General features: G+C 36.4%; 52 protein-coding genes (2 of these 52 only partly in view). 32 read left to right on the top strand and 20 right to left on the bottom strand.

All coding sequences use genetic code 11. The features are described 5' to 3' along the window. From MP478_RS05580 to MP478_RS05560, 5 genes are all read left to right on the top strand, one after another. Positions 1-625 carry the 3' portion of a TetR/AcrR family transcriptional regulator gene (locus MP478_RS05580; RefSeq protein WP_257192153.1) on the top strand. It extends 2 nt beyond the left edge of the window, so 625 of the gene's 627 nt are visible here — the last part of the coding sequence; only part of the start codon is in view: it crosses the left edge, with 1 base visible at position 1; its stop codon occupies positions 623-625. Continuing rightward, positions 609-1925: a TolC family protein gene (locus MP478_RS05575; RefSeq protein ID WP_257199865.1), complete on the top strand. Its 1317-nt coding sequence runs from the start codon at positions 609-611 to the stop codon at positions 1923-1925. The genes MP478_RS05580 and MP478_RS05575 overlap by 17 nt, the downstream gene beginning before the upstream one ends. A gap of 15 nt (positions 1926-1940) precedes the next feature. Then, entirely contained in the window at positions 1941-3044 is a 1104-nt protein-coding gene (locus MP478_RS05570; protein WP_230037933.1) for an HlyD family secretion protein, read from the top strand. Between the two features lie 97 nt (positions 3045-3141). Beyond that, positions 3142-4719 (top strand): DHA2 family efflux MFS transporter permease subunit, encoded by a 1578-nt coding sequence (locus MP478_RS05565; RefSeq protein ID WP_257199864.1) that lies wholly within the window; start codon positions 3142-3144, stop codon positions 4717-4719. A 400-nt stretch (positions 4720-5119) separates the two neighbouring features. Beyond that, a complete protein-coding gene (locus MP478_RS05560) occupies positions 5120-5722 on the top strand; it encodes a hypothetical protein (protein ID WP_257199863.1) in 603 nt (200 codons plus the stop codon). Positions 5723-6118: 396 nt separating this feature from the next. Here MP478_RS05560 and MP478_RS05555 read toward each other — a convergent pair whose 3' ends face one another. Both MP478_RS05555 and MP478_RS05550 read right to left on the bottom strand, forming a co-directional pair. Further along, positions 6119-7132 (bottom strand): TQO small subunit DoxD, encoded by a 1014-nt coding sequence (locus tag MP478_RS05555; protein WP_257190361.1) that lies wholly within the window; start codon positions 7130-7132, stop codon positions 6119-6121. A gap of 42 nt (positions 7133-7174) precedes the next feature. Next, on the bottom strand, positions 7175-7555 hold the full coding sequence (locus tag MP478_RS05550; RefSeq protein ID WP_257199862.1) for a hypothetical protein: 381 nt from the start codon (positions 7553-7555) through the stop codon (positions 7175-7177). A gap of 249 nt (positions 7556-7804) precedes the next feature. On the opposite strand from MP478_RS05550, the gene MP478_RS05545 reads away from it, so the two are divergent. Beyond that, positions 7805-8365, top strand: coding sequence for a DNA-3-methyladenine glycosylase I (locus tag MP478_RS05545; protein ID WP_257199861.1), 561 nt, complete (start codon positions 7805-7807; stop codon positions 8363-8365). A 66-nt stretch (positions 8366-8431) separates the two neighbouring features. Here MP478_RS05545 and MP478_RS05540 read toward each other — a convergent pair whose 3' ends face one another. Next, positions 8432-8791 (bottom strand): helix-turn-helix domain-containing protein, encoded by a 360-nt coding sequence (locus MP478_RS05540; RefSeq protein WP_257199860.1) that lies wholly within the window; start codon positions 8789-8791, stop codon positions 8432-8434. A gap of 91 nt (positions 8792-8882) precedes the next feature. Here MP478_RS05540 and MP478_RS05535 point away from each other — a divergent pair, with 91 nt between their 5' ends. After that, positions 8883-9413 (top strand): NAD(P)H-dependent oxidoreductase, encoded by a 531-nt coding sequence (locus MP478_RS05535; protein ID WP_257190365.1) that lies wholly within the window; start codon positions 8883-8885, stop codon positions 9411-9413. An 85-nt stretch (positions 9414-9498) separates the two neighbouring features. Here the strand turns inward: MP478_RS05535 and MP478_RS05530 are convergent, their stop codons facing one another. The 3 genes from MP478_RS05530 to MP478_RS05520 all read right to left on the bottom strand — a co-directional run bounded on the left by MP478_RS05530 (position 9499) and on the right by MP478_RS05520 (position 12636). Then, complete coding sequence (locus MP478_RS05530) at positions 9499-9951, bottom strand: hypothetical protein (RefSeq protein ID WP_230037920.1); 453 nt, start codon at positions 9949-9951, stop codon at positions 9499-9501. A 97-nt stretch (positions 9952-10048) separates the two neighbouring features. After that, a complete protein-coding gene (locus tag MP478_RS05525; protein WP_257199859.1) occupies positions 10049-11635 on the bottom strand; it encodes a patatin-like phospholipase family protein in 1587 nt (528 codons plus the stop codon). A gap of 101 nt (positions 11636-11736) precedes the next feature. Continuing rightward, positions 11737-12636, bottom strand: a complete 900-nt coding sequence (locus tag MP478_RS05520; protein WP_230037916.1) for a CorA family divalent cation transporter — start codon at positions 12634-12636, stop codon at positions 11737-11739. Between the two features lie 73 nt (positions 12637-12709). Here MP478_RS05520 and MP478_RS05515 point away from each other — a divergent pair, with 73 nt between their 5' ends. Then, positions 12710-13732 (top strand): 3-oxoacyl-ACP synthase III family protein, encoded by a 1023-nt coding sequence (locus MP478_RS05515; RefSeq protein ID WP_257190368.1) that lies wholly within the window; start codon positions 12710-12712, stop codon positions 13730-13732. Positions 13733-13886: 154 nt separating this feature from the next. Here the strand turns inward: MP478_RS05515 and MP478_RS05510 are convergent, their stop codons facing one another. After that, entirely contained in the window at positions 13887-15047 is a 1161-nt protein-coding gene (locus tag MP478_RS05510; RefSeq protein WP_230037912.1) for a thioredoxin family protein, read from the bottom strand. Positions 15048-15350: 303 nt separating this feature from the next. Between MP478_RS05510 and MP478_RS05505 the strand changes: the two genes are divergently transcribed. Further along, entirely contained in the window at positions 15351-16976 is a 1626-nt protein-coding gene (locus tag MP478_RS05505) for a tetratricopeptide repeat protein (protein WP_257199858.1), read from the top strand. Between the two features lie 387 nt (positions 16977-17363). On the opposite strand, the gene MP478_RS05500 is transcribed toward MP478_RS05505, so the two are convergent. From MP478_RS05500 to pruA, 3 genes are all read right to left on the bottom strand, one after another. Continuing rightward, positions 17364-17570: a hypothetical protein gene (locus tag MP478_RS05500; protein WP_230037908.1), complete on the bottom strand. Its 207-nt coding sequence runs from the start codon at positions 17568-17570 to the stop codon at positions 17364-17366. 156 nt (positions 17571-17726) lie between these two features. Further along, positions 17727-17945 (bottom strand): cytochrome C551, encoded by a 219-nt coding sequence (locus MP478_RS05495; protein ID WP_230037907.1) that lies wholly within the window; start codon positions 17943-17945, stop codon positions 17727-17729. Between the two features lie 460 nt (positions 17946-18405). After that, entirely contained in the window at positions 18406-20031 is a 1626-nt protein-coding gene (gene pruA, locus MP478_RS05490; RefSeq protein WP_257199857.1) for an L-glutamate gamma-semialdehyde dehydrogenase, read from the bottom strand. Between the two features lie 405 nt (positions 20032-20436). On the opposite strand from pruA, the gene MP478_RS05485 reads away from it, so the two are divergent. From MP478_RS05485 to MP478_RS05425, 13 genes are all read left to right on the top strand, one after another. Then, a complete protein-coding gene (locus tag MP478_RS05485; protein WP_257199856.1) occupies positions 20437-20802 on the top strand; it encodes a hypothetical protein in 366 nt (121 codons plus the stop codon). A gap of 157 nt (positions 20803-20959) precedes the next feature. Beyond that, positions 20960-21262, top strand: coding sequence for an urease subunit gamma (gene ureA, locus MP478_RS05480; protein WP_047487498.1), 303 nt, complete (start codon positions 20960-20962; stop codon positions 21260-21262). Between the two features lie 13 nt (positions 21263-21275). Further along, on the top strand, positions 21276-21644 hold the full coding sequence (gene ureB, locus MP478_RS05475; protein ID WP_257199855.1) for an urease subunit beta: 369 nt from the start codon (positions 21276-21278) through the stop codon (positions 21642-21644). A gap of 1 nt (position 21645) precedes the next feature. Beyond that, positions 21646-23367: an urease subunit alpha gene (gene ureC / locus MP478_RS05470; RefSeq protein ID WP_230037899.1), complete on the top strand. Its 1722-nt coding sequence runs from the start codon at positions 21646-21648 to the stop codon at positions 23365-23367. 113 nt (positions 23368-23480) lie between these two features. Continuing rightward, positions 23481-24131, top strand: a complete 651-nt coding sequence (locus MP478_RS05465; RefSeq protein ID WP_257190374.1) for a hypothetical protein — start codon at positions 23481-23483, stop codon at positions 24129-24131. Then, positions 24121-24630 carry an urease accessory protein UreE gene (gene ureE, locus MP478_RS05460; protein ID WP_257199854.1) on the top strand — a complete coding sequence of 170 codons (510 nt, stop codon included), beginning with the start codon at positions 24121-24123 and terminating at the stop codon, positions 24628-24630. Before MP478_RS05465 ends, ureE begins: the two co-directional genes overlap by 11 nt. Continuing rightward, positions 24623-25321 (top strand): urease accessory protein UreF, encoded by a 699-nt coding sequence (locus MP478_RS05455; RefSeq protein WP_257199853.1) that lies wholly within the window; start codon positions 24623-24625, stop codon positions 25319-25321. The genes ureE and MP478_RS05455 overlap by 8 nt, the downstream gene beginning before the upstream one ends. A 145-nt stretch (positions 25322-25466) precedes the next feature. Beyond that, positions 25467-26108, top strand: coding sequence for an urease accessory protein UreG (ureG, locus tag MP478_RS05450; RefSeq protein ID WP_257199852.1), 642 nt, complete (start codon positions 25467-25469; stop codon positions 26106-26108). Beyond that, entirely contained in the window at positions 26108-26896 is a 789-nt protein-coding gene (locus tag MP478_RS05445) for an urease accessory protein UreD (RefSeq protein WP_230037892.1), read from the top strand. Before ureG ends, MP478_RS05445 begins: the two co-directional genes overlap by 1 nt. Positions 26897-27035: 139 nt before the next feature. Beyond that, on the top strand, positions 27036-27737 hold the full coding sequence (locus tag MP478_RS05440) for a hypothetical protein (protein WP_257199851.1): 702 nt from the start codon (positions 27036-27038) through the stop codon (positions 27735-27737). A gap of 146 nt (positions 27738-27883) precedes the next feature. Beyond that, positions 27884-28771 (top strand): urea transporter, encoded by an 888-nt coding sequence (locus tag MP478_RS05435; RefSeq protein ID WP_257190379.1) that lies wholly within the window; start codon positions 27884-27886, stop codon positions 28769-28771. A gap of 201 nt (positions 28772-28972) precedes the next feature. Next, a complete protein-coding gene (locus MP478_RS05430) occupies positions 28973-31219 on the top strand; it encodes a TonB-dependent receptor (RefSeq protein ID WP_257199850.1) in 2247 nt (748 codons plus the stop codon). Positions 31220-31360: 141 nt separating this feature from the next. Beyond that, the gene (locus MP478_RS05425) at positions 31361-32248 is read left to right on the top strand and encodes a helix-turn-helix domain-containing protein (protein WP_257190381.1); all 888 of its coding nucleotides are present in this window, start codon (positions 31361-31363) and stop codon (positions 32246-32248) included. A gap of 169 nt (positions 32249-32417) precedes the next feature. On the opposite strand, the gene MP478_RS05420 is transcribed toward MP478_RS05425, so the two are convergent. Together MP478_RS05420 and MP478_RS05415 are read right to left on the bottom strand one after the other, a co-directional pair. Beyond that, the gene (locus tag MP478_RS05420; protein WP_257199849.1) at positions 32418-33524 is read right to left on the bottom strand and encodes a DNA topoisomerase IB; all 1107 of its coding nucleotides are present in this window, start codon (positions 33522-33524) and stop codon (positions 32418-32420) included. A gap of 195 nt (positions 33525-33719) precedes the next feature. Then, entirely contained in the window at positions 33720-34157 is a 438-nt protein-coding gene (locus tag MP478_RS05415; protein WP_230037880.1) for a DUF6526 family protein, read from the bottom strand. A 219-nt stretch (positions 34158-34376) separates the two neighbouring features. On the opposite strand from MP478_RS05415, the gene lipA reads away from it, so the two are divergent. Continuing rightward, positions 34377-35243, top strand: coding sequence for a lipoyl synthase (gene lipA / locus MP478_RS05410; RefSeq protein ID WP_027374985.1), 867 nt, complete (start codon positions 34377-34379; stop codon positions 35241-35243). Positions 35244-35546: 303 nt separating this feature from the next. On the opposite strand, the gene MP478_RS05405 is transcribed toward lipA, so the two are convergent. Beyond that, positions 35547-36185 (bottom strand): AraC family transcriptional regulator, encoded by a 639-nt coding sequence (locus MP478_RS05405; protein WP_257199848.1) that lies wholly within the window; start codon positions 36183-36185, stop codon positions 35547-35549. Between the two features lie 71 nt (positions 36186-36256). Then, on the bottom strand, positions 36257-36445 hold the full coding sequence (locus tag MP478_RS05400; protein WP_257199847.1) for a hypothetical protein: 189 nt from the start codon (positions 36443-36445) through the stop codon (positions 36257-36259). Positions 36446-36624: 179 nt separating this feature from the next. On the opposite strand from MP478_RS05400, the gene MP478_RS05395 reads away from it, so the two are divergent. Further along, entirely contained in the window at positions 36625-37821 is a 1197-nt protein-coding gene (locus tag MP478_RS05395) for an MFS transporter (RefSeq protein WP_257199846.1), read from the top strand. 70 nt (positions 37822-37891) lie between these two features. Here the strand turns inward: MP478_RS05395 and MP478_RS05390 are convergent, their stop codons facing one another. Continuing rightward, a complete protein-coding gene (locus tag MP478_RS05390) occupies positions 37892-38272 on the bottom strand; it encodes an STAS/SEC14 domain-containing protein (protein WP_230037875.1) in 381 nt (126 codons plus the stop codon). 117 nt (positions 38273-38389) lie between these two features. Between MP478_RS05390 and MP478_RS05385 the strand changes: the two genes are divergently transcribed. Continuing rightward, positions 38390-39595 carry an FAD-binding oxidoreductase gene (locus tag MP478_RS05385; protein WP_257199845.1) on the top strand — a complete coding sequence of 402 codons (1206 nt, stop codon included), beginning with the start codon at positions 38390-38392 and terminating at the stop codon, positions 39593-39595. Between the two features lie 953 nt (positions 39596-40548). Here the strand turns inward: MP478_RS05385 and MP478_RS05380 are convergent. From MP478_RS05380 to MP478_RS05370, 3 genes are all read right to left on the bottom strand, one after another. Then, positions 40549-42150: a mucoidy inhibitor MuiA family protein gene (locus MP478_RS05380; protein WP_257199844.1), complete on the bottom strand. Its 1602-nt coding sequence runs from the start codon at positions 42148-42150 to the stop codon at positions 40549-40551. A gap of 153 nt (positions 42151-42303) precedes the next feature. Next, positions 42304-42978: an SIMPL domain-containing protein gene (locus MP478_RS05375; protein ID WP_230037869.1), complete on the bottom strand. Its 675-nt coding sequence runs from the start codon at positions 42976-42978 to the stop codon at positions 42304-42306. A 212-nt stretch (positions 42979-43190) separates the two neighbouring features. After that, complete coding sequence (locus MP478_RS05370; RefSeq protein ID WP_257199843.1) at positions 43191-44942, bottom strand: amidohydrolase family protein; 1752 nt, start codon at positions 44940-44942, stop codon at positions 43191-43193. Between the two features lie 192 nt (positions 44943-45134). Between MP478_RS05370 and MP478_RS05365 the strand changes: the two genes are divergently transcribed. The 3 genes from MP478_RS05365 (at position 45135) to MP478_RS05355 (ending at position 48437) form a co-directional block, all read left to right on the top strand. After that, positions 45135-46919 carry a histidine kinase gene (locus MP478_RS05365; RefSeq protein WP_257199842.1) on the top strand — a complete coding sequence of 595 codons (1785 nt, stop codon included), beginning with the start codon at positions 45135-45137 and terminating at the stop codon, positions 46917-46919. A 167-nt stretch (positions 46920-47086) separates the two neighbouring features. Then, the gene (locus tag MP478_RS05360) at positions 47087-47821 is read left to right on the top strand and encodes a LytTR family DNA-binding domain-containing protein (protein ID WP_230037863.1); all 735 of its coding nucleotides are present in this window, start codon (positions 47087-47089) and stop codon (positions 47819-47821) included. Between the two features lie 73 nt (positions 47822-47894). Then, complete coding sequence (locus MP478_RS05355; protein ID WP_257199841.1) at positions 47895-48437, top strand: lipocalin family protein; 543 nt, start codon at positions 47895-47897, stop codon at positions 48435-48437. Positions 48438-48473: 36 nt separating this feature from the next. On the opposite strand, the gene MP478_RS05350 is transcribed toward MP478_RS05355, so the two are convergent. Next, positions 48474-48947 carry a hypothetical protein gene (locus MP478_RS05350; protein WP_230037859.1) on the bottom strand — a complete coding sequence of 158 codons (474 nt, stop codon included), beginning with the start codon at positions 48945-48947 and terminating at the stop codon, positions 48474-48476. 115 nt (positions 48948-49062) lie between these two features. Here MP478_RS05350 and MP478_RS05345 point away from each other — a divergent pair, with 115 nt between their 5' ends. From MP478_RS05345 to MP478_RS05330, 4 genes are all read left to right on the top strand, one after another. Next, on the top strand, positions 49063-50313 hold the full coding sequence (locus tag MP478_RS05345) for a CinA family nicotinamide mononucleotide deamidase-related protein (protein ID WP_257199840.1): 1251 nt from the start codon (positions 49063-49065) through the stop codon (positions 50311-50313). A 494-nt stretch (positions 50314-50807) separates the two neighbouring features. Next, complete coding sequence (locus MP478_RS05340; RefSeq protein WP_257199839.1) at positions 50808-52865, top strand: M13 family metallopeptidase; 2058 nt, start codon at positions 50808-50810, stop codon at positions 52863-52865. Positions 52866-53024: 159 nt separating this feature from the next. Then, positions 53025-54590 (top strand): hypothetical protein, encoded by a 1566-nt coding sequence (locus MP478_RS05335; protein WP_257190391.1) that lies wholly within the window; start codon positions 53025-53027, stop codon positions 54588-54590. Positions 54591-55046: 456 nt separating this feature from the next. Continuing rightward, positions 55047-57131 carry a M13 family metallopeptidase gene (locus tag MP478_RS05330; protein ID WP_257199838.1) on the top strand — a complete coding sequence of 695 codons (2085 nt, stop codon included), beginning with the start codon at positions 55047-55049 and terminating at the stop codon, positions 57129-57131. A gap of 63 nt (positions 57132-57194) precedes the next feature. On the opposite strand, the gene MP478_RS05325 is transcribed toward MP478_RS05330, so the two are convergent. Continuing rightward, a protein-coding gene (locus tag MP478_RS05325; RefSeq protein ID WP_230037847.1) for a hypothetical protein crosses the window boundary here: on the bottom strand, positions 57195-57671 show its 3' portion. The gene runs 570 nt beyond the window's last position; 477 of the gene's 1047 nt are visible here — the last part of the coding sequence; its start codon lies beyond the right edge, outside the window; the stop codon is at positions 57195-57197.

Raw genomic sequence — 57671 nt, 5'->3', positions numbered from 1 at the left:
GATTTCAAAAGAAGAAAATATATTATTTGCTGCTGAAAAACTTTTTGCAGAAAAAGGTTTTGACGGAACTTCTACCAGGGAAATTTCCAAGGCTGCAAATGTGAACATCTCTATGATCTCTTACTATTTTGGCTCTAAAGAAAAGCTTTATGAAAAGCTGGTTGAATACAGAATGAACGAAGGGCAGTTTTTCTCAAAAGATATTGTAGAAAGAACGGACCTTAATGAATGGCAGAAGATAGAAAAGATAATAGACCAGTTTTCCAATAGGATAAGAACCCAGAAATGTTTTTACAGGATTATGCAAAGAGAACAGCTCCATACTGATAATCCACAGATTGTAGAGTTTTTAAAACAAACTAAAATGGGATTTCTCTCCATGTATTCTCAGATATTGGAACGCGGACTTGAGAAGGGAATTTTCACGAAAAATCCTCCAATTTATCTGTTTCATTCAACCATCAGCGGAACTTTATTTTATGCATTCAATGCTAAAGATATGTATAAAGAATTCCTTAATGATACAGAAGAAGAGAGTGTTTTTGATGAAAAATACTATACTGAACTTAATAAACATATAAAACATTTACTAAAAGACCTTTTAGGTTATGAAGAGAATAAATAACTCAGTGATTGCATTATCACTATTCTTAGGAGTAGCAAATGCAAATGCTCAGGAGAAAAAAACACTTTCTCTTGACGAAGCTGTGCAGCTGGGAATCCAGAACAGCAAGAATCTCAAGATCGACGCAGCCAAGATCGAGGAGGCTACAGCTGACCTTTTGGAAGCTAAAAACAAGCAGCTTCCTGAATTGAAAGTTTCCGGAAGCTATATGTACCTTCCGATAAAACCGAATGTTGATATCAAACTTCCGGGTCTTTCCGGAGGTGCAGGAGGTCCGGAAATACATCAGGTTCTTTACGGTTCGGCTAATCTTAGCGTTCCTCTTTACAGCGGAGGAAGAATCAAGTATGGGATTCAGTCTGCAAAATATCTGGTGGAAGCTTCTAAATTAAGCACTGAAAACGATAAAATTGCAATTGCTTACAACGTTGCCCAGGCCTACAATAATCTGTTTAAGGCCAACCAGTCTATCAAAGTTTTTGAAGAAAATCTTGCTGCTTCTCAAAAAAGAGATGAAACATTCCTGAAAATGGAGAACAACGGATTGATTGCCAGAAACGACAGATTGAAAGCAAACCTTCAGACCTCAAATATTGAACTTCAGCTATTGGAAGCTAAGAATAATTACAATATTGCCAATATCAATATGGATTTGTTGTTGGGGCTTCCTGAAACTACAGAACTTGAAGTGGATCCAAATTATATAGATGAAGGATCAGAGGTAAAACCCGTTGTTTTTTATGTAAATGAAGCCCGGGAAAACCGTAAAGATTTACAGGCTTTAGCTCAGCAAAGAAAAGCTGCTGAACTAGGATCAAAAGCCGCTAAAGCAGAAAATCTTCCATCATTAGCATTTACCGGAGGTTATGTAGCAGCAGATATTCCCAAACTTCTTACCGTATACAATGCCGTGAATGTAGGAATCGGAATTTCTTACAATTTATCAAACATCTGGAAAGAGAATTCATCTTTAAAGCAGTCACAGGCAAGAGAAAAGCAGTTGGCGGCCACTGATGAGCTATTAAATGACAATATTAAGCTTGATGTCAACAGAGAGTACCAGAACACAGATTACTCAAAAAAGAGAATCGCAGTTTTTGAAAAATCAGCTGAACAGGCTAATGAAAATTACAGAATTACAAAAAACAAATATGACAACGGGCTTGCAACCATGACCGAATTACTGGATGCGGATGCCGCTCAGATTGCCGCAAATGTGGGCGTAATCAATGCAAAAGCAGACGCCGCATTAGCATATAGAAAACTATTACAGACAACAGGAACTTTAACAATTAAATAATCAGATCGAACCCACATGGAAAATAATAATACACAGGCAGTTGAACCTAAAAAGAAAAAAAGTTTAGTCTTTCCCCTCATTTTAGCAGCTGTAGTAATCGGAGGAGGAATCTATGGTTACAGAGCATTTACTTACGGACAGTATCATGAAGAAACGGATGATGCTCAGATTGCTTCTAATATGACTCCGGTGATTTCTAAAATTTCAGGATATATCACTGAAGTGAAAGTAAAAGATAATCAGTTTGTAAAAAAAGGTGATACGCTGGTTATTTTAGATAACAGAGACCAGAAAATGGCCCTTGAGCAAGCTCAGGCTGCTTTATCTACGGCTAAAAGCAATATTTCAAATGCCGAAGCTACTACAACAGCCACTTCAAAAAATATCAGTTCTTCTGAAGCAGCAGTAGTTACTGCCAATGCACAGATAGAAGCAGCAAAAGTAAATGTGTGGAAAACTTCTCAGGATTTAAAGAGATATGCTAACCTTGTAAAAGACCATTCTATTACAGAGCAGCAATATGAGCAGGCTTTGGCAGCAAAACAGTCTGCAGACAGACAGTTACAGGTTTTAGTGGATCAGAGGAATCAGATTGCTCAGCAAACAAATATCGCATCCTCTCAAACAGCTGCCAGCTCTCAGCAAATCAGTGTTGCAGGTTCTGTAGCAAAACAAAGAGAAGTAGATGTTGAAAATGCAAAATTAAACTTGTCATATACCGTAATTCTTGCCGCAGAAGATGGCTATGTAGGAAAAGTACCTACTCAGGCTGGTCAGTATCTTCAGGCAGGAGCACAGCTGTTTGCTTTGGTAAAGAATGATCAGAAATGGGTAGTGGCCAACTTCAAAGAAACGCAGGTAGATAAAATGGTGGAGGGGCAAAAAGTGAAAATTGAAATTGATGCTTTTCCTGACAAAGAGTTTGAAGGAGTAGTAAGCTCATTTTCTCCGGCAACAGGTGCTACGTTCTCCATTTTGCCTCCGGATAACGCGAGTGGTAACTTCGTAAAAGTAGTTCAGAGACTTCCTGTAAAAATTGATTTTGTAAACCTTGATAAAAATATTGCAAAAAGATTAAGAACAGGAATGAACGTGAAAGCAGAGGTTTCTTTGAAATAATTTATACAATGTACAATATAAGATGTACAAGTATATTAATGTAGCTTAAAAATACATTTTACATTGTCCTTTTTTACATTGTCCTTATTAAAAATATATGCAAGATTCATTAGTAGAATATGGAGCCCGAAGAGTAATCATCACGATTACAGCAATTCTTTGTGCTCTGCTTGAAATTGTGGACTCCACGATTGTAAATGTTGCCTTGAATGAGATGAAGGGTAACCTTGGAGCCACACTTTCTGAAGTAGGTTGGGTAATTACGGCTTATGCAATAGGTAACGTAATTGTCGTACCAATGACGAGCTGGCTTTCACAGCAATTTGGACGTAGAAACTATTTTGCGGCTTCCATCATCATATTTACCATATTTTCATTCTTATGTGGAAACGCTACGAATATTTGGGAATTGGTATTTTTCAGATTGATGCAGGGAATTGGTGGGGGAGCGCTATTGGTAACTTCACAAACGATCATCACGGAATCTTATCCGATTGAGAAAAGAAGTATGGCTCAGGCCATTTATGGGCTGGGGGTAATTATAGGCCCTACTTTAGGTCCGCCGTTAGGAGGATATATTGTGGATAATTTCAGCTGGCCTTATATTTTCTATATCAATATTCCTATTGGGATTGCGGCCACTTTGATGACACTTCAGTTTGTAAGAAGCCCGAAATATGCTGAAAAACGTAAAGCATCAGATGTAGACTGGATTGGTATTGGATTACTGGCAGTGACGGTAGGTTCATTACAGTTCATTTTAGAGAGAGGTCATGAAGAGGATTGGTTTGAAAGCGGAATGATTGTAGCATTTACCATAGCTGCTATTCTAGGATTTATATTATTTCTATGGCGGGAGCTTACCTTTAAATATCCGATAGTTGAACTTCGAGTACTTAAAAACAGTAATTTGAGAATCGGAACAATGATGTCATTTGTGTTGGGATTCGGATTATATGGGTCTACATTTATTGTTCCTCTTTATACGCAAAGTATTTTGGGATGGACGGCATTGCAGTCAGGAGCATTGATGATTCCGGCAGCATTAACCACTGCTTTCATGATGCCTATTATCGGTAGATTACTGGCAAAAGGAGCAAAACAGCAGATCTTAGTGTCTTTAGGACTCTTCATCTTCTTTGTCTATAGTTTCTGGGGATATAAAATTCTGACACCGGATACCAGTAAAGATGCCTTTTTCTGGATGCTTATTGTAAGAGGAGCCGGGCTTGGACTATTATTTATCCCGATCACCTCCTTATCATTAAGTACCCTGAAAGGTCAGGAAATTGGACAAGGAGCTGCCTTTACAGGAATGATGAGACAGCTTGGAGGATCTTTTGGTATTGCAGCCATCACTACTTTTATTGCCAATGCAGGCCAGAAGTACAGAAATAACCTGATTTCTCACCTTGACGAAAACAGTTTTGATGTCCAGCAAAGACTGGCTGCTCTTAAAGCAAATTTTGTTGCGAAAGGAATGACCCCTGATGCAGCAATGAATGCCGCCTATAAAATGCTCGACATGTCAGTAACCAAACAGGCAACCGTATTGTCCTACATGGACGTATTCCTTTACCTGGGGGTAATATTCCTGATATGTATTCCGTTTATCTTATTTATTAAAGAAAGGAAAAGTAAAGAAAAGATAGATTTGAGTGAAGCCATGCACTAAATTTACACGGCAAACCTCCGGAATTTCCGGAGGTTTTTTTATAGGCTATTTTAAATAAAACCAATCATTGATAGTATTGTATTACGGATGTAAGTATTTTATAACTAATAATTAATGTATTTAATAAAACAATATCACCTATTGGAGAATTTATTTATTTTCTTTAACTTTACTGTACCAAATGAAAAAATATGAATAAGTTCCCCTCATCAATACTTTCCCTTTTCAATAGGGGAATTCCGGAGTATTACAAAATACATCTGCCCGAAGAATTGCTGTTGGCAATATCTTAAAACCTCCATTGTGTGGTATTCCTGTGTTTATTTTCATTGAAATAAAAACGCTGTTGCTGTTTTATAAACCAGGTGTATAATTACCAAAATATTAAAAACTTTTCACCATGAATAATAACGTACAACTGCCGGAAACATTTGTGGCATTATCCGATTTCAGAAAAAATGACATTTATCTCCCTGAAATGGATATGGAGCAGATTATCTCGGATTATTTTCCAGGAACCTTTACAGAGCTGGTTCAGCGACTTTCAGATATTACAGGATCTTTTTACGGAGGAATGCTTAGGCAAACAGGAAAGCTTTTTGGTGCTGAAGCAGTTGAACTCCTTTCCAGCAGCTTTATGTATGATCTGGGATCGAAAATGGCTTTGAGAAACCTTGCCGTCAAACCCGGTTTGAAACCCGGAATTCCGGCTGTCGCAAAAATACTTATAGGAGCAGTTTTTACATCCAGTCCCGAATATAGTTTTGAATTTAAAGAATTGAATGACCATAAAATTGAAATGTTGATACAAGGAGTGGATCGCTACCATAGAATAACACAAGAGTTTGAAATTGCCCATCTATTAAAATGGCCGGTGATCAAGCCTTTCGTACAGGGAGTATGCGATGCCATGGGGCTGGATGTTTTACTTGAAATGAAAGTACTGGAACTGAATCCGGACAGTTCGTGTGTGTATAAGGTTTGTATAATGTATAATGTATAATGTATAATGTATAATGTATAATGTATAATGTATAATGTATAATGTATAATGTATAATGTATAATGTATAATGTATAATGTATAATGTATAATGTGAACATTAAACACCTTCTACATCAATAGAAACGGGCTTTAGCCCGTTTTTTTGAAAGAACCATCCAGTTTGGCTTTAGCCGAAACCTAAAAACGGTCTCCCATACTCACATAATAATGCTGTGCTGATCCATTCATAATCAGGCCTTTTTTATTAATAACATAGTTTTTTAAAAGAAGTCAGATATTGGTAAACGCAATAGTCAAAAAATGGTTCATCACTTGATTTGAAAGTAAAATAAATCCAATTGAAAAATATGCATACCATTACGTTTACCAAAAATGACAAATTGTAATTAAAAACTTATCGGATTTTTCCTATCCATTCAATACCACTGATATCAACAAGTTTTAAGCTATACATATTATCTTTCAGAAGAATATCTCTGATGTCAATCATAATATCAGCTTTTGCTCCCAATGGAAGCACCAGGCTGTGTTTCCCGGGTTTTACTTTAGCTACATAATGGTTGTGAATGTTTTCTTTGGAAAATTCTGAAAGCTCCTGATGATTCAGTTCTTTTAATATATTTCCATTTTTATCCAGAATGTGGATCCCTATGAGGAAAGAGCCATATACATCGGCACCTTCAGTTCTATAGACTTCAAATTTTAAATCTGAATTATTGTGTGAGATATTGGAAATTTCAACCTTTGGTTTTACCGATTTATTGTGTAATGTTCCCCAGACGCCACCATGAAAATATTGGTTGGTGTAAAGGGTAAGTCCAAAAATAATCAAAGAACCTGTCAATACAATAATCTTAGGTTTTGAAATGGGTAAATTGCCGGATCCCAGCCATTTAAACCATTTTTTTTGAGTAAAAGCTCTGTTTTTCTTCATAAAATAGTAGTCCAGAGAATAAGGACCGCTTCCTGTGAGAAAAAGAACAAATCCGCCTGCAATTCCCAAAACGCCGATCTGCCATTCATCAAGGCATGTTGTTCCCAGCCAGCCTGAACCCAGAAGAATTCCTAAGGCAAGACCAAAGATTCCGATACTCATGAACCGGGTGAATAATCCCAGAATGATACATAAACCTACTATAGCTTCAATAATGGTAAAAATCATCATAGACTGCTGTAGGGCATCTGGATGGGTAACTAGATATTCAATAATGGGTTTTATTCCTAAGGCATTCGGGAGAAAGTGATTGAATTTTTCTCCGATATATCCGTTTTCATCGGGGGTAAGTTTGTTTTCAAGGATAAGCCTGCGCCAAAAAGCTGAAAAATAAGTCCATCCGATAACCATTCGGAGAGATAAAGTGTATAAGCCTGCCAAATCTGAAGACTGGCTTTTTATGGTATGTTTCATTAAAGTTTATTTTATGTAAAAGACTGATTGAGTTTGATGTTTTTAAACCTGTATCAAACTTAATTTTAATCTTTTAAACAAAATATACTTTGGAGGGCTGTTGCCTGTGGTATGCCCGGAGTATTTGTTGAAAGAGAATCTTTCATTTTCCGTTTTTTGTACTGAGAAATTCAGATAAAAGAAACACTTACCGATTAATTTAATATCGGATTTTGAAACTGAAAGCCTGGATGTTGTAGAAGATACATCGCAGCTGGAAGGGTAGGAGGAAGTTGTTTTTACCTTATTTAAGCCACTGATGTACTGGATGTCAAAAATGTCAAGAACATCTCTTTTTACAGAACATGGTGATAATGAAAATGCCAGAATAAGCATCGTTATGATAGCTTTATAGGTCTTTATATGGATTCCTGTTTCTGACATTTTTACAAAACTACACTTTATTTTAAATGTAGGCTTAATAAATTGTAAGAATTCATCTATACATAAGCAGAAGAGGAAGGCTGTCTAGTATAGTCTGTTTAAAGAAATGAGGCTAAAAAAATAAAATTTAAACCTCTCCTGACTAACAGTTGTCATACCCCTGCCTTATCTTTATCATTTCTTACTGACGAAGGGGTTGTGGAAAAAATATTATATTTCAAATTTTAACAAAACAGAAAATATACTTATATGAGTTATTGTTTAGCCATAGATGGGATGCAGCCTGAAAGCAGGAAAGAGCTGCACAAAAATTATCATGATAATTATTATGGATTTCCTATTCATGATGATAATGAACTGTTCGGAAGATTGCTTCTCGAAATAAATCAGGCCGGCCTCAGTTGGGAAACGGTTTTAAAAAAGGAAGAAAGCTTCAGAAAAGCATACAGCAATTTTGATATTCAGAAAGTGGCAGCTTATACTGAAGAAGACCGTGAAAGGCTTCTGAATGACAGTGGAATCATCCGGAATAGATTAAAAGTGAATGCTGCGATTGAAAATGCCAAAACCATTGTGGAACTTCAGAAAGACTTTGGTTCTTTTGAAAAATGGCTGGAACACCATCACCCTAAAACATTACAGGATTGGATGAAGCTTTTCAAAAAAACATTCAAATTCACAGGAGGAGAGATTGTAAATGAATTTTTGATGAGTACAGGATATCTGAAAGGATGTCATACAGAAAGCTGTCCTGTTTATGATAAAGTTTTGGAACAAAATCCGCTATGGAAACAAGCTGAAGATAAATAAAAAAATCAATATTAATTTGTGCCGACTGATATTCTATCGGCACAAGTTTATGCTATCTTAAGTTTCTTACTTCATAAGCTGCTTATGTTCATTCCCCCATTTTTCAAACTCCAGAATAATAGGTTTCAGTTTATACCCAATTTCTGTAAGTTCATATTCTACCCGTGGTGGAACTTCTGCAAAAACAGTTCTTGTAATAATTTGGTCTTCCTCAAGTCTCCGAAGCTGTAAGGTAAGCATACGCTCAGTAATATTCTGAAGCTTTTTTTTAAGTTCTCCAAACCTCATTTTGCCGTTGATCAGATAACAGCAGATAGCCAAAGACCACTGTCCTCCAATAAGGTTGGAAGCATAGATTTCCGGACATTCATCAGCAAGAGCTTTTTTATTGGCAAAATTAGTGGAGGTTTCCTTTATTTTAGTCATTACTTACATTTTTTATAGTACCATACAATAGGTTGCTAATGTACAAAATGTAAGTTACGTGTCGTATTTTTGCCATAGAAATTTAAATTGAATGAAAACCTTAATTATTGTCACTCATCCTGATATTGAAAAGTCTGTAATCAATAAAAGATGGATTGAAGAACTCAAGAAATTTCCTGAAAAATATACTGTTCATCAGCTGTATGAAGCATATCCTGATGGAAAGATTAATGTAGCTAAAGAGCAGGAACTGATGGAATCATATGATAAAATTGTATTTCAGTTTCCTTTTTACTGGTTTAGCAGTCCGCCGCTGTTAAAACAATGGCTGGATGAGGTTGTTTTGTATGGCTGGGCCTATGGAAGTAGCAGCGGTTATAAGCTTGGAGGAAAGAAAATGTCTCTGGCTGTTACTGCAGGAATTGATGAAGATGGGTATAGTGCATCCGGAGAATATAAATATACAATGAATGAACTTTTCCAGCCTTATGAATTGACCTTTGACTATATAAAAGCAGAGTATAAGGACCCTTTTGTATATTACGGAATAGAACGTAATTCTTCTGATGAATGGATTGAAAGAAGTGTTCCGATGTATCTGGAGTTTTTGGATAAATTATAATGCAATAAAAGTAAATTGACTTATTCGGATTTCCTATTGTAAGTTCAACTTACTTTTTTCCCGAATTTGCTATACTCATTGAAGATTATTCCTGATTGTATTCAAAGGGTTCAATATTTCCGTCCTGCACATACTTTTTTATGGTATTGCTGTCTATTTTAAATGGAACATCCTCATACTTCCAACCATCGACAGGGATTTTTAAATCAATAAGATAATTTTCAATAGAGTAGATACCAAGGACCTTTGCATTTTTAGGTTTTAGAGAGTCAAAAATGATAAGAAACTGATCCCCTTTTTGGTAAGAACAATTTGTAGTTGCGAAATATATTTTGTCTTTAACCCGATATTTATAATCTGTTCCTACACCATTGTTATTCTTCTGATGCCAGTCTGTAGTAGCCTCCGCAACTGTATATCTGGGTTTTTTGAGCATCTGTTTTATCCAGAAACTCTCATGAACAAAACTCAACACAATCAATATTATAGTTAAAACTGGAAGAATAATAGAGAATTTTTGTACAATACTTTTTTTCATTCCTGGAAATATTTTATTTACTCAGCATTTTTCTCCGTGGCATTCACAGATATATTTCATAGTCTATTTTATTTTTAACGAAAATATTTAAAAATCCTTATCCCACCGTAGGGGTATCCTCTTCTTTTAGGATTTTTTTCTCTTTCATAGAGAGCATCATTCTTTCATACTTGTATTTTTCCCAGTCAAACTGGTTGAGAAAATCAAGTGCTGCCTGAAAGCCTCTGTTGAAAAGCTCTTCCTTTTCCTCTTTTTTCATGAAGAAGTTAAGCCAGCTGCTGGTTCCGCAATTGACGGTTTGTATACTAAACAGATGATAAAAAGTATGTTTGGTAAGAAAGGTTTTGTCATTAAAACCTTTTAAAGTACTGATGATATTTCCGGCATAGGTGAAGGGTGTTTTAAGAATTTCCTCGCTTGTTTTTCCTTTTTCAGAAAGAATATCGGAATCATTGGTCAATTGTACTCCAAAAAGGGGCATTCTTGGGTAGAAAACTTCATCCGCATGGAAAATATCGATCGGGAAATTGGAGATACTGCCACCATCAATGAATATACCTATAGGATTAATATCCTGCGGTTTGGTATTCATCCAGAATTTCCAGGCATATTTCACAGAATCATCATCCTTATTGATCCTTTTCTGAAAAGGTTCAAAAAAGAAAGGCACAGACATGGAAGCTTTCACAAATTCTGCAGGGCTGATGCGTTTGAGCTCTTCTTCAGACCAATACAAATTGGCCATGGTGGGAAGTTCTACTTTTATTTTGGCATTAATATCTGTGGTGATTACAATATATTCTGACCGTAGCTGATAAAACGGATTGTTTTTGTAATAATCATTATTCACGGCACTTTCGTAGAAAATTCTGTACCGGGTCTGGTCAATATGTTCCAGGTTTTTAGTTTTAATTTTTTCTATACTCTGCAAAGCCCGTGTATAATATTCCTCGCCGTTTCCATAACGGTAATTGAGGTTAAGGTTGTGTTCTTTGCGGATAAATTTTTCATTGAGGTTGGCAACTGTTTTTATTCCAAAACTATCAAGGGCATTTCTCATGGTATCCGTGAAAACATTTCCGGGGTTAAGTCCGCTGTTTTCTTTTCTGAAATTGTTGTATAGCTTTTTGATACAGAAAAAGAGAATAACTGCCGGAATCAGAGGGATCAGAAACATAAGCTTGGCATTCAGTATTGTTTCTGATGGAACTGCAAAAGGAATACTGATGAGAATAATGAACAGTGCTATGGCAATAATGAGATTAATGGTAAAGAAGTTCTTATTGTTCAGCATGGAATGGAGGGTTGTTTTTACATATGTTTTACCATCCATAAAATCAGCAAAATTCCAGCTGAAAAGAATATCTTTAATAAGCTCACTTTTGGCTTCCTCTTTAGTTTTACAGGCTGCAATCAGCATAGTATTAATGGCTCCGGCACTGGTTCCCGCCACCTTTAAAAAACGGACTCCAAAGATCTCCAACCCATAAAGATAGCCTACCAGAGCACTTCCCCAGACTCCGCCTCCTTCCTGTACAAACTCTACATACTGATTTCCATGCTGATCCAGTAGATCAGAGAATTCTTTGGATGAAATATTTTCATGCAGGGCCGCAAGCTTTTCCTTTGATGCTGATGAAAGCGAATTATCTTTCAGAATTTTTTTAAGATCCTCAGTTTTCATAGTTTTTTGTTTTTTGTGGTTGGAAAAGACAGAGGCAGTCTCTCAATGAACTGATGCCACTGCTCTGCTTCATTCTTTGCCGGCTGCTTATTGACTTCAGATTACCATTGTTTGCGCCTTACATAGATAAATGTACTGATCACTACAGTAGCCATGATCCCCATCGTTATAAAATAGCCATATTTATGATGAAGCTCAGGCATATTATCAAAGTTCATCCCATACACACCGGCAATAAAGGTGATTGGTAAAAAATAAACCGAATAGATAGCCAACACTTTCATGACCTGATTGGCTTTTTGATCAGAAAGTGCAAGAAACATAGAAATAAGGTTGGTGATCTGTATATTTAAATGGTCGAAATCGGCAACTACATCCTTATGCTTGTCTTTTAAATCGACAATTTCAGAATCCTGAAGATCCAATAATTTAAATTTGTCTATAGCATCGGTAGAAATAACCAACACCCGTGAATTCAATCCGGACTTCCGTTTCAGTTTATAAAGTCTTCGGATCTGACTGGTATGATTGGTGTTCTTGAGGAAAATCTCATTCTCAATATTGTCCATAGTTTCAAATAAGCTCAGGGATTCATCATCAAAGCTTTTCATGATCAATATAGCAATCATTAAAAGAACTTTCTGAGGAGTAACGTCTTCCTGAATTACCGATATCTGTTTCTTGGTCTCAGAAATACTTCGGGTCTTCATCCTGTGGATTGTGATAATGGTATTATCCAGTAAAAAAACTCCGATCTTGGTACTGATATCGCTGATAGTATTCAGATTTTTTCTTTCCAGCTCTGTGCTCTCACGAAGGAGAAAGAATTTTACATTACCGTCCTCTTCATATTTGGGAAGGTGGTTTGGGTCCATGGTATCTTCCAGAAGAAGGTTGTTAATTTCATATCTTTCATGAAGAAACTTAAGGTCTTCTGCTGTAGGAGCCTCTACATCTACCCATTCACACTGGGAGCTTCTGTATATTATATCAATTGGCATAAAGTAAAAATACTAATATTTTGAAATACTATGTTTTAAATAAGTTTTATCTTTACCAAAATTAAAAAACTATATGATTAAAAGTACCATAAAAGGAGTAGGATTTTATGTTCCGGATAATGTTGTTACCAATGATGATCTGTCGCAGTTAATGACCACCAATGATGAGTGGATTACAGAAAGGACAGGGATCAAAGAAAGAAGACACCGTAAGAACAGAAATGATTCTCAGGAAACTACTGCTTATCTAGCATTTAAAGCTTCAGAAAAAGCACTTGCAAATGCAGGTCTTACAGCTAAAGATATTGATTACATCGTTTTCGCTACCCTTTCACCGGATTATTATTTTCCGGGCTGTGGGGTGTTGCTTCAGGATATGCTGGGATGTGATACTATTGGAGCGCTGGACGTGAGAAACCAATGTTCCGGATTTGTTTATTCTATGAGTGTGGCCAATGCTTTTATTAAGTCCGGTACCTATAAAAATATCCTTGTGGTGGGGGCTGAAGTTCATTCTTTCGGATTGGATTTTTCTGATGAAGGAAGAGGGGTTTCTGTTATTTTCGGAGACGGAGCAGGAGCAGTGGTGCTTTGTGCTACAGAAGATGAAACTTCAGGAGATATTTTAGCGGTAAATATGCATTCTGAAGGTAAATATGCAGATGAACTCTGTACACAGTTTCCAGGTTCTAAATTCGGATGGAGCGATAGAATGAGAAAAGAACCGGAAAATGTAACCAATAAAGAAGTTTACCCGATTATGAACGGTAATTTTGTATTCAAACATGCCGTAACAAGATTCCCGGAAACGATGTTGGAAGCTTTAAATAAAGCTGGAAAAACAGTTGAAGATCTTGATATGTTCATTCCTCATCAGGCGAACCTTAGAATTGCCCAGTTTGTTCAGCAGAAATTCGGATTGCCGGATGAGAAGATCCATAATAATATTCAGAAATATGGAAATACAACGGCAGCTTCTATTCCAATTGCTTTAAGTGAAGCCATTGAAGAAGGTAAAATAAAAAGGGGAGACTTAGTCCTTCTTTCTGCATTTGGAAGCGGGTTTACGTGGGGAAGTGTTTTGTTTGAATATTAAGATAGAGCTACCATTTTATTTAATCTTCGGATACACCCTTAAAGGAATGATTTCCTTCCGTGAATAGTGGCAGAATCATAGATTCGACAAAAGATTGTTACATAAAAACCCGGCAGATAAAATCTGCCGGGTTTGTTTTTTTATGCTTTATCTGTTAAAGACTTTTTAGTAATTTTTCTGTATCTGCTGAATCTTCTCCGGAAGTTTTTGCCAGTTCAATAGACTTTTCAGCCCATATTTTTGCATTTTTCTTATCACCTACTTTATTATAGAGGTTAGCTAAAGTATCTGTATTGGCAAAACTTTGATCTTTTTTTACAGATTCCTGTGCCCAGGTGATAGCTTTTTCTAAAGATGCTTTGTTATTTACATTTTCAAAGAAATTCCAGGCAAGAGAGTTTAATTCTCCGGAGCTTGCCGTAGAATAGTCCTGATACAGCTCAAGGATTAATTTTTCATAAACAGGAATATCTTTGTTTTTTAAAGCTCTGTTGGCTTTCATTCTCTTTAATACCTTTTCAGCTTCCTCTTTGCTCAGGAAAGTCTGGGTTCCTGTCATAAAATAATTGTCATTCCATGTTTTTGTATCTGCATTATAAGCCTTTTGCGCTACGGTATTTACTTTGATGTTTTTCTCAAATTTTTCATATTTATCTGCTGGATAAAATTTGATGATTTCAGCTTTCTTTTCCTGGAATATTTTATACAAAGGACTCTCTGTACTTTGTGTTCCTGAAAGAAGAATCTGAACATCTTCCTGATCCAGGGCAGTTTTCTGCTGGAAATAACGGGTCAGTACTTTACCGGCAAATTCAGTATCATTGTAAAGGGTAAGCCCGGCAAGATTTTTTAAAAATTCAGGATCTTTTTCTCCATTTTCAAACTTTTGCTTTAATGCGGTTAGTTTCTTGTTAGGATCCTCAGCATCTTTTGCAAATTGGATGAAGTCTTTTTCTTCTACATAGCCTATTGTTCTGTGTACAGTTTCACCGTTTGGATCAATAAATAGATAAGTAGGAAATACTTTTACATTGTATTTTTTAGCCAATTCAACACCTTCTCCTTTTTCCATATCAATCTTAGCATTGATGAAGTGAGAATTATAATAATCACCTACATTTTTTAAAGGGAAAATATTTTTTACCATCAGTTTGCAGGGACCACACCAGGAAGCATAGGCATCAATGAATATGAGTTTGTTCTCTTTTTTTGCTTTGGCAAGGACAGACGCAAAGTTGCCGTCTTCAAATTTTATACCCTGTGCAAATGCAAAAATCCCTATAAATAAAGCTGAAATTATAGCTAATCTTTTCATGAAATTAATTTTGTTCCATACAAATGTAATAAATATGATGACAATTAAGTCAATCATTTTGGAAATAATTACACATAAATCTTGATTTTAGTATAGGCATAGTTTTGATATGAAAGATGATCATGTATTATTTTGTTCTTATTATTAAAATTAATGTAAATTGACGATTTGGTTTAAATGATTAAATTACAGGAGAATATTTTAATAAAAAGTAAAATATTAGTAGTTTTGTAAAAAACAAAAAGACACCCCGTTGAAAAGATGATGAGTTATTATAAAACAAGAATAATAATTTGTTTTTTTATGCCTAAAAATGTACTCCAGCTTTTGTTTTTACTTGCAACAGCAATCCTGATATCTGCTCAGAAAAAAAATAGTTTTGACCAGATCTGTGAAAAGACAACTGTTGTCACTTCTCATAAAAATTTGGCGGCAGCTTTTAAAACTGCGGACTCTCTCTATATAGCTGCACAGACACCACAGGAAAAGATAAAAAGCCTTATTCTTTCTTCGGAACTTTATCACTATTCAGGGAATTTTAAAAAAGCTATTGGTTATAGTGAGACTGCACACTCTTTAATTAGCCGGACCAATGATCCGGAACAGATGATTTATATCTGCAGGCTGCTGGCCAAACAATACAGACAGGTTGGGCTTTATGAAAGGTCAAAAAAATATATTGTAAAAGGTCTTGAATTTTCTAAGCTGATCACCGATTTTCAGAAAAGTAATGAAACAGCAGGCCTGATGAACCAGGAAATGGCTTTTTATGAAATGGAATTAGGTAATTATTCAAATGCTATAAAGGATATTGAATCTTCTCTTACATTTTTTGAAAAAGCAAAAATTTCCAATGAAAGCAGAACAATCGCTGTTTCTTATCAGGTTTTGGGAGATGTATATTTTAAGCTTAATGATTACCTCGTTTCCGAAAATTATTATAGAAAAGCGGAAGCACTACTTAAGAAAGGAAGCTGTACGTTAGGGTTGATTTATAATGGTCTCGGAGGAATCCGCCTAAAACAAAAAAACTGGAAAGAGGCAGAGATGTATCTTAAAAAAGCGGAAAAAATTGCAGATACCTCCCGAAGTCTTAAACTCCGAAAGGCTGTATATTCTAATATTAATGATTATTATGAGGATATTGGTGATACATTTAAGGCATCTTTGTATGCTGTGAAATATGTAAGAGCTTATGACAGTATTACGGTCCGCAATCAGGAGTTTATCACTAAAACCCCAGAAAATACCATCAATAAAACCGCTAAAAACGGAGAACTGAATATTGTAAAGAATGTTGCCATCATTATATTATTCATATCCATTATTGGATTGATTATATTCTTCAGAACAAAAGAGAAAAAGCAGCGCTCAAAACTGAGAAGTATGATAAGGACCCGCCAGCAATTGGCTTATGGTTCAAAAGAAAGAGTGGAGCAACCCCCTAATGAAACTGAATTTTCAAATATTTCTGTTGAAGAAATAGAAGAAAAAGACAGTGATGCCGGTAAAAAGAGAAATGAATCTCTGATGACTTCTGAAACTGAGGCGAAATTATTGGAACTGCTGGAAGATTTTGAAAGAGGAAAACTTTATAACAGTAAAAGTATGTCATTATCTTTTCTTTCGGGTGAACTTAATACCAATACAAAATATCTGTCCTATGTGATTAATCAGCACAAAAGTGCTGACTTTAAATCTTATATTAATCGTTTAAGGATCAATTATATCGTGGATAAAATTATCAATGACGAGAAATACAGACAGTACAAAATAAGTATTTTAGCTGATGAATGTGGCTTTTCTTCACACAGTAAGTTTGCTGCGGTATTCAAAGCCGTAACTGATTTCTCTCCATCAGCATATATTAAGCATCTGGATTCTGAAAATCAACCAGATAAAGATGTCCGTTTTCAGGAAAATGATTAAAAATCACTGTTTTTTTTAATTCACTGTTGCTATTTTCACGAAAATGAACAACCTATTGTTTTATATCATAGGATTGCTATCCTATCTTTGCTTCAGCTTAACGGGAATGATCACTATTATACTACAGTTAATCTCTATTGTATTTACAGAATATGTTTTCTTTTACAATAGAGAAACTACTTAATTTTAATCAAACCAAAAATTTTAATCCGGAATTCGTGCCTATTTCTTCACCATGAAATAATCACGGTTCCTTGTTTTGTCTTCGTAGGAAATATACCTAATCGAAAAGTTAGGGAATACAATATAATCGGGGTTGATTGCCCGGTTTTTTTCAGTCAAGTTTTTTTAAGTGCAAATCCACAGATATTCTGTGGATTTGTGATTTTATTTAGCCCTTGTACTGTCTGTTTTTGTTGTAGTGTCGGAAGTTACCGGTGCCTGCTCAGAATTGGCGACAGCAGAATCTCCCATTTTGTTTCTTAAAGAGTCTTTATTGTGAGCATCCTTGAATTCTTCTCTTTTTTCTTTGTTTTGAGCACAGCTCCCCAGAAAGAAAAGCCCTAAAATAGCTCCTATCCAGAATTTTTTCATAATGATATTTTTTTTGATTGATCTTATCAAATATAGTGATTTAATTAAAAAGATTAAAAGAACTTTGCTAAATATCAGCCATCAGATAAATGTAAAAAAAAATCTGCAGCACTTTCAGCTGCAGATTTTCCATTTTAAATTAAACGTTATAATAACTTATTTGACAGGAGTTGTTACCATTGAATCTTTTTTCATCTTGATACTGTCAGGATTCGCCACTTTCGTACGCATTGTATCAGTAGTAGAGGGTACCGTTTTTTGGGTATTGTCTACTGCTGTTGAATCAGTATTACTCGTTGACATAGTTGATTCCTTGGTTCCACAGCTCACTGCAAATAATCCTACTCCAATGGCTGCTAACAAAAACTTTTTCATACAATTTTATTTAGGGGTGTATTAGTGAAAAATCAACAATTATTCCTAAGTGGTAGTAAGAAATTGTAAAATATAGGTAAAGTTTGTTAAAAAATGTTAGAAAGCAACGGATGGTAGGTAGTTTTAGGGTATTAGAATAAGTATTAGAGTATTAGAGTATTAGAGTATTAGAGTATTAGAGTGTTAGAGTGTTAGAGTATTAGAGTATTAGAGTGTTAGAGTGTTAGAGTATTAGAGTATTAGAGTATTAGAGTATTAGAGTGTTAGAGTGTTAGAGTGTTAGAATGGGGAGAATAAAATACTGTTATGATAAAAGAAACCGCGTATCCGATAACATTATACCTTATGCATCCTGCATCTCGTATCCTGAACCCAACCACAAAAAAGCCCCGAAACCGAAATTCCGAGGCTGTATGGAAAGAATAGATAACAATAGCTCATTACCTATACTCATTACTTATTATCCTAGGTATGGATATTTGTAGTCTTTTGGAGAAACAAATGTCTCTTTTACGCTTCTTACAGAGGTCCATCTTAGAAGATTCATCTTAGAACCTGCTTTATCGTTGGTTCCTGAAGCTCTACCACCACCGAAAGGCTGTTGTCCTACTACAGCACCTGTAGGTTTGTCATTGATGTAGAAGTTTCCTGATGCATTTTCCAGGGCTTTGTAAGCCTCGTTGATTGCATAACGGTCTTGAGAGAATACAGAACCTGTCAATGAATAAGGAGAAGAAGAATCAACTACTTTTAGCGTTTCTTTCCAGTCCTGATCTTCATATACAAATACAGATAAGATAGGCCCGAAGATTTCTTCCACCATACTTTCATATTGAGGGTTTGTTGTTTCAATCACTGTAGGGTGCACGAACCATCCTTTAGAATCATCACATGTACCACCAATAGCTACTGTAGCTTCACCTGAAGCATTAGCTCTGTCGATGTATCCTTTACATTTTTCGAAAGAATTTTTGTCGATTACCGCATTCACAAAGTTAGAAGGGTCTACCGGAGAACCAATTTTAATACTACTCATCTGAGCCTCCATTACTTTTTTCACATCAGCCCAAAGAGATTTTGGAACATAAGCTCTGGATGCTGCAGAACATTTCTGTCCCTGGTATTCGAAAGCTCCTCTTACCAAAGCAGTAGCTACCGCTTCTACATTAGCAGAAGGATGAGCAATTACAAAATCCTTACCTCCTGTTTCTCCAACAATTCTTGGATACGTTCTGTAATTGTGGATATTGTCACCAATCATTTTCCACATTCCCTGGAATACTTTTGTAGAACCTGTGAAGTGAAGACCCGCAAAATCACGGTGTGCCAATACTTTTTCAGCTGTTTCTTTACCATCTGTAAAGATCATGTTGATAACCCCTGCAGGAAGACCCGCTTCGATCAATACATCCATGATTACTTTTGCAGAATAAATCTGCTTATCGGAAGGCTTCCATACCACTACGTTTCCTAACATAGCCATACAAGTAGGAAGGTTTCCGGAAATAGCTGTAAAGTTGAAAGGAGTTACTGCGAAACAAAATCCTTCCAATGGTCTGTATTCTACGCGGTTCCAGATACCATTATCAGAAACAGGCTGCTCAGAATACATTTCTGTCATGAATTCTACGTTGAATCTCAAGAAATCAATGAACTCACAAGCTGCGTCAATCTCAGCCTGGTGTACATTTTTAGACTGTCCGATCATGGTGGCTGCATTAATCACATCTCTGTAAGGCCCAGCCAAAAGATCAGCTGCCTTTAAGAAAATGGCTGCACGCTGCTCCCATCCCAGTTCATTCCATTCTTTTTTAGCTGCCAATGCCGCGTTGATGGCGTCATCTACATGCTGCATATCACCCTGGTAGTAAAATCCGAAGTCATGAGCATGATCCTGTGGAGACTGAAGCTGTACTTTTTTATCAGTTTTTACTTCTTTTCCGTTGATGATCATGGGAACTTCTACCTTCTCTGCCCACATTTTTTTATAAGTGTCGATAAGGCTTTTAACTTCTGGAGATCCCGGTACATAAGAATTTACCGGCTCATTTACCGCCAATGGTACTTGCGAAATTGCTTTTGACATATTACGTTGTATTATTTTTTAATTAAATAAGTATGTTGGTATACAAATTTACGACAATTATAAGGAAAGAAAAAAATACAGCAAATTTTTATAGAATAAACCTTTTTATTGCGGGATGCCAGGAATATATCTTTTTTAATGATGGAAAAATGATGATTTTTAACGATTTTATTTGATATTTTAAATAGAATAAAACAGAGCTGAATTCTGATTCTGATATGAATTAGAACTATAAAAAGTTTGTCATAGTTGATGAAATGCTTTTAAGTATTGTAAACTAGGTGATTATCTGTGAATGTGAATTTTACATAAAATTGCATTTGTCGCGATTTTGAACATTTTAAATAATCTTTTTGATAGCCCGGTTTTTAAGATTACTCTAATTTTACACCATTATTAAAAGGTATGAAAAAAAGAGTTGTCTTTTTCTCTTTTCTGTTGTTTTTCGCGGTTTTATGTGCAGGTCTTTTTGCACATAAGGGGAGAACTCAGGCGTACTCTGATGTGCTTTCAAAAATTCATCTTCTTCAGCAAAAATCGGATCAGCAGACGCAGCCTGAAATTTATAGTTTTTCAGACGTACAGGATGTTCAGGATTCCAATGATTGGGAAAAGGTAAAATTTGATTATTCAATACTTGCACAGCAGTGGTTGCACTATTTCTTTGCAGAATATACCTATAATAATCAGGTTGCGGCCGTTCAAAACCGTATTTATATTACAGCACCAAGGTACATTCTGTACCATTCTCTGCAGATAGCAGGCTGCTAATTCCTTTGTAATTTTAATGGTCCATTGACAGGATTTACATTATAAAAGATGCATGTCCGGAGGATTCATTCTTCATGTTAACATTTCTGAGTATTTCTATTTGCCTTTTCTGAAAGGCAGACCAGATACTGTATATCCAATTTTAAAATAAAAAACAATGCACTTAACACCGAGAGAAACGGAGAAGCTTATGCTATTTCTGGCAGGCGAACTTGCTCTAAAAAGAAAGGCAAGAGGCCTTAAATTAAACTATCCAGAATCCATAGCATTAATCAGTCATTTCCTGCTTGAAGGAGCCAGAGATGGGAAAAGAGTGGCAGAACTGATGCAGGAAGGTGGAAACCTTCTTACAAAAGAAGATGTAATGCCGGGCGTTGCGGAGATGATCCACGATGTTCAGATTGAAGCTACTTTCCCTGATGGAACTAAGCTGGTAACCGTACACAACCCAATCCGTTAATACCAATTTCATCATGATACCAGGAGAAATTTTTGTAAAAGAAGGCACAATTATCTGCAATGAAGGCAGAGAAACTGTCAAAATAAAAGTAACCAATACAGGAGACCGCCCTATTCAGGTAGGTTCCCATTTCCACTTTTTTGAAGTGAACAAAGCCATGAGTTTTGACCGTGAAAAAGCTTTCGGAAAGAGACTCAATATTGTAGCAAGTACTGCAGTACGTTTTGAGCCGGGAGAAGAAAAAGAAGTGGAGCTGGTAGAAATAGGAGGAACCAAAAAAGCAATGGGCTTCAATAATCTTGTTGACGGACAGGTAGATTCTGAAGAACAGAAAAAAGCAAGCCTTGCAAAAGTTGAAGACTTAAACTTTAAAAATTATTAAGATGAGCTTACACGTAGACAGAAAACAATACGCCAATATATTAGGTCCTACAGCCGGAGACAAAATCAGACTGGGAGACACTGAAATTATCATTGAAATTGAAAAAGACTTCACCCATTACGGAGATGAGGCCGTTTTCGGAGGAGGAAAAACCGTACGCGACGGAATGGGGCAGAATGTTACTGCAAAAAGAGACGAAGGTGTTTTAGACCTTTGTATTACCGGTGCAGTAATTATCGATCACTGGGGAATTGTAAAAGGGGATATCGGAATTAAAGACGGTAAGATTGTAGGGATAGGAAAAGCAGGAAACCCTGATACCATGGATGGCGTATCTCCCAATATGATCATCGGAGCTTCTACAGAAGTTCATGGGGGAAAAGGATATATTGTAACAGCAGGAGGAATTGACACCCATATTCACTATATCTGTCCACAACAGATCGAAACATCTTTGTACAGCGGAATCACCACAATGATTGGTGGTGGGACGGGTCCTAATGACGGAACGAACGCTACTACAGTAACTCCTGGGAAATTCAATATGCAGAAAATGCTTGAAGCGGCTGAAGAGTATCCTATGAACCTTGGATTTTTCGGAAAAGGAAACTGTTCTGCAGAAGAACCTATCGAAGAGCAGGTAGAAGCAGGCGCTTTAGGAGTAAAAATTCATGAAGACTGGGGAGCAACTCCGGCAACAATTGATGCAGCGCTAAAAGTAGCAGATAAATATGATGTTCAGGTAGCTATCCACACGGATACCTTAAATGAAGGAGGTTTCCTTGAAGATACCATGAGAGCAATCAATGGGAGAGTAATCCATACATTCCATACAGAAGGAGCTGGTGGAGGGCATGCACCGGATATCATTAAAGCAGCAATGTACCATAATGTACTTCCCGCTTCTACAAACCCAACCCGTCCTTACACTATTAATACGATCGATGAACATTTAGATATGTTGATGGTATGCCATCACCTGAGCAAGAATATACCTGAAGATGTGGCATTTGCAGATTCACGTATCCGTCCTGAAACCATTGCAGCAGAAGATATCCTTCACGATATGGGAGTTTTCAGTATCATGAGTTCTGACTCTCAGGCGATGGGAAGACCAGGTGAAGTAATTACCAGAACCTGGCAGACCGCCAGTAAAATGAAGGAACAGAGAGGAGATCTGGAAGAAGATAAAGAGACGGGAAATGATAACTACCGTGCCAAAAGATATGTGGCTAAATATACCATTAACCCTGCTATTGCACACGGTATTTCAGAATATGTGGGATCTCTTGAAAAAGGGAAATTGGCAGATTTAGTGATTTGGAAGCCGGCATTATTTGGTGTGAAACCCGAGATGATTGTCAAAGGAGGATTTGTAATTGCTGCTAAGATGGGAGATCCTAATGCTTCTATTCCGACGCCTCAGCCCATTATCTACAGAAATATGTTTGGAGCTCATGGGAAAGCTAAGTTTGGTATTTGTGCCAACTTTGTTTCTCAAATCTCCATAGATAACGGAACCATTGCATCCTATAAACTGGAAAAAATGATCCTTCCTGTGAAAAACTGTAGAAATATTTCCAAAAAAGACCTTATTCATAACGATAAGACCCCATTAATTGAAGTGAATCCTGAAAACTACAAAGTGACCGTAGATGGTGAATATATCACCTGTGAGCCGGCAGAAAAACTTCCTTTAACACAGTTGTATTACTTGTTCTAAGATAAACATACCAACCACTACAAACCTTATAGGTTTCTAAAACCTATAAGGTTACTTAAAAATTGAAAAGTTTATCCAATAGAATTTAAAATAATTATAGAACTAAGTTTAGAATGAAATACGTAAATAAAACAGTTTGCTCCCTTGCTGTAGCCGGAATGACAATGCTTTCAGGAAATATAAGCGCTCAGTTTCTGGGGGGACACAGGCTTACAAGTGATGAAGAGGGACCAAAAGGACAATTTATGGTGTATGGTTCATTGGATTACTCTAAAGTTACTACACCATCCACCAGCAGCAGTACGGTTTCAAGTGCTCCGCTTGGAGTAGGATACTTTATCAATAATAATGACCTTATCGGAGTGAATTATGCATACTCACAAAACTCTGTTGACCATCATGTAATGTATAAACAAAATGAAGCGGGAATTTGGTACAGTCCGTCATTAATGCTTGGGAAATATTTTGTACTGATCGGGCAGGTTGATGCTCACTATGTCTGGGGACAACAATTGTCCGGAGCTGCAGATTCTATGCAGAACTTTAATGGATTCCGTCTTCGTGCTTATCCTTTGATCGGGATATTGTTAGGCGGGGGTTGGGCTTTAAAGTTCAAGTTTGCTGAGCTTTCAATGCTTCAGACCAAAACAAAACAGGAAGGCTGGACAAAAAGCTATGTAGCAGGACTCAGTGGGTCAACATTCGGGGTAGGCATTTCCAAAAACTTTGACTTCAGAAAAAAATCCGCTAAAGATGATAATTAATCAAACCATAGGCAACCTAGCCGAAAATCCTCCAGCAAAAACCATAGATTATCTCGATCTGGAATGGTTTGAAACTACAAAAAGGATCCAACGTAAAAAAACCAGACAGGGAACTGATGTTGCCATTAAATTCCTTAAGGAAGGACAACGTTTGCGTGAAGGAGATATTCTTTTCGAAGATGCAGAAAAAGTAATAGCTGTCAATGTGCTGGAAACAGAAGCTATTGTAATGGTACCAGGCTCTTTATTTGAAATGGGAACGGTATGCTATGAAATAGGAAATAAACATATTCCTCTTTTTATCCAGGAAGATAAAGTATTGCTGCCTTTTGAAATGCCCATGTTCAGATGGCTGGAGGCAAGCGGTTTCAACCCGGAAAAGCAATCCGTAAAACTGCTGAATCTCCTTAAATCCAATGTTGAACCTCACGGACATGGAAGTCTGGGCTCAACAATTTTTACCAAAATCTTAAAAATGGCAGCTCCCAAAGATGAATAATATAAATATAAACTTCTTGTCAGGACTGCTTCATCTTGCAGATCCTACACTTCCTATCGGTGGTTATACCCATTCCAACGGGCTTGAAACCTATGTGCAGGAAAGAATAGTACATGATTTACAAACGGCAAAAGAGTTTGTAGAGAATATGCTTCAGTACAATCTTAAATTCAATGATGGAGCTTTTGTAAAACTGGCATATAAAGCAGCAGAGAATGGGGATTTACAATTGTTGTTACAACTTGATAACGAATGCAATGCCATAAAATGTCCAAAGGAAATCCGTCAGGCCAGTCAAAAATTGGGATTGAGACTGATTAAAATCTTCAAAAGAAGAGAAAATTTTCCTTTCATGGAGGAATTTGAAAAAGCAATTAAAAATAAAGAGGCCAATTCTCACTACTGTATTGTATTTGGAGTATATGCCTGTTTAATGAAAATTCCTTTATACGAAGCCTTATTAGGATTCTATTACACTTCAGTCGCCGGGATGATCACCAATGCTGTGAAGCTGGTACCTCTGGGGCAGCTTGATGGCCAGGATATTCTTTTTTCCTTATATCCGGTTATGGAAAAAACAGTCTGGGAAACCATGGAGCTGGATAGAGATATGGTGGGACTGTGTAATACGGCTTTTGATATCAGATGCATGCAGCATGAGAGACTGTATTCAAGGCTTTATATGTCATAATAAGCTGAAAAGGTAAATGATTGGAATGCAAATGTGCTTTGTTTAATGCAACGCCTTTGTGAACTTAAAATATTCTCAATCAAAAAAAGCTTAGCGCCCTTAGCGTTAAAAAAGTCAGAACAAACAAAGTGAAATTTAGAAAAAAATGGAAAAAAATAGAAAATATATAAAAGTAGGAGTGGCAGGGCCTGTAGGATCAGGAAAAACTGCATTATTGGAACGTTTAAGCAGAAAATTATTCGGGAAATATGATCTTGGAGTCATTACTAATGATATTTATACCAAAGAAGATGCTGAATTTATGGCTAAAAACAGTCTTCTTCCCCATGAAAGAATTATCGGAGTAGAAACAGGAGGATGTCCTCACACTGCCATTCGTGAAGATGCAAGTATGAACCTTGAAGCTGTAGATGAGCTGGCCGCCCGTTTTCCGGATATCGAACTGGTACTTATTGAAAGTGGAGGTGATAACCTTTCCGCTACCTTCAGCCCCGATCTTGCAGATGTTACGATCTTCATTATTGATGTGGCAGAGGGGGAAAAAATTCCCAGAAAAGGAGGCCCCGGTATTACAAGATCAGACTTATTGATCATTAATAAAATTGACCTTGCGCCACATGTAGGAGCAAGCCTCGAAGTCATGGAAAATGATGCCAGAAGAATGAGAAAAGGAAATCCTTTTGTATTCACGAATCTAAAAACGGACGAAGGACTGGATAAAGTAATCGGCTGGATTAAAAAATATGCCCTTTTAGAAGAAATTGAAGAACCGGATTTGGTAAGATAATGGATAGTCGTTTACATATTATTGCAGGATTCAAGGGAGAAGAATCCTATGTGAAGGATCTTTATGTCTCACTTCCTTTCAGAGTGGTTTCTGTAGGGCAGCGAAAAAGTGACAAAAAGCTCTATCAGATGGTGATGAGCTCCTCTCCGGGAATTCTGGACGGTGACCACTACCATTTGGATGTAGCCCTGGAAAAAGGAGCTTCACTTCAACTGCAGTCGCAGTCGTATCAGAGACTTTTCAATATGAAAGATAAGGCTGTTCAGGAGCTTAATGTTACCATGGAGGATGAAACTTCCTTTGCCTACGTTCCTCATCCTATCGTTCCCCATGAAGATTCCAACTTTAAAAGTAAAGCCAATATTCAGATCGGAAAAAATAGCCAGATCATCATCAGTGAGATAATTACCTGTGGGAGAAAGCATTATGGAGAAGTCTTCAAGCTGAAACGTTTTCAAAACCTTATGGAAATCTATCATGACAATAAGCTGGTAGTGAAGGACAATGTTGTCATTCAGCCTGATATGATCCCCATCAGCAGTATCGGAAACCTGGAACAGTATACGCATCAGGGAACTCTGATCTTTTACAGCACAAAGGAGAATGTAGACAAAAACGGTCTTATTGAAGAGATTGTTGAGGCCGCAGAACAGCACCGTGAAGAAATGGAAGCAGGTGTTTCTGCAATGGAGGATAATGGTTTTGTAGTAAGAGTTTTGGGACATGGCGGAGAATTGATATACAATTTTTTCCTTCATATTCAGGAAATTCTCTGGTCACTGGAATAAAAATTAAAATGATTCTTATTGAAGTAGGTAGGCTGATTTTATCGATAGAAGTGGGCTTTAGCCCACGCTAATAAAAGAATATTTTTCAACTGGCTTTAGCCAAAACTTAATAAAAAGAACAAACAATAGATAAACAAAAATGGATAGTACAGTTTGGGCACTTCTTTTAAGTGCTGTTTCAATAAGCTTTATACATACAGCCTCAGGACCGGATCATTATCTGCCTTTTATTGTCCTCTCAAAATCTAAAAAATGGAGCGGGATGAAAACAGCAGTACTCACAGTAGTCTGCGGATTGGGACATGTATTAAGCTCCTTGGTTTTAGGGTTTATAGGAGTATTTCTGGGTTGGCAGCTGAATAAAATCTCATGGTTCCAGGACCTGAGAGGAAATTTCTCCGGATGGGCACTGTTGATCTTTGGAGGAGTTTACTTAATATATGGATTGATCCAGGCCATCAGGAACAAGCCTCACAAGCATTTTGATGTGATGGGGGACGATGTGTATGTGTATGAACACAATCACAGTGAAGTGGTCGTGCCCCAAACAAGAATAAAAGTAACTCCACTTGTCCTTTTTATGATTTTTGTAATGGGGCCAAGTGAACCGTTGATTCCTTTATTATTCTATTCAGGAGTAAAACATTCCATATCAGAAATTGCTGTTTTGGTGACTTCATTCACTATTACTACGGTATTAACAATGCTTGGAATGGTTCTGCTGGGACGTTATGGCTACTCAACATTGTTCAATACAGATAAGCTGGAAAGATATATGGGAGTTGTGAGCGGAGTGGTGGTAACAGTTTGTGGCATCGGAATGGTCTTTCTTGGATGGTAAAGTTTCTGAGTTCGAGTGGTAGAGTTTGAGGGTAAAAGTTTTTCTTCTAATTTCTAACCTCTAGCTTCCAGCTATTAACTTCCAATCCTACATTCAAATCATCAATATATTTTACATTGTACAAAATACATTATACAGAAAAAACTATGGACGAACTTTTCAAAAAACTACCCTTTATAGACTATGTTTTAAAAGGAATCGGGCAGATTATGCTTCAGGAAAACAGATGGACCGGACTTCTGTTTCTTATAGGTATCTTTATAGGAAGCTGGCAGGGAGGTATTGCTGTATTGCTTTCAACAGCAGCTGCCACTTTCACTGCGATGAAGCTTAATTATGACCAATCTGAAATTAATGCCGGATTGTACGGTTTCAGTGCAGCACTTGTAGGAGTAGCATTGTCTTTTGTGTTTCAGACGACAGTACTCATCTGGATGCTTATTATACTGGGAGGAGTTTTGGCAGCTGTTATTCAGCATTTCTTTATCCAAAAGAAAATCCCCGTATTTACTTTTCCTTTTATTATCATTACATGGGTATGCATTTTTGCTTTACATCATTTTACCCAGATTCCTCCTTCAGCAGCCATTTCAGCAACTGCAGGCCCCGTGGATTATGATGATTTCCTTACATGTACCAATGCTTTTGGGGAAGTGATTTTCCAGGGCGGAGTATTTTCAGGTATTATTTTCTTTATTGCTGTTTTTATCAGCTCTCCGGCGGCAGCTTTATATGGATTTGTAGGAGCGGTGTTGGGTTCTTACGTATCTCATATGCATGGGGAACCTATCGACAAAATTCATATGGGGCTTTTTGGGTTCAATGCAGTGCTTTCTGCAATTGTTTTTTCAGGGTTCAAAAAGACAGACGGAATTTGGGTTTTTATTGCTGTCGTTTTAACCGTACTTATCGACGATTATCTTGTAGACAACAATACTCTGGGAGCAGTAGGTGGAGTGCTTACTTTTCCTTTTGTAACAGGAACATGGATTACACTTTTAATTCAGAAGATATTTCTTAAAGCCAAAACATAGTGTTTAGGTTTGAGAGTGGGAGAGTAAAAGCGTTTTAGCGCTAAAGTTCAAAATTGTTATCCCTTCACTGATGATTAACAATTCACCTGAGAGGCAGAATTCACTATTGATAAAGGTTTTACGTCTCTTATCTCTATGTCTCACGTCTCAACTCCCAGCCATTAATATTATACAACATACTTTTTATCAAAAAAATAAAAAATGAAAATAACTAAAATAGCAGCAGCATTTCTGATCATGGCTTTCACTGGAAAAATGACGGCTCAGGAAGCAGAAAAGCAGTTGCTGATCAAAGATGCTGATGACAAATTTCCCATTGCGGACGTACTTATAAAATATGACCACGGAAACAGCCATACCCATACAGGAACAGACGGTACTTTTGCTATTCCTGTTCCATCTCTTCCAGATACACTGGTGATCAGCCGTCAGGGATATGATGAGGTAAAATGGATGGTTACCAACGATGAAGATAAAAACAAAGTTATTTTTTTACAGCATAAACCTTTTCAGATCTCTGAAGTGGCCATTAATCACAGCTCATTTTTATCGGCGATTACCAAAGTTGATTTGAATAAGTTTCCGGTGAATTCAGCACAGGACCTGCTGAGAAAAGTCCCGGGATTGTTTATAGCACAGCATGCAGGAGGAGGAAAAGCTGAGCAGCTTTTTTTAAGAGGTTTTGATGCCGATCATGGTACCGATGTAAGCGTAAATGTAGACGGAATGCCTGTGAATATTGTATCGCATGCCCATGGGCAGGGATATTCTGATCTTCATTTTGTGATTCCTGAAACGGTTAATAATATTGATTTCGGAAAAGGAGCCTATTATATGGATCGCGGAGATTTCAATACAGCAGGGTATGTTGATTTTCAAACTTATAATGGATTGAAAAACAGCATGATCAAACTGGAAGGAGGTTCGTTTAATTCAAAAAGAGTGTTGGGGATGTTCAATATCCTGCATGATGATCTGGGGCGAAAAAATGCGTATGTAGCAGCAGAATATAACTATACAGACGGTCCTTTTGATGTAAAACAAAACTTTAACAGAGTCAATATTTTCGGAAAATATAACCAATGGCTTACAGATAATGATTATTTCAATATCCAGTTTTCAACATTCAATTCCTCATGGAATGCTTCCGGGCAGATTCCGGAGCGGGCTGTAGATGAAGGAATCATTGGAAGATGGGGCAGCATAGACCCTACTGAAGGAGGAAAAACATCCAGAACAAATCTTCAGATGAATTTTAAGCATATTATTTCCCCTTCTGAGCAGATTGATGCGATGGCTTTTTATTCAAAATATAATTTTAATCTCTATTCTGATTTTACCTTTTATTTGAAAGATAAAGACCATGGTGACGAAATTCAGCAGACAGACGGAAGAAATATATATGGAGCAGAAGTAAAATATACCAAAACCTTTTCTCTTGCCAACAGCTCATTAAACTGGATTTCAGGAATAGGGGTAAGAAACGATGATATTAATACTCTTCAGCTTAATCATGTGTATCACAGAGATTTGTTATTGAACAGAATGTCGGATGTAACGGGTACGGAAACCAACCTTCATGCCTATTCAGGATTACTATGGAAAACAGGAAAGTGGACCATCAATCCGGCTTTGAGAGTAGATCACTTTATCTTCAATATGCATAATCTGCTGGATGCCGGACAATTGCCATCCGGACAGTCAAAAGAAGCCACAAGGCTGAGCCCGAAACTAAATTTCTCCTATGCTCAAAATGATAACATCATGTGGTTCCTGAAAATGGGTATGGGTTTTCATTCCAATGACCTGAGAGTTGTTGTTCCGACTAACGGTCAAAAAACACTGCCATATTCAATTGGTGGAGATTTCGGACTTAGATTGCATCCTTTTAAGTCGCTTATCATTACACCGGCTATTTGGTTTATGGATCTGCAGCAGGAATTTGTTTACGTAGGTGATGATGCTGTCGTAGAACCTTCCGGAAAATCAAGACGTTTCGGGGCAGATCTTGGAATCCGTTTTCAGCCATTGGAAAATTTTTACCTGAATGCCGACATCAACTATTCTCATGCCAGATTTATTGAAGAAGAAAAAGGACAGGATTACATTCCGTTAGCACCTGTGGTTACCAGTACCGGATCTGTAAACTGGGATTTCCTGAACGGCTTTTCTTTGGGACTTCAATATCGTTATCTTGGTGCAAGACCAGCTGTAGAAGACAACAGCATCAGAACAAAAGCCTATTTCGTAAATGATCTGGTATTGGCTTACAACCGCCAGAAATGGGGGGCTAACCTTCAGGTCAGCAATCTTTTCAATGTACAATGGAATGAAGCTCAGTTCGCAACAGAAACCCAGTTAAAAGGAGAAGCAGAACCAATTACAGACCTTACTTATACACCGGGAAGCCCTTTTGGGATAAGAGTGGGAGTGTATTATAAGTTTTAGAGTAGAGCGTTTGAGGGTGAGGGAATTTGAGGATGATAAAGAATAGTATTATTCATTTTCAAATTAACTCATTCTCAAATTTTCAAATTCTATGATTCTAACTAATAAATTTTGTATAATTTTAAATAATCATTACATCGGATGGAAGTATTATCCAATTTTCAATACAAAAAGCTCTTTTTACCTCAGATAACGGATAAGATACTGGCTAATAATGCTGATATACAGCTGTATAGGATAGAAAATTATCTTAAGGGGATTTTGATGCCGGTGATTCCATACCGTACCACCTTTAATTTCATTATTTTCATTACCAACGGGCATATTAAACAGTATCTTGAAAATAAAGAATACCATGCTGAAAAAGCAGGTGTTATCTTTATCAAGCAGGGAACAATTACGGCTACCGTAGAATTGTCTGACGATATTGAAGGTTTTTTTCTCGCCTATGAAAATAATATTCTTTCCGAACAGGAATTACCCAAACATAAAAGCAGCATTTTCTTTATGACTCCTTTTCTGAATCTGGACAGCCTCACCTACGGTACTATTACACAGCTCCTTCCGATTATGGAACAGGAATTATGGCTGAATAATCTCAATGTAAATGATGTGGTGGTGACTATGCTTCACCTTATCCTAATCAAAATGCTGAGTACAGATTCTGATACCCATCATAAATCAGCCACCCGTCCTATGGAGTTGTCTCTTCAGTTCAGAGATTTACTGTTTAAGTATCATGTCGTAGAAAAAAGAGTGGCTTTCTACGCTGATAAACTGTCGGTGACAGAAAGTTATCTGAACAAATGCGTGAAAGGAGTTACCCAGAAATCTCCGAAACAATGGATTAATGAAATAGATATCAATTATAGCAAGGCACTGCTGCATTCAAGTAAAGACATTGCAGAGATAGCCTATGAGCTGAATTTTCATACAGCATCACATTTTACGCAGCTTTTTAAAAAGATTGCAGGAATTACCCCGAAAGAATACAGGATACAGTTTTTAAATAGCAGAGTTCCTGTTTGATAAGTGAGATTAATTATATACAATAATGTCAATGGTCAATTTTGCTGCGCAATTCAATGAGTGAAGGCAATAAATTCTTCATATCAACGCAAATCCGGAAACTGCAATAATGATAAACAGGAGTTAATTCATCGCGGGGCAAATTCACTATTCACCAGTGATATTTCCTTTACATCTTTTCATTTTCCAGAATTTTAAGAACAAGCTTTTCTTCCTGGGTAAGGCCGGCTTTGCCATCATTCTCTTCAATGACATCTAACTCGTCAAGGTATTTTTTTATGGTATTATTTTCGTAGAGATTAATCACCAGAGGATGTACGTAATATTTTCTGCAGACAGCGATAGTATTACCCAAATGTTTGGCAACGATATCCAGTGCTTCTTTTACCATCTTCTTATACTGAGTATCATTTTCAGCATACCCTATTTCCTTAAAAGCGATCAGGGTACTTACCGTTCCGGACCATGTTCTGAAGTCTTTTGCTGTAAAATCTTCACCACTTATTTCTTTGATATATTCATTTACCATCCCGGAATCTATAGAGTGGCGCGTGCCTTCACCATCAAAATATTGAAAAAGCTCTTTCCCCGGAATATCTTTACATTTTTGGACAAGTCTTGCCAGTTTTTTGCTCCTAAGATCAATATGATGCTGAATGCCTTTTTTTCCTTTAAATGAAAAACTGATTTTTTGCCCTTTTACTTCAACATGTTTATCCTTCAGTGTGGTAAGCCCGAAAGATCCATATAGTTTTTCATATACATTATTGCCGATACGGATGTTGGTTCTCTGCATCAGGCTTACAATTAACGCCAATACCTTCCGTTTTTCAAAATTCCTTAAAGCCAGATCCTGTTCCAGCTGAAGACGGATATTGGGTAATGCATATCCAAACTGAAGCATCCTGTAAAATTTCGTATGATTTCTTAAAGCACTCCAAAGAGGGTGGTAGCGGTATTGTTTTCTTCTCTTTACATCAAAACCTGTGGCCTGAAGATGGCCATTGTCCAGCGCACAGATCCAAACGTTTTCCCAGGCCGGCGGAATGACCAGCTTATTAATTCTGGTAATTTCCTCTTTATCCTTAATTTTTTCGCCGTCCTTATAATAAGAATATTTCTTTCCTGTTTTTTTACGCGTAATTCCGGCAGTTTCTGCATCGGTGGTATATATAAGATGTACCGCCTTTGCAGATGCTTCCGGATCCTTCATGATTTTAACAATTTTTGAAGGCTTAAGGTGAGAAATGATTTCTAAATCTGCATTCTTCTCCATAAGACATGGTTAAGAGTTTTTACCCTTCGAAAAAATCAGTAAAAGAATCACTACTATTGCGCCGACTAAGATAATTCCCCACCACATTCCTGCCTTAAAAATTGTTTCTACTGCTTCACAACTTGTGAGTGTTAGCAAACTTAATATCGCTATGCTGTAAATGCTCCATTTTTTCATAAGAATATATTTTAGGTGTTAGACTCTGAGAAGATCAGCCCTCCAGTTTTTTATAGATCTTTTGATTTCATCACCGGAAATATTCTGATCAAGTGCTTTATATAAAAGTTCTTTAAATTCATCATCATAAGTGAATCTCAGGGCAGCAATTTGGTCGAACTTTAATTTTTCAACAATCTCATCAGACCTTTTATTGAAAATTTCAAAATACCGCTGCTTAAATTCCAGAATGACCATGCGGTTCTGAAGCCCCAAAGCATAATGCTGCCTGGTCATAAATGCGAGATAAAAAAGCAGAAAAATCACAATTGAAAACAAAACCCAGATCAGTTGGTTTCCCGGATCATCTGTGATTTTATAAATTCCTAAAATTTCCAATACAATTAATATGGGAAGATATATGAAATGATGAGGGGTATAAAATTTCCTGTGATTCCTGTAGCTTTGTTCTTTCATGGATGGAATACAGCAATAATCTTTCCAAAAAATTATATTATTAATAATAAATATTGTTTTGTGGTATGAAAATAATATTATAAAGAATTTATAATAAATGTTTTAATGTATGATTCCTGTTGAAAATTAAAACTTTATTGTTGAATTATCAGTTTCATCAATTTTTCCGGTAGATGGTTTCCATTAAAAAATCCTTAACTTTGAACTTCAATTTTAGAAATGGAAAATTCAGTTCAAGACACTACCGTTCAAAAACCAAAATGGATCCGCGTAAAACTTCCTACCGGAAAGAACTACCGGGAACTTAGAACTTTGGTTGATAAATATAAACTAAACACAATTTGCCAAAGTGGAAGCTGCCCCAATATGGGAGAATGCTGGGGAGAGGGTACCGCCACTTTCATGATTTTGGGAAATATCTGCACCAGAAGCTGTGGATTTTGTGGAGTAAAAACAGGAAAACCGCTTGATGTAAACTGGGATGAACCTGAAAAAGTTGCCCGTTCCATCAAATTAATGAAAATCAAACATGCCGTTCTTACCTCTGTAGACCGCGATGATTTAAAAGATATGGGATCTATCCTTTGGGGTGAAACGGTAAATGCTGTAAGAAGAATTTCTCCGGGAACCACAATGGAAACATTGATTCCGGACTTCCAGGGAATTACCAAACACCTTGACAGATTAGTGGAAGTTGCTCCTGAAGTAATCTCTCATAATATGGAAACCGTAAAACGGTTAACCAGAGAAGTGAGAATTCAGGCAAAATATGAAAGAAGCCTTGAGGTTTTAAGATATCTGAAAGAAGCAGGACAAAGAAGAACCAAAACCGGTGTGATGCTTGGTCTGGGAGAAACCAGAGATGAGGTTTTTCAAACGATTGAAGACATCAGAAATGCAAATGTAGATGTCATTACTCTTGGGCAATATCTTCAGCCTACTAAGAAACACCTTCCTGTAAAAAAATTCATTACTCCGGAAGAGTTTGATGAGTTTGGAGATTTTGCAAGAAGCTTAGGATTCAGACATGTTGAGAGCTCACCTCTTGTAAGAAGTTCTTACCACGCAGAAAAACATATTCACTAGAAAATATACAGCCGTTCAGAATTGAACGGCTTTTTATATATGAGTAGGTGACGGATAATAGGGTATAGGTTAGGCTACCGGGTGGATAGGATGGACTTTTTTAATAGAATAAAGAATAAAGAATAAAGAATAAAGAATAAAGAATAAAGAATAAAGAATAAAGAATAAAGAATAAAGAATAAAGAATAAAGAATAAAGAATATAAATATTTTACTATTAAAATTCAATAGGAATGGGCTTTAGCCCATTTTATATATAGATCCAATCAATGTGGCTTTAGCCGAAACCTAAAAATCTTCGGGATTATTTATTACATGAAGATTCCTTGGTAATAATTCCGATCCTTCCATTGATCTCAATAGGTTTAAATTGTTTTTTCTTAAACTCAGACGGTGTTTCTCCGGTGTGCTGTTTAAATAATTTATTAAAATAGGACAGGCTTTCAAATCCCACCTGAAAACAGACTTCCGTTACAGAACAATCTTTCAGCAGAAATATTTTGGCCTGGTTAATTCTGTAATTATTCACGAAATCTGTAAAAGTCATATTCGTTTGCTTTTTAAAATAACGGCAGAAAGCAGGAGTACTCAGGCTGACTATCTTTGCAATTTCATTCACATTAGGTTTCCGGTCATAATTTTCATGGATATAGTCATAGATGGTTCCCATTCTGATCTTGTCATTCAAAAACCATTTTATTCTGGTGTCTTCTTTATTGAGTTCTTTTACATCTGTAGAATTTGCAAGGATCTGCAGAATTTCCATCAGTCCGATGAGGGATGCAAAAGAATTTTTTTCTTTCATAGACTGAAGCCTTTCTACAATTATTTTTTTTGTTTCTCCGGAGAAGGATAATCCAAGATAAGATCTCTCCAACAGATTTTTGATCTCTTCATACTCCGGAACAGGCAGAATAATATCCTGAAGGAAATTTTCATGCATTTGCAATACAAGCTGTTTACATTCTGTCTGAATACCGTAATCAAAATTCAGATGAGGTACATTGGAACCTATCAACAGCAAATCACTTTCTGTAAAGCCGGAATATCTTTTCCTACATGTCGGATTCCATTGGTGGCTTCTACATAAACAAGCTCTATTTCAGGATGATAATGCCAGAAAAAACAATTTTTCAAAGAAGGTGAGAAAAGTTTGAAAGATTTCCCTTTATCAAACATTATAATTTCTTTCTGGATTTTCATTTTGTTCTGATTTGATTGTTTCTGAATTTAAAATTAAACAAAAAGGTTAATATGGAGCAAATTTTTATCATTTCAAGAGCAGTGAAATTCAATATTTCTTTCGATTTTTGCACTTTCAGAAGTAAAGGTGATTATCATTTTTAATTTATAAAAAATAAAATCAGAAAAAAGAACATATAATGAAGATTGATAAAAGGATAATCCCGCTGGCGATAGGTGGATTAGGAATAGGAACTACAGAGTTTACGGTGATGGGATTGCTGCCGGATATTGCAAAGACATTGGAGATTACGATTCCTCAAACAGGACATTTAATTTCTGCTTATGCAATGGGTGTGGTAATTGGTGCACCTATTCTTATCGGATACTCGGTGAAATTTCCTCCAAAAAAGGTACTGATGGCTTTTATGATCCTGTTTACTTTATTTAACGGGCTTTCTGCTATTGCTCCAAACTATACCTCTATGCTGATCATAAGATTTATGTCCGGACTTCCTCATGGGGCATTCTTCGGAGTGGGAACAGTAGTGGCAGCTAAAATGGCAGGAAAGGGCAAAGAAGCATTTTATATATCCATGATGTTTACAGGGCTTACCGTTGCGAACCTCGTCATGGTTCCTCTGGTGACGTATATTGGCCATACATTCCATTGGAGGCTGTATTTTGCAATTGTAGCCGTGATTGGGCTTTTTGCTATATTGTTTTTAAAGCTGTGGCTTCCTGCGATGGAATCCAATCAGAATACCCATTTCCTGGAAGAACTGAAATTCCTGAAGAATAAACAGGCGTGGCTGGTGCTTACCATTACAGCAATTGGATTTGGAGGCCTTTTCACATGGCTTAGTTATATCACTCCTTTAATGACCGTGATTTCGGGGATCCAAAGCAGTCAGATGGCCTATGTAATGGTTCTTGCCGGAGCCGGAATGGTAGTGGGTAACCTTGTGGGCGGTGTGGTTTCAGATAAGCTTGGTCCGGAGAAAACCTGCGCATTACTGATTTTTCTGATGATGATCTCTCTTACAGGAGTATTTTTCCTTTCTGAACATCAGAATACTGCTCTTATACTTACATTCATGTGTGGAGCACTGTCAATGTCTATTGCTTCACCCATTAATATCATGATGATGAAAGCAGCACCCAATAGCGAAATGATGGCTGCTGCCTTTATGCAGGCCGGCTTTAATATTGCCAATGCTATGGGAGCTTTCTTTGGAGGAATTCCATTAGAATATGGGCTGCCTTTCAATTATCCAGCTCTGGTAGGGGTGGGAATGACCTTTATAGGTGTTGTGGTAAGCGTAAGATATATGTATTTGTACGGTAAACCATCTACTGAAGAAACTGTTACAGAATGTGTTTCATGTGACAAATAAAAAGAAAAGATTTTATTCTCTATACAAAAAGCTGCTTCCATAGGGAAACAGCTTTTTTTTGTAAATAGGTTTATACCTCTACCTCATTTCCGTTTTTACACCAGTAGAGCGCATTGTATAAGTTTTCTTTTGGGAAAGATTTAAACTCTCCCGGCATAACGACACTGAAAATGTCTGTAAAATTCTGTACACCTTCCTTGTCTGTGACAATAGCTGTACGGTTCCATTTGGTAAGGTTTTTTAATCCTAAAAGAGCATCTTCAAGCCATGCACCTATGGTAAATTTATCCAGATCAGTATCCAGGTACAGTAAATAATTAAGCTCGCCAAATTGATCTACTTTTTCTTTTACATGCGGAATTACCAGTCTTTCAAAATCCTCTCTCGTTACTTCTCCCGTTGCATTGAATGCAGCAACATTTTCCGGAGCTTCTGGAATAATTGTTATCATAGTAAAATATTTTATGGTGGTTTGATTTTAAAGGCAACTACAATAATTAAACCATAAGTTGCCAATAAGTTGTTAAAATTCCTGTAAATATTGTTATTTTTAATGTAAAATATAAATATGAATCTCAAATCTAACGAACCTTTTTGGCTTTTAAAGAATGGACTTGTCGCCTCTTATCCCTCTCTGAAATCAGATGAAAAATGTGATGTACTTATCATTGGTGGCGGAATTACAGGAAGCCTTATTGCCCATCAGATGGTAAGAGATGGATATGATACAATTCTTATTGATAAAAGGGAACTGTGTAACGGAAGTACCTCAGCTACTACCTCCATGCTGCAGTACGAAATAGATATTCCTCTTTTTGAATTACAGGAAAAGATAGGAGAAAAGGCTGCGGTTTTAAGTTACAAAGCCTGCTCTGATGCTATTGATACCATTGAGATGCTTTCAGCATTAATAAAATCTGATGCAGGATTCAAACGGAAAAAATCACTGTATTTTGCGTCCAGAAAAAAAGATGCTGAATGGCTGAAAAAAGAGTGTAAAGCCAGAAAGAATGCAGGTTTTGAAGTGAAATGGCTGGACGGAGAACAGGTGTTGAACCAATTTGGATTTGAAAATACTTATGGCGGAATTATATCCAGACAGGGTGCCAGTATCGATGCTTTTCGATTTGCTCATGAATTATTCAGACATAATATAAAGAAAGGATTGAAAATTTTCGATAAGACCGGGATGACAAAAGTAGACTATCATAAAGGGTTTAACCTGGTGACTGTCGATAGTGGATTTCAGATCAAAGCAAAGAAAATTATCTACTGTATTGGTTATGAAAGTAAAAACCTGTTAAAAGAAAATTTTGTAAACCTGAAAAGTACCTACGCTGTTGTTTCAGAAATTGATACAGATAAATTTAAAAATATCAGCAATACACTAGTCTGGAATACTGATAACCCTTATCTGTATATGAGAACTACCGATGATGGAAGGCTCTTAATAGGAGGAGGAGATGAAGACTTTTATAATGCAGAGAAAAGAGATGCCCTATTAGATAAAAAGGAAAAAGAAATACTGAAAACCCTAAAGAAAATAAAGCCGGATTATCATTTTTATCCCGATTTCGTTTGGGCGGGAACTTTTGGGGAAACTAAAGACGGACTTCCTTATATAGGAGAACATAAAAAATTTAAAAATTCATATTTTGTTCTGGGTTTTGGTGGAAATGGAATTACCTTTTCCGTAACAGGAATGGAAATGGCTTCGTTGTTTATGAAAAATAAGAAACATGCCCTATCGCGTTATTTTAAATTTGGAAGGTAATGAGGGGAGGTAAGTTGTTGTAAGACCACGCCGTCAAAAATTCTTTGAATTTTCGCCACCCTCCGGAAGAGAGGAATATCACGTCTTCCATTATAATATTCATCATGATATCCATGAAAATCACAGATTTTCAAACCTAAGTGCACTTCTATACGCAAAGCCTGTCACTTAAATAAGCTTAAGTGTTTAAAAGCTTTTGTGCTTTTTAACTACGTTGAATCTTCTATTGTGACTAGAGTGTAATCTTTGTCATTCAGAAGGAATCCAGATGATGTAAAGCAAATACGTTGTGGAGATTCCTGCGGAATGACAAACAGACTGTTTAATAACTCTTTAAATTAATTTTGTGAGTGTAGTTTTAACCAGGCCGTCTAAAATTCTTTGAATTTTCGCCACCTTCCGGAGGAGAGGAATATCACATTTCCTATTGTAATATTCATCATGATATCCATGAAGATCACAGATTTTCAAAAACTTAAGTGCACTTCTATACGCAAAGCCTGTCACTTAAATAAGCTTAAGTGTTTAAAAGCTTTTGTGCCTTTTAACTACGTTGAATCTTCTATTGTGGCTAGAGTGTAATTTTTGTCATTCAGAAGGAATCTAGATGATGTAAAGAAAATACGTTGTGGAGATTCCTGCGGAATGACAAACAGACTGTTTAATAACTCTTTAAATTAATTTTGTGAGTGTAGTTTTAACCAGGCCGTCAAAAATTCTTTGAATTTTCGCCACCCCTCCAGAGGAAAGGAATATCACGTCTTCCATTGTAATATTCATCGTGATATCCATGAAAATCACAGATTTTCAAAACTTAAGTGCACTTCTATACGCAAAGCTTGTCACTTAAAATAAACTTAAGTGTTCAAAATCTTTTGTGACTTTTGTGGTTATAGTAAAGTAAGCTGTTTATAAAAAAACCGATGACTAAAATTGAGCCATCGGTTTTAAAGTTATCTGCTGTAATATTGGATCTGCATATCTTTTGGATACTTTACTTCATAAGAGAAGTTTATTTTTTCCGAACCTCCCGAGCTGATGTTTTTGTTCCAGAGAATACTTCCTGTTTTTTCATCAAGACTTCCGCCTCCGGTTTCTACTGCCTTAACCGAAATTTTAGAGTTCTCACTGATCGGCAGTTGATCGAGAATTTCCAGTTCAATACTTTCTTTGGTATTGTTTCGGATGCTGATCTGATAAGATTCTGTTTCCCATTTATTAGAATTCATTGCTTTTTGGGATGTCTTATCTTCCAGTTTACTCCTTTTTACCGTAATTCTTTCATCTACACCCAGAGAAATTGGGAATTCATCTTTTACATAATTGCTGGTGATGGTTGTTTTTCCAATATAATTATCGTCAAAATAGATGTTTGCCTCTCCCGTAATAAGGTTGAGCTGCTGCCAGTTTTTCACAAAAGCCATCAGGAATACCTGGTTGTTTACTTTCGGAACTGTATGGTATTTGTAAGTGGCATCAATCTGCTTTTTATCAAGGATAACATACTGTTCTTTTTCCTGACTTACAATAGTCTGATTGTAATTAAGTTCATAAATCACATTCATTTGGCTGTCAGAAACAGAAGCTATAGGAACCTGGCTTGGTGTTATCGCTTTATCTGCTCTCATCTGGTAGGCATTTACTGCAGCAGCCTCTTTTTTAATTTGATAACCTGCTACTTCTATCTGAGGATTGTAAGGTGTATATTCAGCAACATACAATGGAGATAAAATAGGTCTGTTTTGGTTATAGGAAGGTCTATAGGTGGAGACAAACAGCTTGATGTTTTTCCAGTCCTGTCCGGTCTTCTGATAAATTTTTCCTTTATAGATCATTTCAAGAGACTTTTTTACAGATTCTGCACGCAGATCATAAGAAGGGACCCAGCCGGCATCTGAAACAATATAGCTTACCCCTAAATTCAGACTGGTGTCATAATCAGCAAGAATTTCAAGCAGGAGCTCTTTTCTGTTGGTATTTTTGTGCGTTTGCTCCTCAGCAGACTGTTTATTAAGCTTGGCAATACTTTCGTCGAGAACATCTTTCTGCTCATTCAGTAAAAAGACCTGGTTATCAATTTCCAGCATTCTCTTTCTGTAAAACTCAGTGAGCTTAACAAGCTGTTCCTGAGGAGTAGATTTATCATTGGCTGATACTTTTAAGTTATCATTGATGATATTCTGTTCTCCCGTCAGGTTTTTCACCTGAATATTCAAAAGATTCACCTGTCGCTGAAGTTTTTTTCTGTCATCTTCCAGCTTCTTTTCACCATCAGACAGCTCATCATCTTTCAAAAAATTATTTTGGGGCGTAATGGAAAGAAGTGTTGTATTTTTTTCAAGATTGATTTTATACGTATTCTCATCCAGATTATTGGGAAGATTGATAATTCTTACCTTATTGATTCCTTTTTGAAGGCTCACATTAGTATTTCCAAAGACTTTTGCCCCTTGTAGAAATACGGTAGCCTGCTTTACATCAATTTCTTTCTTTATTTCCTGTGCTTTTAAAAAGGCAACTGAAAATGTCATTAATAGTAAAAAATAACGTTTCATCGTTTATTATTTTGAATTTCTAGAGTAAAATTATCCCTATTTAAGGCTGAAATTCGGGAGACTTGGTGAAATGCAGGTTTCACTTGGTAAATCTGATAAAGCATAAAAAAGAAAAACAGCCCTTTTGAGGCTGTCTTCTTACATCTGTTATTTTTAAAGGATTTCGTATCTTGTTTTGATACTGTATTTCAGTTTGATGTTTTCAATATTATCAAAAGAATAATCTACCGCAGCATCTGCCATCTCCATTTGTACACTGTTCATTCTCCCTTTGTAGGCAACAGGCATTATAGTATCACTGGTATAATCTTCTATTTCTATAATTTCAATAGCATTTCCTGTTTTTTTACCCATACTTTCCAACAGGTAATCTGCCTTTTCTTTGGCTGCTTTTAAGGCATTGATTTTTACTGTTTTTCTGAAATCTGCAATCTTGGTATTCTTTACCTCTGCAATATTCAGGCTGCTTACCCATTTCTGATTGAGGTCTTCAAAAATCTTACTGATGTTTGATTTTGTATTGGCTTTAAACTGATAGCTTTTAGTGAACTTGGCCGTTTTAGAGTATATATTCTGATACATCGATTTAAATTTGATGTCTTCATTCTTTACTCCGGCATTCTTTAAGGTTTCAAACAATTTCTTTTCATTGTCTGCCAGTTCATTTTTGTTGTCTGCCTTTATTCCGATACTGAAAATGATTTCATCGGGTTCTATCTCCATTTCGGCAACACCGGTTACTTCAATTGCGTTTTTCTTTACTTCCTGAGCGTTTACAAAGCTCCCCAAAGTTAAAATTCCGATTAATAAAAAATGTTTCAATTTCATAATTTCCTGTTTTTTAATTGTAAATAATTTTAAATTCTGAAGTAAAATTAGGGAGATCTGAAACTGAAAACCGGAAGACTTGGTGAAAAGGAACTTTCACTTGGTGAACGGGTACAAAAAAGCAATCTCTACATAAGACTGCTTTAAAAAGACTAAGCTGCTAAATTATTATTTTAGCTCATAATAAGCTTCCTTATTGGAATGAAATTAAATTAATACAGAAAATAAACCTTTGCTATTTTATTATTTTTGATCTCGTAAATAGCGGTAGCTTCTATCTTTTTATCCGGTTTTACCCCGGAAACACTTTCTCTATCAATAATGGTATTTAGGTTGGTGATTCTCTGTCTGACTTCACAATGAAGGTCAGGATGATTGGCAAATAATTTCTCATAGCTCTTTCTCATCGCTTCTTTTCCCTTGCTTAATAGTTTGGAAGGAAATGAATACAGCTCCACATCTTCTGCATAAGGTTCCAGAAAGGCATCTATATTTCTGGCATTATAGCCATTTACCTGTTGCTGAACCAATGTTTCATTTGTTGTTTCCGGTATTGTATTGGGATTCAGGGGCTGTCCGTTTTTGATAACAGTATCAATCTGGGTAAGGTTTTCCAGGTTTTCAATAGGGTTGGCATTCAACAGAATAAGATCTGCAACTTTTCCTTCTTCTATACTGCCATATTGAGCTTCTTTATTAAGAATTTTAGCCGGATTGATGGTTGCCGACTGTAGAAGCTGCCAGCTGTTCATACCACTTTCCTTCATAGCTTTAAGTTCGTTGATAAAAGAAGTGCCATGCTGGGTTCCAATATTTCCGGCATCTGTACCGGCAGCAATCGTTACTCCGCCATCGGTCAGTTTCTTCAGGTTAATTCTCCTGATAGAATCTGTTTTTGAAACATAGGCCTTTATCTGAGGAGAATTGAATCTTAGTTTATATTTCTTTATCATTGCAGAATCTGAGGTATCTTTCAGATGCTTTAAATCATACATAGAACCAATACTTTTCGGATTGGAATGCTCAAGTTCATAAGTATTGTAGTTTTTCTTCTGTGCATAGGTGTCGTAATAATTGTCCATTACGGTGAGGGTAGGGCATAGGATCACTTTTTTAGACTGTAAAAGTTTTACAAAATCATCCGAAACCACTTCATCTTCTATATTATGAACAAGATAATTAGCACCGTTCATCACTGCTGTTTCTGCTGTAAAACGTTCTGTAGCATGTACTGCTACTTTAAGATTGTTTTTGTGGGCTTCTTCAATAGTAGCCTTTATTACAGGTTCCAGTTTTTGGGCTTCCTCTTTCTTTTTTTTGGCATCTCCTAAAACAATATACCATATCTTGATAAAGTCTGGTTTATAAGGAAGCTGTTCCTGTACCCATTTTCTGGCTTCTTCTGCCGTTAGCGCCAGCTTAAAAGGTTCATCTTTACTGAGGTTTTTAAAAACTTCAGGCTCATAGGTGGTAATAAGAGGTCCGGACATATAGACCGTGGGTAATCTTTTATTCTTTTGTAAAGAATCCCTGAGAAGAAGAAAATTGTAGGTAGCCCCGGGATCAATCACAGAAGTTATCCCGGCTTTAAGATAATACTGAAGAAGGTTTTCCATATTATCATGTCCCCAGCTGATCTCTTCCTCATACGGAACATGTTTTCTCAAATCAAGTGCATCAGGTCTTGTATATAAACCTCCGTTTTGAAAAAAATGGATATGGGCATCTGTCATTCCCGGAATCAGATATTTACCTTCACCATTGATGACGTGTGAATTCTGGGGTATGTTAATCTGTTTGCTTGGTTTTATTTTGGTAATCTTTCCATTATTCATAATGATCGTCTGAGCGGGAATCATTTTCTTATGAATTACATCTGCGACGGTTACATTTTGAATATAGATCTGAGCCCGGATACTGTTGAAACACAGAATAACAGCTAATGCTATTTGAAATTTTTTCATGATATTATACAGTGAGGTGAGGATACAAATATAATAAAGCCTTATTGATTTGAAATATAATGTTTTGTGTTTTTTATGAAGATTGAAGTCCTGAAGGTATTGATTTTTCTTAGAGGACTCAACTTGGTGAACGGGCAGCTTCGCTTGGTGAATAGTTTTTGAGCAGACTATATATATGTATATCTTTGTTTTATGAAAATACTTAGACTTTTTACGATCCTTTTACTAATGATTTTGGGAAATAGCACCTATTCTCAAAGCAGTACTAAGGCTGTGGAAGAAGTTCAGGTAGAAACTAGGAAGCTGAAAAAAGCTATTGATACCCAAAATGAACCTGCTCAGGCTGATTCTTACTATAATATTGGGGAAACATTTTTCAATGACGGAAACTTTCCGAAAAGCGAAGAATACTATACAAAAGCTAAAAAGATCTATGAAAAGGTTAACGATAAACCCAATATTGAAAAAGTAACCCGAAGATTAGCCCAGTCTCAGGAAAAGCAGAATAAAATATCACCCGCTATCAGCAATTACAGTATGGCAGCACAAGTGGGGTATTCTGAAAAAAGCAGAGCCGTTAATTCCAATGATGTGACCAGACTTTCTTCTCCTACACCTGAGCAAAAGACTGAAGCTATCCAGAGTAATATCAATCTCATCAGAAAAGAAAAAGAGCAGACCGGTTTAGCAGAAGGATATAGCCAGTTAGCAGATGTCAATATACAACGGAATGAGGTCTCTAAAGCTGAAGATAACCTGAATGCTGCTTATAAGATTTCAAAAAAAGAGGCTCCACAACAGGCATTGGAAATTAATCAGAAGCTGGCGAATCTGTATGTTGAAAATAAAAATTTTGATAAAGCGATAGCGGCCAAAAAGAAGGTGATGAAAGAAGACTTCGTAAAAGATGATTCTCAGGAGAAAGTTAATCAGATTCAGGAACTGGCAGATATTTATATAAAAAAGAACGATACAGAGGAGGCTGTTGCCTTATTGAAAAATGCCTATGGTATTGCTTTAGATAAAGGACATACACTGGAAGCACAAAAAAGTGTGAAAAAACTGGACAGCCTTTACAATATAGCAGGAAATACAGATGCTTCAGTGTCGTTGTACAGAGACTTTTTAGGAAAACTTCCTGATCTGGTTTCCAAAGACAGAAGTCTGGTAGACAATAAAATTCTGGAAGATACAGAACAGCGGATTTCTCAGCTCGAAAAAGAAAGAGAACTGAAAGATGAGCTGATCCGCAAGAAAAATGTTTTCAATTATGGTCTGATTGGAGCTTTGATCCTGTTGACAGGCCTGATCATTTTTATTTTCAGGACCCTGAAAAAAGTTCAGACCAAAAATAAGAAGATTGCCCTTCAGTCGCTAAGAAGAGAAATGAATCCTCATTTTATTTTTAATAGCCTGAACAGCGTTAATCATTTTATAGCCACCAATAACGAACTGGAAGCCAACCAGTATCTGACAAAATTCTCTAAGCTGATGCGGGGGGTAATGGAAAACTCTACAGAAGATTTTATCCCGTTCCAACAGGAGCTGGATCTTCTTCAGAACTATCTTGCCCTGGAAAAAACACGGTTTGCAGACAAATTTGATTATGAAGTTGATATAGATGATAACTTGAATGTACAAAGCCAGCTGGTACCCGGAATGCTTGTACAGCCATTTCTTGAAAATGCGATCTGGCACGGATTGCGCTACAGAACTGAAAAAGGATTTTTAAAACTAAATTTTGAAAAAGTAGAGCAATATGTAAAGGTGACTATTGAAGATAATGGAATAGGAATTGAAGAAAGTAAAAAACAGAAAACCGAGCATCAAAAAACAAGAGAAGGCAGAGGAATGAAAAACACACTGGAAAGAATACAGCTGCTGAATGACCTGTATAAAAAAAATATAACCTGTAGTGTAAAAGACAAAGAGAATAGCAGTGGAGTGCTGGTGACTATAAAAATTAACCTCATGTAAATGCATTGACATGAAGTATTTATTAACATTGTCTTCTCTATGCTCCGGAACTGTACAAAAACTACATACTAAACATTAAAATTTAAAAACGAATAAACAATTCCGGTTGTGATCTTCAAATTATTACCTGCCACCTACTAGCTGTTGCCTATTAAAAAACCTATCCTATGAAAATAAAAGCCGTAATCGTAGACGATGAACTCATAGCCAGAGAAGTGCTGAGAAATTATATTACTAAGTATTGTCCGCAGGTGGAAATTCTTGGCGAAGCAGAAAATATAAAACAAGCGGTTCCCCTGATTGCTGAGAAACAGCCACAATTGGTGTTTTTAGACGTAGAGATGCCTTTTGGAAATGCTTTCGATGTTCTGGAAGCAACTAAAGAATTTTCCTATGAAACCATTTTCATTACAGCATTCTCACAGTATTCATTACAGGCTTTAAATAAGTCAGCAAGTTATTATATTTTAAAACCTATTGATATCCAGGAGCTCATTCTGGCAGTCAACAAAGTTGTGGAGAGCCTTGAGAAAAAAGATGAGCTCAACAGGAATAAAATTCTGCTTGAAAATTTAAAGCTGAAACCCGAAAAACAACAGCTTATACTTCCCACCTTACAAGGCTTTGATGTGGTGAAAACGGAGGATATTGTCCGGCTTCAGGCAGATGGTAATTTTACTCAGGTATATCTTACTGATGGTTCCAAAAAAATGGTTTGCCGTTTTTTAAAACATTTTGATGATTTGCTGGAAAACCCTTTTGTAAGAGTGCACCGCTCCCATATTATCAATACAGATTTTGTAAAATCTTATCATAAAAGTGGAACAGTAATGCTTTCTGATGATACGGAGATTGAAGTTTCCGGTAGTTTTAAAGATGGTTTTCTGAAAGTTTTTTCATAGAATTTACCAATCTTTAACAGCGTAAAGGCATTATTTTTGAAGTTTTTATAAGAACCACGCAAAATTTTCTGTTATGAAAACTCTTCACAAAATTATACTTCCCGTTTCACTGGGAGCACTCGGATTGATCATTTTTAATTCCTATTCGGTGGGAGTTCCCACAGGTGCTAAAGTGGTAAAGAATTTTGATATCAAAAAATATCTCGGAAGATGGTATGAAATAGCCCGTTTTGATTACCGTTTCGAAAGGGATATGGATAATGTCACCGCAGAATATTCAGAAAATCCGGATGGAACAGTAAGGGTAAACAATAAGGGCTATAATTACGTGAAAAAAGAATGGAAAGAAGCCATTGGTGAAGCCAGATTTGTAAAAGATAAAACAGAGGCCAGGCTGAAAGTGGCATTCTTTAAGCCGTTTTGGGCAGGCTATAATGTGATTGATATTGATGAAGAATATCAGTATGCCCTGGTGGCAGGAAGCAGTTTAAAATACCTCTGGATTTTATCCAGAACGCCTAACATTCCTGAAAGTATGCGCCAAAGATTCATAGAAAAAGCAAAGAAATTAGGATATAATACAGACGAACTTATCTGGGTGAAACATAATCAATAAATAATAAGGACCAATCATCTGACTGGCCCTTTTCTCTTATTTTTTAGAATACTCTTTCCACTCTTCAAAACGATGATCAATAACCAGCCTCATCAGATCGTAGTTTTCATAAGTATCTTCAATATGATAAAACGTTTCATATTCATAATCATTCTCTTCAGCCTTCGCATCAAAAATATTAACATAGTCATCGGCAAATGAGCTGAATCTGTTCCCAAAATCAGTATCATCTGCATAGTAATCTTTTGCAAAACTATTTCCTAATTCATTCAGGTCATACTCAGAAAATTTACCTTCACAGGAATCCATAATAAACTCGGCACCTGTAATTTCTCTTCGTTTTAGTTTTTCAATTTCTTCTTTACCATCTTCTTTTAAATCATCAGAAATAAGATCATTGTTAATACACCAGTTCAGAAACATCCCTGTATGGGTAGCTCCGTTTTTTTCAGGAAGCTCTTCAGGAAAATCACCGCCATAATGCCATGAGGCGTCATCGTATTTAGACATAATTTTAATTATAGTTTTAAATAATTGACATCAAAAATAGAAAAAATCATTTTATGTTGCCGCAGCCATAGATTTTTCCGTCATTTGCAGGAGAATTTTTTCAACAAACTGATCTATGGAAAAAGCTGTTCTGATTACTATTGGGGATGAAATCCTTTCCGGAAATACAATAGATACCAATTCTAATTTTATTGCCTCTGAACTTAAAAATATAGGTATTAAAGTTTCTCAGATATTTACAATTTCGGACGAAATTGAAACCATTAAAAATACACTTGCAATCGCCTTGGAGCTTGGAGACTTAATCATTACAACCGGCGGGCTGGGACCCACCAGAGATGATAAAACCAAAAAAGCACTGGCTGAATTTTTTAATGATGAAATTGCCCTGGATGAGGTTACTTTTAACCATCTGAAGGGATATATGGAAAGAAGAGGAAGACAGGATATCCTTGAAAGGAATAAAGAGCAGGCTTTTGTTCCCACAAAATCTGTCGTATTTCAAAATCATTATGGGACGGCACCCTGCATGATGATGGAACAGAACGGAAAATTATGCTACAGCCTTCCGGGTGTTCCTTATGAAGTGAAACCACTCATCAAAGACCAGATTATCCCTTATTTACAGGAAAAATTTAACCTTAATTATATCCATAGCCGCATTGTTTCCGTGGTCGGAATCCCTGAAAGTATCCTGGCTGATACCATTGAAAACTGGGAACTTGCTCTTCCTGAAAATATGGCCCTGTCTTATCTTCCGGTGGGAACACGGGTTAAACTTAGGCTTACAGCATCCGGTGATAACGAAGATTTTCTGAAACAGCAGACTGAAGAGGAAATCCAGAAGCTGCTTCCACTGATAAAAGATCATGTTATTGCAACATCTGAAGATAAAATTGAAAATATCCTGGCGGAAATGCTTACTGATAGAAAACTGACGATTTCTACTGCAGAAAGCTGCACAGGAGGCGGGCTTGCTAAAATGATTACTTCCGTCTCCGGAAGTTCAAAATATTTTCTTGGTGGGGTAGTAGCCTATGCCACAGAGAAAAAAGTGAAGATTTTAAATGTTTCTCAGGAAACGATAGACCAATTTACGGTAGTCAGTGAACAGGTAGCACAGGAAATGGCAGAAGGTGTTCAGAAATTATTTGACAGCCATATCTCTCTTTCTACAACCGGTGTTGCAGGTCCGGGAAAAGGTGAAGACGGTAAAGAAGTAGGAACCGTTTTTTATACCATCAGGATTAATGATCAGGAGGTAACTTCTAAATTATATATGCCACATCTGGAGAGAGTAGATTTTATGGATTTCGTTTCTCAAAAGGTTATCCAGGATTTGGTAAGTCTTTTAGTAAATTCTTAATAGATCGCCTCTTTTTTTACAGCATAAAATATAAGGGTTCAGAAGATTATTTCTGAGCAGAAACAGACCTTTCTTAACCCTAAAATAAAGGATTGGGGCTTTGGGCGATGCCTAATATCTTCTTATTCCAATATATTATCCCGTTTTTTCTCACTGCTGGCTGGCGTCATTGTTTTTTTTGGAATTTTATCCGGAAATGGAAGCAAAATATTAGCTATTACTGATATTCCTTTTCCCTTTATGATGCAGCGTGAAAGATTAACGAATCTGCCGTATGTTATTCCGCAGAGATTTGGATACCGATGGCTGATGTATATCGTACTGTTTAAAAGTTTAAGAAAAGCTCTGAAAGGCGAAATACAGGCCTGGAGATTCCTGAAATGAACAGGAAATGTAAAAGAGATAGCAACTTCTTAATATTTGTTTAAATTTGTTTTTATAAAAAAGTAACAAATAGTAAATAAATCATACATATTGTATAAATTGTTATCATAATGAAAAAACTAACGCTTTCTTTGTTTTTATTAGCAGGAATATGTTCACAAAATACAGTGAATGCCCAGGCTAAAGTAACTAAAACAGTTGTAAACAGCATAGATATAGGCTTGGATATTAGCCTTATGGATACTTCTGTACGTCCGCAGGATGATTTTTATAACTACGTGAGTGGAACCTGGATGAAAACTGCCAAAATTCCTTCTGATAAGCCAACTTGGGGAAGTTTCAACAAATTAGCTGAAGATACGGATAACAACTCTATGACGATCCTGAACTCGCTTTTGAAAGATAAATTTGCTGACGGAAGTGAGGGTAAAAAAATCCAGGACCTGTATGCTACATATATGAACATGCAGAAGAGAAATGCAGACGGAATCAAGCCTATTCAGGGAAATCTGACTAAAATTGATGCCATCAAAAATGTTGCCGATCTTCAGAATTATCTTGCTTCTGTAACTAAAGAAGGCGAGAATAATTTCTACGGATGGGGAGTATATGCAGATTTAAAAGACTCTAAAATGAACGCTGTTTACTTGGGTGAAGCATCTCTTGGTTTAGGAAGAGACTACTATCAGAAAGTAAACGAAAAAAATACAGAAGCTATTGCTGAATATCAGAAATATGTAGCTTCTATGCTTAAAGAATTAGGGTACAAAAATGCTGATGAAGCAGCAAAAGGTATCGTTGATTATGAGAAAAGCATCGCTAAAACTTATCTTACAAACGAGCAGAGCCGTGATAATACCCTTCAGTATAACCCTCAGACAATGGCTGAGCTTTCCACTTTGGTAAAAGGAGTTGACCTTCCTGCTTACCTTAAAAAAGTAGGGGTGAATTCTGATAAAGTAATTATCGGAGAATTAGGGTATTATAAAAACTTTGATCAATTAGTGAATGCTAAAAACCTTCCTATCATCAAAGACTATTTAAAATTTCACCTGATCAACGGAAGTGCTTCTTACTTAAGTGAGAACCTTGGAAATATGAGATTTGCTTTCTATGGTAAATATCTTAGAGGTCAGCAGGAGCAGAGAGCTTTAAACAAAAGAGGATTTGAGCTGATTAATGGTTCTCTGGGAGAAGCTTTCGGTAAATTGTATGTTGAAAAATATTTCCCTGCAGAAGCTAAAGCTCAAATGGTAGAACTGATCGACTATTTAAAGAAAAGCTTTGCTGTTCACATCAATAACTTAGCGTGGATGTCTGCTACTACAAAAGCAAAAGCAATGACGAAACTGAACAAATTTACAGTGAAAGTTGCTTATCCGGACAAATGGAAGGATTATTCAAAATTAGAAATTACTCCTGAATCTAAAGAAGGAACATTATACAAAAATCTTCAGAATATTGCTGAATGGCAGTACAATAAAGATCTAGCTAAAATTGGCAAGCCGGTTGATAAATCAGAATGGGGAATGACTCCACAAACGGTAAATGCTTACTATAACCCGGTAAACAACGAAATCGTGTTCCCTGCTGCAATCCTTCAGCCGCCATTCTTCAACCCTAAAGCTGATGCTGCTGTAAACTTCGGTGGAATTGGTGCCGTTATCGGTCACGAAATGAGCCACGGATTTGATGATTCAGGTGCTCAGTTTGATGCAGACGGTAACTTAGTAGACTGGTGGACTCCGGAAGATAAAGCCAACTTCGAAAAAGCTACAAAAGCTCTTGCTTCTCAATATGATAAATATGAACCCGTAAAAGGAACTTTTGTAAACGGTACTTTCACAAATGGTGAAAATATCGCTGACTTAGGGGGTGTAAATATTGCATATGACGCTCTTCAGATGTACTTAAAAGATAAAGGAAACCCAGGGAAAATCAGTGGATTCTCTCAGGATCAGAGATTCTTCTTAAGCTGGGCAACCGTTTGGAGAACGTTATCAAGTGAGAAATACATGATCAATCAGGTGAAGACGGATCCGCACTCTCCGGGGTACTTCAGAAGTTTCGGCCCGCTGATCAATGTTGATTCATTCTACAAAGCATTCGACGTGAAAAAAGGAGACAAGCTATACAAAGCTCCTGAAGAAAGAATTAAAATCTGGTAATACCTATTATTAACATAAAAAATCACCTAAATTTTAGGTGATTTTTTGTTTTTAAAATTATAACACGACGGGTTTTGTCGCTACCCATAAATATCTTTGATTTCAGAAGTAAATCTTGCAAGATGTATTATTTCGCTACCAAATAATAAAAATAATAAGATGAATACAATTGAAATTAATGATCCGTATATCGGAGAATGGGTAACTTTTATAGAGACAGATAAAACATATGACAATATTCCAATTATTGATAGCTACTGTGATGATATTCTTTTCAAAAAAGTTGGAAATGTTTACTACAGAAGAGTACTGGAAGACAGTCGTGTAGATATCAGGTGGTTTGGTGCATCACCACAGGGTATCATTGATAGTACAGCTGCTATTCAGCAAGCTTTTATTATTGCAGATCAATTTAAATTATCGGTTACTGCGGGTAAAGGAACCTATGTTATTTCTGACACTATTTTAATTCCGCAGCATCCTGATTTTGCCTTTTTATCTAAAACGTACGATTTTAATGAATCTATATTTTTAATAAAAGCTGATGTCACTGTGTTTAAGTCTGGGTATTATAAGAATGGTCAATTAATCAGCTCAATAGAAACAGATAAGGATAATAGCATGTCTCAGGGAATTAAATTTGGAAACTTTTCCCTTCAGACCACTTTTTATGATGTTACCAATCCTGCTTTGATTATTAAAAACTGGCATCAGGGTTGTAAATTATTTAACATTTCTTCAGCCAATTTTTCAACTCTACTGAAGTCAATCAATAATTATTATACAGTTTTTGATGATTTAAGAACCACCCATCAGCATGATACAAGAATAGGTGAGCGTTTTATTTTTTCAGGTGAAATGAATCTGAATATTTTCCGTTCATTGATAGCTGCCAATTCTTTAGTGGGATATAAATTTGATGGTCCTTTAACGGCTTGTCATTTTGATGCTGTATCCATTGAAGGAGTCACAACAGGAATTCAATTTAACTCTTCTGTATATAACTGTTCAATTGTCAATTCATACCTTGAAGGCTTTGACAGAGCTTTTGAATTTAATGATTATATTAATAATTTTACAATAGATAATAATTATATCAGATTTGTACAACCCCAGCACAAACTTATAAAATATAAAGGATTGCCATTGAATAGTGTACATCTGTTACCTAATAATACGTTTATTGGAATGACAGACTATCAACAGCTATTTGAAAATATTGAAAATGATTATGGTTACGGAATGGAAATGAGTTTTGATACGATTCATGGAAATTCTATTAATGATCTTTTAATAGACAATTTTGGAGCTAATTTTAATATCAATGCTAAAACAAAGTTCCCTTCTTACTTAGCCAATATCCGAAATGGAAAAGGTCTGATTCCAGGAAATTATTCAGGACAATATACACGAGGATATGATGGTCCGTCAGGATTTGAGTTGGACTCTTCACAGCCTGGCTTTTTACATCTTAAAACGAAGATAAAGAATACATGGACGCAGATTATTTACGTGAATCTTGAAGTAAATGTTCAGTCAGGAATCAGATATTATAAAGGTTTTTTTGTAGGAAATATCTTTTATGAATTTAATGCTTCCGGAGTGTCAGCCACAGGAGTTTTGGAATCTCATATTAACAATAATGATGGTACCATCAATATTAAAAGACCGGTGTCTGAAGGCTCAGATATTATAAAAATAACAGGAGAGGTACGTCTAATTTAATTTTTAGAATCCGGAATTAAAATCTGGTAATCATACAAACCGTTCAGCAATGAACGGTTTTTGTTTTTGTAGGGATTAAAGGAGAAGTTAGAAGTTAGAAGTTAGAAGTTAGAAGTGCGGGTGCTTTACCCATATCTGTAAATGAAAGACCTCCATCATTCCCCTCCTCCGGAGGGGTGTCAAATCTTTGATTTGACGGGGTGGTCTATAACGAATGCAGATACCATCCACATATCACCCATCAATAGAAGCGGACTTTAGTCCGCTTTCTTCATAAACACCCATACATTAGGCTTTAGCCAAAACCTAAAATAAACCCAATCTCCACATTATACCCGAGTCTCATGTCCCAAATCTCTCAACTAATTATACTCCATCATTTTTTAATTATCCCTCAACTATTATCAGTAAAGTTTGTATATTTGATAAGTTTGTGTAAAATCAAAAATATCTTTAATGAAAAAGCTAAATATTGGAATACTTGCCCTTTCAGGTCTTGTATTTCTTAATTCTTGTGGTACAACGAAGACTGCAGGGACAGATACAAAAACTGAAGCTACGGCAGTAATTGCTGAGACGGTAAAAGATGAGGGAATCAATGTATCATATATGGATACCAATGTGCGTCCACAGGATGACTTTTTTAGCTATGTGAACGGAAATTGGGTGAAAAACACTCAGATTCCTTCTGATAAAGCCAATTGGGGATCTTTCAATGCATTGAGGGAAAATGTGGATGATGCTTCACTGGATATCTTAAACAAGATTTTATCCGAAAAATATGCTGAAGGAACTGAAGGGCAGAAAATTCAGAATCTGTATGCTTCTTTTATGGATACCAGCAAAAGAAATGCAGATGGTTTATCACCTATAAAAAGTGATTTAACAAAAATTGATGCCATTAAAAACCTTAATGATCTTCAGAAGTACCTTCTGGAAGCAACAAGATTAGGAGATAATTCTTTCTATGGCTGGCGGGTAAGCGCAGATATGAAGAATTCTAAAATGAATGCTGTATATCTTGGAGGTCCGGATCTTGGTTTGGGAAGAGATTATTATCAGAAAGTAAACGAAGCAAATACTAAAACTTTAGCAGAATATCAGGCATATGTCGGAAAATTATTCGGGGTTTTAGGATATAAAAATTCAGCTCAGGCAGGGCAGAATGTGGTTGATTTCGAGAAACAACTTGCCAATTATTTATTGACTCTTGAGCAGAACAGAGATGCTAACCTGAGATACAATCCTAAAAATGTATCTGAGCTTCCGGGGCTTGTGAAAAACATAGACCTTGCAAAATATTTAAAAGATGCAGGGGTAAATACAGACAGGGTAATCATCGGAGAACTGAAATATTATCAGAATATGGATCAGTTTGTAACGCCAAAAAACCTTCCTCTCTTAAAAGATTATCTGAAATATCACCTTATTAACGGTAATGCAAGTAATTTAGATGAAAGTTTAGAACAAATCAGATTTGATTTCTATGCAAAATATCTGCAGGGACAGAAAGAGCAGCGTCCAATGAACAAGAGAGGCCTTACAATGGTTAACGGTGTTCTTGGGGAAGCGTTCGGTAAATTATATGTTGAAAAATATTTTACTCCGGAAGCAAAACAGCAGATGGAAACGTATATCGATTACCTTTTAAAATCATTTAAAACGCATATCGCCAATATAGACTGGATGTCTCCTGAAACAAAAGTAAAAGCTCAGGAAAAACTTTCTAAATTTACAGTAAAGATCGCTTATCCTGATAAATGGAAAGATTATTCCCAGTTGAAAGTGGAAGCTACCAATAAGGGAGCAACATTATATTCCAACCTTCAGAATGTAGCGGCATGGCAGTATCAGAGAAGCTTAGACAAAGTAGGAAAACCTGTTGATAAAACAGAATGGGGAATGTCTCCACAAACTGTAAATGCATACTACAGCGGATCAAATAATGAAATTGTATTCCCTGCAGCAATCCTTCAGCCTCCTTTCTATAACCCTAAAGCAGATGCAGCCGTGAATTTCGGGGGAATTGGAGCCGTTATTGGACATGAGATCTCTCACGGATTTGATGACAGTGGTTCCCGTTTCGATGGTGACGGAAATCTTAATAACTGGTGGACAGATGCTGACCGTAAGAACTTTGATGCAAAAGTAGGACAGCTTGCAGCTCAATATAATGCGTATGAACCTGTAAAAGGAAGTTTTGTAAACGGTAAATTTACAAGTGGAGAAAATATCGGTGACCTAGGAGGTGTATCTGTAGCTTATGATGCCCTTCAAATGTATTTAAAAGATAAAGGAAATCCAGGTAAGATCAGTGGATTCACTCAGGATCAGAGATTTTTCTTAAGCTGGGCTACCGTCTGGAGAACAAAAGCTACAGATCAGTATATGATCAATCAGGTAAAAACAGATCCTCACTCTCCGGGAGTGTACAGGGCATTTGGACCATTAGTTAATCAGGATGCATTTATCAAAGCATTTGATATCAAACCTGGTGACAAAATGTATAAAGCTCCTCAGGACAGAATAAAAATCTGGTAGTAATACCAAAAATTGTTAGAAAAAAAAGAATCCGTCTCAATTCAATGTGAGACGGATTCTCTTTTAATACGCTTTCTTATAATTCCTGAGAACAAACTTTATCCCTGTTTCTATAATATCTCCCATCGTTTTACAATACTTGAAATTGATGTCGTACGTGAGTTTTTGCAAAGCTGTTTTTAGCTCTGTAACATTGGCTTCCGGCGCAATATTTTCTTTTTTCATAATAGAAATGAGTTCATCGAATCTGTTTTTGCTGCTGGTCACTCTTTTTACAATTTGTGAACGTACTTCTTTACGGTACTGTTCTATAGAATTAGGCTTCAATTTTTCCAATACCATATTAACCATCACGTTATTTTCTTTGAAATACTGAGGAAGATAAACTTTTAAATTCCCTTCATAACTTTGCTGGTCAAAATCGATGGGACGAATTCTGTAGATAACCTGATCAAAATCATGTATAGGAATGATAACGTAATTATAAGAGCGCATGTCACCAAGAAGTCCAATAAGGCAGCGTTCATTGAATTTTACAAA

Origin of the sequence: Chryseobacterium sp. WG14 (assembly GCF_024586945.1) — a bacterium.
GTDB lineage: Bacteria > Bacteroidota > Bacteroidia > Flavobacteriales > Weeksellaceae > Chryseobacterium.
Note: the sequence above shows the minus strand (reverse complement) of the source record. Positions and strands in the feature narration are given on the sequence as shown.

What these genes read in the sequence shown, in the direction of transcription:
- MP478_RS05575 (WP_257199865.1), top strand. Translation starts at nt 609, where the DNA reads ATGAAGAGAATAAATAACTCAGTGATTGCATTATCACTATTCTTAGGA.
- MP478_RS05570 (WP_230037933.1), top strand. Translation starts at nt 1,941, where the DNA reads ATGGAAAATAATAATACACAGGCAGTTGAACCTAAAAAGAAAAAAAGT.
- MP478_RS05565 (WP_257199864.1), top strand. Translation starts at nt 3,142, where the DNA reads ATGCAAGATTCATTAGTAGAATATGGAGCCCGAAGAGTAATCATCACG.
- MP478_RS05560 (WP_257199863.1), top strand. Translation starts at nt 5,120, where the DNA reads ATGAATAATAACGTACAACTGCCGGAAACATTTGTGGCATTATCCGAT.
- MP478_RS05555 (WP_257190361.1), bottom strand. Translation starts at nt 7,132, where the DNA reads ATGAAACATACCATAAAAAGCCAGTCTTCAGATTTGGCAGGCTTATAC.
- MP478_RS05550 (WP_257199862.1), bottom strand. Translation starts at nt 7,555, where the DNA reads ATGTCAGAAACAGGAATCCATATAAAGACCTATAAAGCTATCATAACG.
- MP478_RS05545 (WP_257199861.1), top strand. Translation starts at nt 7,805, where the DNA reads ATGAGTTATTGTTTAGCCATAGATGGGATGCAGCCTGAAAGCAGGAAA.
- MP478_RS05540 (WP_257199860.1), bottom strand. Translation starts at nt 8,791, where the DNA reads ATGACTAAAATAAAGGAAACCTCCACTAATTTTGCCAATAAAAAAGCT.
- MP478_RS05535 (WP_257190365.1), top strand. Translation starts at nt 8,883, where the DNA reads ATGAAAACCTTAATTATTGTCACTCATCCTGATATTGAAAAGTCTGTA.
- MP478_RS05530 (WP_230037920.1), bottom strand. Translation starts at nt 9,951, where the DNA reads ATGAAAAAAAGTATTGTACAAAAATTCTCTATTATTCTTCCAGTTTTA.
- MP478_RS05525 (WP_257199859.1), bottom strand. Translation starts at nt 11,635, where the DNA reads ATGAAAACTGAGGATCTTAAAAAAATTCTGAAAGATAATTCGCTTTCA.
- MP478_RS05520 (WP_230037916.1), bottom strand. Translation starts at nt 12,636, where the DNA reads ATGCCAATTGATATAATATACAGAAGCTCCCAGTGTGAATGGGTAGAT.
- MP478_RS05515 (WP_257190368.1), top strand. Translation starts at nt 12,710, where the DNA reads ATGATTAAAAGTACCATAAAAGGAGTAGGATTTTATGTTCCGGATAAT.
- MP478_RS05510 (WP_230037912.1), bottom strand. Translation starts at nt 15,047, where the DNA reads ATGAAAAGATTAGCTATAATTTCAGCTTTATTTATAGGGATTTTTGCA.
- MP478_RS05505 (WP_257199858.1), top strand. Translation starts at nt 15,351, where the DNA reads ATGCCTAAAAATGTACTCCAGCTTTTGTTTTTACTTGCAACAGCAATC.
- MP478_RS05500 (WP_230037908.1), bottom strand. Translation starts at nt 17,570, where the DNA reads ATGAAAAAATTCTGGATAGGAGCTATTTTAGGGCTTTTCTTTCTGGGG.
- MP478_RS05495 (WP_230037907.1), bottom strand. Translation starts at nt 17,945, where the DNA reads ATGAAAAAGTTTTTGTTAGCAGCCATTGGAGTAGGATTATTTGCAGTG.
- pruA (WP_257199857.1), bottom strand. Translation starts at nt 20,031, where the DNA reads ATGTCAAAAGCAATTTCGCAAGTACCATTGGCGGTAAATGAGCCGGTA.
- MP478_RS05485 (WP_257199856.1), top strand. Translation starts at nt 20,437, where the DNA reads ATGAAAAAAAGAGTTGTCTTTTTCTCTTTTCTGTTGTTTTTCGCGGTT.
- ureA (WP_047487498.1), top strand. Translation starts at nt 20,960, where the DNA reads ATGCACTTAACACCGAGAGAAACGGAGAAGCTTATGCTATTTCTGGCA.
- ureB (WP_257199855.1), top strand. Translation starts at nt 21,276, where the DNA reads ATGATACCAGGAGAAATTTTTGTAAAAGAAGGCACAATTATCTGCAAT.
- ureC (WP_230037899.1), top strand. Translation starts at nt 21,646, where the DNA reads ATGAGCTTACACGTAGACAGAAAACAATACGCCAATATATTAGGTCCT.
- MP478_RS05465 (WP_257190374.1), top strand. Translation starts at nt 23,481, where the DNA reads ATGAAATACGTAAATAAAACAGTTTGCTCCCTTGCTGTAGCCGGAATG.
- ureE (WP_257199854.1), top strand. Translation starts at nt 24,121, where the DNA reads ATGATAATTAATCAAACCATAGGCAACCTAGCCGAAAATCCTCCAGCA.
- MP478_RS05455 (WP_257199853.1), top strand. Translation starts at nt 24,623, where the DNA reads ATGAATAATATAAATATAAACTTCTTGTCAGGACTGCTTCATCTTGCA.
- ureG (WP_257199852.1), top strand. Translation starts at nt 25,467, where the DNA reads ATGGAAAAAAATAGAAAATATATAAAAGTAGGAGTGGCAGGGCCTGTA.
- MP478_RS05445 (WP_230037892.1), top strand. Translation starts at nt 26,108, where the DNA reads ATGGATAGTCGTTTACATATTATTGCAGGATTCAAGGGAGAAGAATCC.
- MP478_RS05440 (WP_257199851.1), top strand. Translation starts at nt 27,036, where the DNA reads ATGGATAGTACAGTTTGGGCACTTCTTTTAAGTGCTGTTTCAATAAGC.
- MP478_RS05435 (WP_257190379.1), top strand. Translation starts at nt 27,884, where the DNA reads ATGGACGAACTTTTCAAAAAACTACCCTTTATAGACTATGTTTTAAAA.
- MP478_RS05430 (WP_257199850.1), top strand. Translation starts at nt 28,973, where the DNA reads ATGAAAATAACTAAAATAGCAGCAGCATTTCTGATCATGGCTTTCACT.
- MP478_RS05425 (WP_257190381.1), top strand. Translation starts at nt 31,361, where the DNA reads ATGGAAGTATTATCCAATTTTCAATACAAAAAGCTCTTTTTACCTCAG.
- MP478_RS05420 (WP_257199849.1), bottom strand. Translation starts at nt 33,524, where the DNA reads ATGGAGAAGAATGCAGATTTAGAAATCATTTCTCACCTTAAGCCTTCA.
- MP478_RS05415 (WP_230037880.1), bottom strand. Translation starts at nt 34,157, where the DNA reads ATGAAAGAACAAAGCTACAGGAATCACAGGAAATTTTATACCCCTCAT.
- lipA (WP_027374985.1), top strand. Translation starts at nt 34,377, where the DNA reads ATGGAAAATTCAGTTCAAGACACTACCGTTCAAAAACCAAAATGGATC.
- MP478_RS05405 (WP_257199848.1), bottom strand. Translation starts at nt 36,185, where the DNA reads ATGCATGAAAATTTCCTTCAGGATATTATTCTGCCTGTTCCGGAGTAT.
- MP478_RS05400 (WP_257199847.1), bottom strand. Translation starts at nt 36,445, where the DNA reads ATGAAAATCCAGAAAGAAATTATAATGTTTGATAAAGGGAAATCTTTC.
- MP478_RS05395 (WP_257199846.1), top strand. Translation starts at nt 36,625, where the DNA reads ATGAAGATTGATAAAAGGATAATCCCGCTGGCGATAGGTGGATTAGGA.
- MP478_RS05390 (WP_230037875.1), bottom strand. Translation starts at nt 38,272, where the DNA reads ATGATAACAATTATTCCAGAAGCTCCGGAAAATGTTGCTGCATTCAAT.
- MP478_RS05385 (WP_257199845.1), top strand. Translation starts at nt 38,390, where the DNA reads ATGAATCTCAAATCTAACGAACCTTTTTGGCTTTTAAAGAATGGACTT.
- MP478_RS05380 (WP_257199844.1), bottom strand. Translation starts at nt 42,150, where the DNA reads ATGAAACGTTATTTTTTACTATTAATGACATTTTCAGTTGCCTTTTTA.
- MP478_RS05375 (WP_230037869.1), bottom strand. Translation starts at nt 42,978, where the DNA reads ATGAAATTGAAACATTTTTTATTAATCGGAATTTTAACTTTGGGGAGC.
- MP478_RS05370 (WP_257199843.1), bottom strand. Translation starts at nt 44,942, where the DNA reads ATGAAAAAATTTCAAATAGCATTAGCTGTTATTCTGTGTTTCAACAGT.
- MP478_RS05365 (WP_257199842.1), top strand. Translation starts at nt 45,135, where the DNA reads ATGAAAATACTTAGACTTTTTACGATCCTTTTACTAATGATTTTGGGA.
- MP478_RS05360 (WP_230037863.1), top strand. Translation starts at nt 47,087, where the DNA reads ATGAAAATAAAAGCCGTAATCGTAGACGATGAACTCATAGCCAGAGAA.
- MP478_RS05355 (WP_257199841.1), top strand. Translation starts at nt 47,895, where the DNA reads ATGAAAACTCTTCACAAAATTATACTTCCCGTTTCACTGGGAGCACTC.
- MP478_RS05350 (WP_230037859.1), bottom strand. Translation starts at nt 48,947, where the DNA reads ATGTCTAAATACGATGACGCCTCATGGCATTATGGCGGTGATTTTCCT.
- MP478_RS05345 (WP_257199840.1), top strand. Translation starts at nt 49,063, where the DNA reads ATGGAAAAAGCTGTTCTGATTACTATTGGGGATGAAATCCTTTCCGGA.
- MP478_RS05340 (WP_257199839.1), top strand. Translation starts at nt 50,808, where the DNA reads ATGAAAAAACTAACGCTTTCTTTGTTTTTATTAGCAGGAATATGTTCA.
- MP478_RS05335 (WP_257190391.1), top strand. Translation starts at nt 53,025, where the DNA reads ATGAATACAATTGAAATTAATGATCCGTATATCGGAGAATGGGTAACT.
- MP478_RS05330 (WP_257199838.1), top strand. Translation starts at nt 55,047, where the DNA reads ATGAAAAAGCTAAATATTGGAATACTTGCCCTTTCAGGTCTTGTATTT.